The organism is Stenotrophomonas terrae, assembly GCF_001431465.1.
GTDB classification, from domain to species: domain Bacteria; phylum Pseudomonadota; class Gammaproteobacteria; order Xanthomonadales; family Xanthomonadaceae; genus Stenotrophomonas; species Stenotrophomonas terrae.
The window spans coordinates 115,343-173,013 of sequence record NZ_LDJJ01000033.1 but is presented as its reverse complement, the minus strand read 5'-3'; the positions used below and the strand labels follow the sequence as shown (position 1 = coordinate 173,013).

General features: G+C 65.1%; 45 protein-coding genes (2 of these 45 running past the window's edge). 9 read left to right on the top strand and 36 right to left on the bottom strand.

Translation table 11 applies throughout. The annotated features are described in order from the left end of the window. Positions 1 to 1,395, top strand: the end of a protein-coding gene (locus tag ABB27_RS10715) for an ATP-binding protein (RefSeq protein WP_083491254.1). It extends 2,262 nt beyond the left edge of the window; 1,395 of the gene's 3,657 nt are visible here — the last part of the coding sequence; its start codon lies beyond the left edge, outside the window; its stop codon occupies positions 1,393 to 1,395. Between the two features lie 25 nt (positions 1,396 to 1,420). On the opposite strand, the gene ABB27_RS10710 is transcribed toward ABB27_RS10715, so the two are convergent. The 30 genes from ABB27_RS10710 to ABB27_RS10565 form a co-directional block, all read right to left on the bottom strand. After that, the gene (locus ABB27_RS10710) at positions 1,421 to 2,476 is read right to left on the bottom strand and encodes a protein-glutamate methylesterase/protein-glutamine glutaminase (RefSeq protein ID WP_057628694.1); all 1,056 of its coding nucleotides are present in this window, start codon (positions 2,474 to 2,476) and stop codon (positions 1,421 to 1,423) included. After that, positions 2,473 to 3,072: a chemoreceptor glutamine deamidase CheD gene (gene cheD / locus ABB27_RS10705; protein WP_057628693.1), complete on the bottom strand. Its 600-nt coding sequence runs from the start codon at positions 3,070 to 3,072 to the stop codon at positions 2,473 to 2,475. The genes ABB27_RS10710 and cheD overlap by 4 nt, the downstream gene beginning before the upstream one ends. Further along, positions 3,069 to 3,914, bottom strand: coding sequence for a CheR family methyltransferase (locus tag ABB27_RS10700; RefSeq protein ID WP_057628692.1), 846 nt, complete (start codon positions 3,912 to 3,914; stop codon positions 3,069 to 3,071). Before ABB27_RS10700 ends, cheD begins: the two co-directional genes overlap by 4 nt. 15 nt (positions 3,915 to 3,929) lie before the next feature. After that, positions 3,930 to 6,095: a methyl-accepting chemotaxis protein gene (locus ABB27_RS10695; protein WP_057628691.1), complete on the bottom strand. Its 2,166-nt coding sequence runs from the start codon at positions 6,093 to 6,095 to the stop codon at positions 3,930 to 3,932. A 107-nt stretch (positions 6,096 to 6,202) separates the two neighbouring features. Next, positions 6,203 to 8,584: a methyl-accepting chemotaxis protein gene (locus ABB27_RS10690; RefSeq protein WP_057628690.1), complete on the bottom strand. Its 2,382-nt coding sequence runs from the start codon at positions 8,582 to 8,584 to the stop codon at positions 6,203 to 6,205. A gap of 83 nt (positions 8,585 to 8,667) precedes the next feature. Further along, complete coding sequence (locus ABB27_RS10685; protein ID WP_057628689.1) at positions 8,668 to 9,051, bottom strand: hypothetical protein; 384 nt, start codon at positions 9,049 to 9,051, stop codon at positions 8,668 to 8,670. A gap of 124 nt (positions 9,052 to 9,175) precedes the next feature. Beyond that, complete coding sequence (locus tag ABB27_RS10680) at positions 9,176 to 9,667, bottom strand: chemotaxis protein CheW (protein ID WP_057628688.1); 492 nt, start codon at positions 9,665 to 9,667, stop codon at positions 9,176 to 9,178. A 234-nt stretch (positions 9,668 to 9,901) separates the two neighbouring features. Then, positions 9,902 to 10,669: a flagellar brake protein gene (locus ABB27_RS10675; protein ID WP_057628687.1), complete on the bottom strand. Its 768-nt coding sequence runs from the start codon at positions 10,667 to 10,669 to the stop codon at positions 9,902 to 9,904. A 471-nt stretch (positions 10,670 to 11,140) separates the two neighbouring features. Next, positions 11,141 to 13,372 (bottom strand): methyl-accepting chemotaxis protein, encoded by a 2,232-nt coding sequence (locus ABB27_RS10670; protein ID WP_057628686.1) that lies wholly within the window; start codon positions 13,370 to 13,372, stop codon positions 11,141 to 11,143. A gap of 415 nt (positions 13,373 to 13,787) precedes the next feature. After that, entirely contained in the window at positions 13,788 to 16,415 is a 2,628-nt protein-coding gene (locus ABB27_RS10665; RefSeq protein WP_057628685.1) for a methyl-accepting chemotaxis protein, read from the bottom strand. A gap of 124 nt (positions 16,416 to 16,539) precedes the next feature. Continuing rightward, positions 16,540 to 18,789: a methyl-accepting chemotaxis protein gene (locus ABB27_RS10660; RefSeq protein ID WP_057628684.1), complete on the bottom strand. Its 2,250-nt coding sequence runs from the start codon at positions 18,787 to 18,789 to the stop codon at positions 16,540 to 16,542. A gap of 298 nt (positions 18,790 to 19,087) precedes the next feature. Beyond that, positions 19,088 to 21,049, bottom strand: coding sequence for a chemotaxis protein CheA (locus tag ABB27_RS10655; RefSeq protein ID WP_057628683.1), 1,962 nt, complete (start codon positions 21,047 to 21,049; stop codon positions 19,088 to 19,090). Between the two features lie 36 nt (positions 21,050 to 21,085). After that, the gene (locus tag ABB27_RS10650) at positions 21,086 to 21,451 is read right to left on the bottom strand and encodes a response regulator (RefSeq protein ID WP_057628682.1); all 366 of its coding nucleotides are present in this window, start codon (positions 21,449 to 21,451) and stop codon (positions 21,086 to 21,088) included. Continuing rightward, entirely contained in the window at positions 21,448 to 21,756 is a 309-nt protein-coding gene (locus tag ABB27_RS10645) for an STAS domain-containing protein (RefSeq protein WP_057628681.1), read from the bottom strand. Before ABB27_RS10645 ends, ABB27_RS10650 begins: the two co-directional genes overlap by 4 nt. A gap of 395 nt (positions 21,757 to 22,151) precedes the next feature. After that, a complete protein-coding gene (locus tag ABB27_RS10640; RefSeq protein ID WP_057628680.1) occupies positions 22,152 to 23,126 on the bottom strand; it encodes a chemotaxis protein CheW in 975 nt (324 codons plus the stop codon). Beyond that, complete coding sequence (locus tag ABB27_RS10635; protein WP_057628679.1) at positions 23,123 to 23,905, bottom strand: ParA family protein; 783 nt, start codon at positions 23,903 to 23,905, stop codon at positions 23,123 to 23,125. The genes ABB27_RS10640 and ABB27_RS10635 overlap by 4 nt, the downstream gene beginning before the upstream one ends. Further along, entirely contained in the window at positions 23,905 to 24,852 is a 948-nt protein-coding gene (motD, locus tag ABB27_RS10630; RefSeq protein WP_057628678.1) for a flagellar motor protein MotD, read from the bottom strand. Before motD ends, ABB27_RS10635 begins: the two co-directional genes overlap by 1 nt. A 3-nt stretch (positions 24,853 to 24,855) precedes the next feature. Next, entirely contained in the window at positions 24,856 to 25,596 is a 741-nt protein-coding gene (locus ABB27_RS10625; RefSeq protein WP_057628677.1) for a flagellar motor protein, read from the bottom strand. A gap of 390 nt (positions 25,597 to 25,986) precedes the next feature. Beyond that, positions 25,987 to 27,855, bottom strand: a complete 1,869-nt coding sequence (locus ABB27_RS10620) for a chemotaxis protein CheA (protein ID WP_057628676.1) — start codon at positions 27,853 to 27,855, stop codon at positions 25,987 to 25,989. 3 nt (positions 27,856 to 27,858) lie between these two features. Further along, the gene (locus ABB27_RS10615; protein ID WP_057628675.1) at positions 27,859 to 28,479 is read right to left on the bottom strand and encodes a protein phosphatase CheZ; all 621 of its coding nucleotides are present in this window, start codon (positions 28,477 to 28,479) and stop codon (positions 27,859 to 27,861) included. Next, complete coding sequence (gene cheY, locus ABB27_RS10610; RefSeq protein WP_057628674.1) at positions 28,479 to 28,871, bottom strand: chemotaxis response regulator CheY; 393 nt, start codon at positions 28,869 to 28,871, stop codon at positions 28,479 to 28,481. The genes ABB27_RS10615 and cheY overlap by 1 nt, the downstream gene beginning before the upstream one ends. Positions 28,872 to 28,884: 13 nt before the next feature. Further along, positions 28,885 to 29,634, bottom strand: coding sequence for an RNA polymerase sigma factor FliA (locus tag ABB27_RS10605; RefSeq protein WP_057628673.1), 750 nt, complete (start codon positions 29,632 to 29,634; stop codon positions 28,885 to 28,887). Beyond that, a complete protein-coding gene (locus ABB27_RS10600; RefSeq protein WP_057628672.1) occupies positions 29,631 to 30,515 on the bottom strand; it encodes a MinD/ParA family ATP-binding protein in 885 nt (294 codons plus the stop codon). The genes ABB27_RS10605 and ABB27_RS10600 overlap by 4 nt, the downstream gene beginning before the upstream one ends. Then, positions 30,502 to 32,301 (bottom strand): flagellar biosynthesis GTPase FlhF, encoded by a 1,800-nt coding sequence (flhF, locus tag ABB27_RS10595; RefSeq protein WP_057628671.1) that lies wholly within the window; start codon positions 32,299 to 32,301, stop codon positions 30,502 to 30,504. Before flhF ends, ABB27_RS10600 begins: the two co-directional genes overlap by 14 nt. 151 nt (positions 32,302 to 32,452) lie before the next feature. Further along, positions 32,453 to 34,561, bottom strand: a complete 2,109-nt coding sequence (gene flhA / locus ABB27_RS10590) for a flagellar biosynthesis protein FlhA (protein WP_057628670.1) — start codon at positions 34,559 to 34,561, stop codon at positions 32,453 to 32,455. Beyond that, the gene (flhB, locus tag ABB27_RS10585) at positions 34,558 to 35,688 is read right to left on the bottom strand and encodes a flagellar biosynthesis protein FlhB (protein WP_057628669.1); all 1,131 of its coding nucleotides are present in this window, start codon (positions 35,686 to 35,688) and stop codon (positions 34,558 to 34,560) included. The genes flhA and flhB overlap by 4 nt, the downstream gene beginning before the upstream one ends. Before the next feature lie 234 nt (positions 35,689 to 35,922). Then, positions 35,923 to 38,043, bottom strand: coding sequence for a putative bifunctional diguanylate cyclase/phosphodiesterase (locus ABB27_RS10580; protein WP_057628668.1), 2,121 nt, complete (start codon positions 38,041 to 38,043; stop codon positions 35,923 to 35,925). A 171-nt stretch (positions 38,044 to 38,214) separates the two neighbouring features. Further along, positions 38,215 to 39,006, bottom strand: coding sequence for a flagellar biosynthetic protein FliR (gene fliR / locus ABB27_RS10575; protein ID WP_057628667.1), 792 nt, complete (start codon positions 39,004 to 39,006; stop codon positions 38,215 to 38,217). A 4-nt stretch (positions 39,007 to 39,010) separates the two neighbouring features. Beyond that, positions 39,011 to 39,280, bottom strand: coding sequence for a flagellar biosynthetic protein FliQ (locus tag ABB27_RS10570; protein ID WP_057628666.1), 270 nt, complete (start codon positions 39,278 to 39,280; stop codon positions 39,011 to 39,013). A gap of 182 nt (positions 39,281 to 39,462) precedes the next feature. Further along, entirely contained in the window at positions 39,463 to 40,191 is a 729-nt protein-coding gene (locus ABB27_RS10565; protein WP_083491253.1) for a TetR/AcrR family transcriptional regulator, read from the bottom strand. 110 nt (positions 40,192 to 40,301) lie between these two features. Between ABB27_RS10565 and ABB27_RS10560 the strand changes: the two genes are divergently transcribed. From ABB27_RS10560 to ABB27_RS10535, 6 genes are all read left to right on the top strand, one after another. Then, positions 40,302 to 41,303, top strand: a complete 1,002-nt coding sequence (locus ABB27_RS10560) for an HlyD family secretion protein (RefSeq protein ID WP_057628665.1) — start codon at positions 40,302 to 40,304, stop codon at positions 41,301 to 41,303. After that, positions 41,303 to 43,063 carry an ATP-binding cassette domain-containing protein gene (locus ABB27_RS10555; RefSeq protein ID WP_057628664.1) on the top strand — a complete coding sequence of 587 codons (1,761 nt, stop codon included), beginning with the start codon at positions 41,303 to 41,305 and terminating at the stop codon, positions 43,061 to 43,063. Before ABB27_RS10560 ends, ABB27_RS10555 begins: the two co-directional genes overlap by 1 nt. Further along, positions 43,063 to 44,187 carry an ABC transporter permease gene (locus ABB27_RS10550; protein ID WP_057628663.1) on the top strand — a complete coding sequence of 375 codons (1,125 nt, stop codon included), beginning with the start codon at positions 43,063 to 43,065 and terminating at the stop codon, positions 44,185 to 44,187. The genes ABB27_RS10555 and ABB27_RS10550 overlap by 1 nt, the downstream gene beginning before the upstream one ends. Positions 44,188 to 44,201: 14 nt before the next feature. After that, positions 44,202 to 45,311, top strand: a complete 1,110-nt coding sequence (locus ABB27_RS10545) for an ABC transporter permease (RefSeq protein WP_244479207.1) — start codon at positions 44,202 to 44,204, stop codon at positions 45,309 to 45,311. A 34-nt stretch (positions 45,312 to 45,345) separates the two neighbouring features. After that, positions 45,346 to 46,818 (top strand): efflux transporter outer membrane subunit, encoded by a 1,473-nt coding sequence (locus ABB27_RS10540; protein ID WP_244479206.1) that lies wholly within the window; start codon positions 45,346 to 45,348, stop codon positions 46,816 to 46,818. A gap of 154 nt (positions 46,819 to 46,972) precedes the next feature. Further along, positions 46,973 to 48,595, top strand: coding sequence for a family 43 glycosylhydrolase (locus tag ABB27_RS10535; protein ID WP_057628660.1), 1,623 nt, complete (start codon positions 46,973 to 46,975; stop codon positions 48,593 to 48,595). A gap of 48 nt (positions 48,596 to 48,643) precedes the next feature. Here the strand turns inward: ABB27_RS10535 and ABB27_RS10530 are convergent, their stop codons facing one another. Then, complete coding sequence (locus ABB27_RS10530) at positions 48,644 to 49,924, bottom strand: amino acid permease (protein WP_057628659.1); 1,281 nt, start codon at positions 49,922 to 49,924, stop codon at positions 48,644 to 48,646. Positions 49,925 to 50,142: 218 nt separating this feature from the next. Here ABB27_RS10530 and ABB27_RS10525 point away from each other — a divergent pair, with 218 nt between their 5' ends. Beyond that, on the top strand, positions 50,143 to 51,960 hold the full coding sequence (locus ABB27_RS10525; protein WP_057628658.1) for a DUF885 domain-containing protein: 1,818 nt from the start codon (positions 50,143 to 50,145) through the stop codon (positions 51,958 to 51,960). A gap of 514 nt (positions 51,961 to 52,474) precedes the next feature. Then, positions 52,475 to 53,662: a metallophosphoesterase gene (locus tag ABB27_RS10520; protein ID WP_083491261.1), complete on the top strand. Its 1,188-nt coding sequence runs from the start codon at positions 52,475 to 52,477 to the stop codon at positions 53,660 to 53,662. A gap of 224 nt (positions 53,663 to 53,886) precedes the next feature. On the opposite strand, the gene ABB27_RS10515 is transcribed toward ABB27_RS10520, so the two are convergent. The 5 genes from ABB27_RS10515 to ABB27_RS10495 all read right to left on the bottom strand — a co-directional run. Beyond that, positions 53,887 to 54,396, bottom strand: coding sequence for an MgtC/SapB family protein (locus ABB27_RS10515; protein ID WP_057628656.1), 510 nt, complete (start codon positions 54,394 to 54,396; stop codon positions 53,887 to 53,889). Between the two features lie 207 nt (positions 54,397 to 54,603). Next, entirely contained in the window at positions 54,604 to 55,302 is a 699-nt protein-coding gene (gene mtnC / locus ABB27_RS10510; protein ID WP_057628655.1) for an acireductone synthase, read from the bottom strand. Positions 55,303 to 55,468: 166 nt separating this feature from the next. After that, the gene (locus ABB27_RS10505; RefSeq protein WP_057628654.1) at positions 55,469 to 56,023 is read right to left on the bottom strand and encodes a 1,2-dihydroxy-3-keto-5-methylthiopentene dioxygenase; all 555 of its coding nucleotides are present in this window, start codon (positions 56,021 to 56,023) and stop codon (positions 55,469 to 55,471) included. Between the two features lie 25 nt (positions 56,024 to 56,048). Then, positions 56,049 to 56,696 carry a methylthioribulose 1-phosphate dehydratase gene (locus ABB27_RS10500; protein ID WP_057628707.1) on the bottom strand — a complete coding sequence of 216 codons (648 nt, stop codon included), beginning with the start codon at positions 56,694 to 56,696 and terminating at the stop codon, positions 56,049 to 56,051. Positions 56,697 to 56,992: 296 nt separating this feature from the next. Next, positions 56,993 to 57,671, bottom strand: partial view of an amino acid permease gene (locus tag ABB27_RS10495; protein ID WP_057628653.1) — the end only. It continues 767 nt past the right edge of the window; 679 of the gene's 1,446 nt are visible here — the last part of the coding sequence; its start codon lies off the right edge, out of view; it ends in the stop codon at positions 56,993 to 56,995.

Here is a 57,671-nt window from a genome sequence, read left to right as displayed (position 1 = left end):
AAATCCGCAATCACTGTGGCCTATGACTCGGCGCATGGCCTGCTGGAATTGATTGGCGACATCCTGGACGTGGTGCGCATCGAATCCGGCCACGTCAGCCTGAGTCCAAAGCGGGCAAACCTGCGGGAAATGACCGAGTCGGTGGCGCGCGTGTTCAACGGCCTGGCCCGGCAGAAGACCCTGCATCTGCGCCTGGAGCTGGATCCAAGCGCCGATTGTGACGTGCTGATCGACCCGATGCGCTTCAAGCAGGTGCTGTCCAACCTGGTCGGCAATGCCATCAAGTTCACCGACAGGGGCCATGTCACCATCAGGCTGCGCGGCGAGCAGGTGTCCGAGGGTAAAATGCGCCTTCAGCTCGAGGTGGTCGATACCGGCATTGGTATCGCCGACAGTGATGTGGCGCGGCTGTTTGATCCGTTCGCGCAGGCTGACCATGGCCATAGTGCGCGTGGCGGCACCGGTCTGGGCTTGCCCATCTGCAAATTCCTGTGCGAGCTGATGGGCGGTGATATCTCCATCCGCAGCGCGCTGGGAGAGGGCACCTGCGTGCAGCTGAATCTGCCGCTGGAAGTGCTGCCGGTGATTCCTGGCAGCGTCGAGGTCCTGCAGAGCGTTGAGGCCAAGCACCCGAGTTTGAAGGTGCTGGTGGTGGATGACCATTCGGCCAACCGCAGCTTGCTGACCCAGCAGCTGGCCTTCCTGGGGCAGAGCGTGCGCAGTGCGAGCGACGGCCGGGAAGGGCTGGAGTGCTGGCTTGACGAGCGGGTCGACGTGGTGGTCACCGACTGCAATATGCCGGTGATGAATGGCCACGAGATGGCACGTGCCATACGCCGCCACGAGAAGGCCCACGACCTGCCACCGTGCGTGATCATCGGCTTCACTGCCAATGCGCAGCCTGAGGAGCGGGCCAAGTGCATCGCTTCAGGCATGAACGATTGTCTGTTCAAGCCGGTCAGCCTGAGTGCGCTTTCCAATATGCTGGTGTTGCTGGGAGAGAAGGCCGGTGTGGGCGTTGAAGCGCCTTGCCGCCAACAGATGAAGGACGTTGCGGCCGCGCTGCAGGAGTTGACCGGCGGCGACGAGGCAATGACGCGCAATCTCGTGTTCGAAGCGCATCGCAGCTTTGTGCGTGACCTCACCGAATTGCAGGCACTGCTGCCCAGTTTCGAGGCCAGGCCGATGTCGAATCTGGTCCATCGCATCAATGGCGGCGTGCGCCTGCTGCAGGTAGCGCATCTGATGGATATCTGCGACCGCGTCGAGTTCCTGTGCGGTCAGCCGGAGGTGGAGCTTGCCGAAGTTGCCGCCAACGCGCAGTTCATCGCCAGTGAGTTGCCGGTGATCATTGCTTTGCTGGACGCGATGCGCGAGACCGAGCTGCCGGCCTGAACACCAATACTGCAGCTGCGGATAGTCAGCTACGTGCCAGGCTGAGCAGACGCTCGGCAATTCTGTCCAGGGCAAGGACTTCGTCGGCCGCACCCAGGCGCACCGCACTGCCGGGCATGCCCCATACGACAGAACTCGCTTCGTCCTGGGCCAGGGTCGCTGCACCAGCCTGTTTCATTTCCAGCAGGCCGCGCGCGCCGTCTTCACCCATGCCTGTGAGGATGGCGCCGATGGCGTTTGCCCCGGCACTGGCGGCAACCGAGCGGAACAATACATCGACGGCAGGCTTGTGCAGGTTGACCGGCACCCCATCGTCCACCCGGCAACGCCAACGCGCGCCGTCGCGTATCACCCGCAGGTGACGGCCGCCCGCCGGCAGATAGGCATGGCCGGGCAGGATGGCTTCGCCATCGCTGGCCTCGCGTACCGACATTGCCGAGTGCCGGTCCAGGCGTTCGGCAAATGCGGTGCTGAAGCTGGCCGGCAGGTGCTGGGTCATGACGATGGCTGGCGCATCGGCAGGCATGGCTTCCAGCACCACCCGCAGGGCTTCGGTACCACCGGCCGAAGCGCCGATGGCGATCAGGCGGTCGGTGGTGCGGAAACCGATATGGGCCGGGCTGGCTGCTTGTTGCGGCGGCCGCCGCAGCGCCGGGCTGATCGCGCGCACGCGTGAGCGTGCGGCCATCTTGACCTTGCTGCGGATCTCTTCGGCATAGGCATCCAGGCCGCGCGCCACGTCAAGCTTGGGCTTGGAAACAAAATCGACCGCACCCAGGGCCAGCGCCTGCAACGTGGTATCGGCACCGCGCTCGGTCAGCGAGGACACCATCACCACCGGCAGCGGATGCAGGCGCATCAGGTTTTCCAGGAAGGCCAGCCCGTCCATGCGTGGCATTTCCACGTCCAACGTCAGTACGTCGGGGTTGAGCCGTTTGATCTTTTCACGCGCCAACAGCGGGTCGGCGGCGGTGCCAACCACCTCGATGGCGGGGTCGGCGGACAGGATTTCGGTCAAGACCTGGCGCACCACCGCCGAGTCGTCGACGATCAATACCCGGCAGGGCGCTTGCAGCATCATTCAAACAGCTCCACGCCACCGCTGACCGGTGTACGCGACAGACGCGCGCGGATGGCCGATTCGGTTGCGGCGACTTCGGCGTCGTGGGCATGCGGCATGCGCTGTACCACCACCCGGCCGGTGATCGGGAAGAACCATATCTTGCGTGGATGGATGCCGCACAGGTCTTCGGCAACGATAGGAATATGCTCGGCATGCAGGTACTGGCGTACGAACTCGGCGTTGCGGGTGCCGACGGGGTTGCTGGTGAAGCCCTTGAGCACGTTGGCACCGCCAAACACCTTGGCTTCCAGGCGCTTGCGATGGGCGCCGCGCTTGAGCAGGTCGTTGATCAGCAGTTCCATCGCATAGCTGCCGTAGCGCGCTGGCGCGCCGTCGCCGATATTGCCCTCGGGCAGCAGGAAGTGATTCATGCCGCCGATGCCCAGGATGGGGTCGCGGATGCAGGCTGCCACGCAGGACCCGAGGATGGTGGTCAGCGCGGTGTCGTCGTCCACCACCAGGTACTGGGTAGGCAGAAGTTTGGCGGCGATTGTCTGGAAACGCGTGTCGCGGTAGCGCATCACCTCGTCGGGATGCTGTTGCGGGCTTTTCATGCGCCATTCCTGCGGCTGCGACGGTACAAGGTGCGGCCGCACGGCTGGATCAGGTCAGCAGCGTGCAGGTAATTTTCCGAATGCCCGGTGTAGAGCAGGCTGTCTTCCTCCATGTGCTGCACCAGTCGCGAGAGGATGCCGCGCTGGGTGGGCTTGTCGAAGTAAATCATCACGTTGCGGCAGAACAGCGCATCGAAGGGGCCGCCAACGTCGTAACGGTTGGACAACAGATTCAGCGGGCGGAACTCGATCAGCGAACGCAGGGCGGGCACAACACGGCACTTGCCCTCATTGGGGCCGCTGCCGCGCTGGAAGTAGCGCCGCTTCAGGGCTGGGTCGAGGCCGGCGATGCGGTCGATTGCGTAGACACCCTGGCTGGCGGTGGCCAGCACCTGGGTGTCGACATCGGTGGCGATGATGCGCACCGGCGGGGTCATGCTGGAGAACGCCTCGCAGGCGGTGATCGCCATGGAGTAGGGTTCTTCACCGGTGGAGGCGGCGCAGGACCATAGCTTGAGCGGCGCACGCGGTGCGCGCATCTGCAGTTCTTCGCGCAGTTTGTCGAAGTGGTGCGGCTCGCGGAAGAACGAGGTGAGGTTGGTGGTCAGTGCATTGGTGAACGCCTGCCATTCCTCGCCGTCCTGGCTTTCCAGCTGGTCCAGGTAGTCCTTGAACGAACGCAGTCCCAGCACCCGCAGGCGCCGCGAGAGGCGGCCGTACACCATGTCGCGCTTGGCCGGTGCCAGCGCAATGCCGGCACGGGTATGGATCAATTCGCAGACGCGACGGAAATCGCGGTCGCTGAATTCGAAGTCGCGCTCGGCGCTGCCGGGGATGGACATGATCGGGGTGTCTCTTCAGCTGGCCAAGGCCAGCGATGCGGAATCGGCGTGCGAGGCACGGCCTGTGGTCTGCTGCAGACGGAACACCGCCACGGCCTGGTCCAGCAGCTGCGCCTGGTCTTCCATGGCACGCGCGGCGGCCATGGCTTCTTCCACCAGCGCGGCATTCTGCTGGGTGGTCTCGTCCATCTGGATGACCGTCTGATTGACCTGCTCGATGCCGGCGGTCTGTTCCTGCGAGGCCGCGGAGATCTCACCGATGATGCTGGTGACCTGCTGCACCGACGAGACGATCTCATCCATGGTGGTGCCGGCCTGCTGCACCAGCTGCGAGCCCTCGGTGACCTTGCCGACCGAGTCGTCGATCAGGCCCTTGATCTCCTTGGCTGCACCGGCCGAACGCTGCGCCAGGGTCCGCACCTCGGCGGCGACAACCGCAAAACCGCGGCCTTGCTCGCCGGCACGTGCAGCCTCGACGGCAGCGTTGAGGGCGAGGATGTTGGTCTGGAACGAGATACCGTCAATCACGCTGATGATGTCGGCAATGCGCCGCGAGGCCTGCTCGATGTGGCCCATGGTGGTGATCACGTCATCCACCACCTGACCGCCACGGGTGGCGACGGTGGCAGCGCCGATCGCCAGCTGGTTGGCCTGGCGCGCCGACTCGGCGTTCTGGCGGACGGTGGAGGTGAGTTCCTCCATCGAGGCTGCCGTTTCCTCGAGATTGGCAGCCTGCATCTCGGTACGCTGGGACAGATCGGTGTTGCCGTTGGTGATTTCGCCGGCCGATACATTGATGTTGTGTGCCGACTGCTGGATGCGCGCGACGATGGCGCCAAGCTGGTGGATGGTGCGACTGGCGTCGTCGCGCATCTGCGCGAACACGCCCTGGAACTGCCCCTGCATGCTGACGGTAAGGTCGCCGTCGGCCAGGGCGCGCAGCAGGCCGGAAATCTGCCCCAGGTTCTGGTCGCTGTTGCGCATCATCGCGTTGAGGCTGCGCACCATGGCCTGGAAGTCGTACTCGAAGCGGGCTTCGTCACCGCGCTGGCTGAAATCGCCGGCGGCAGCGGCGGTGGCCAGCTGCTTGATCTGTGCGTTGATCGCGCCCAGGTTGCGCTTGATCGCCGCCATGGTCTCGGTGATGACCCGCTTCTCACCGGGCAGATCGGCCATGTCCTGGCTCAAATCGCCCACCGCATAACGCTGGGCGAGGGCGATGACATCCATCTTCACCGCGATATGGGTGGCCACCAGGGTATTGGTCTCACTGACCATTACCCCGTACTCGCCGGGGAAGGGAGTGGGGTCGATGCGATAGCTGATGAAACCGGCATCGTGCTGCCGGGCCATTTCGTTCTGCGCTTCAATCACTGCATGCAGCTGGGTCTGCATGTCGCGCATGCTGGTCAGCAGCTGGCCGGTCTCGTCCTTGCTCGGCGGCGGGATGACGTTGTCGAGGCGGCCGCTGGCAATGGCCTTGGCAATGCCGGTGGCGCTGCGCAGCGGCACCACGATGCGGCTGCCGATGAACCAGTTCAAGGCAATGACGAGCAGGATCAGCAAGCCGCCGGCCAGGGTCATGATGCCGGTGAACTGCAATGCATGGGTGAGGCTGGAGTTCATGTAGACGCCGCTGGACAGCACCATGTTCCAAGGTGCAAACGCGGTGGCATAGGAGATCTGCTCAACGCTGCCCTTCGTGCCCGCCGGATTCACCAGGTACTGCACGAAGCCACCGCCATTGCGTGCGGCCTTGACCTGCTCCTCATACATGCGCAGGCCATTGCTGTCCGTGAACTGCGACAGCTGCTTGCCGATCATCTCCTTGTTGAAGGGATGCAACAGCATGGTGTTGTCGTCGCCATACACCTCAAATGAAGAGCCACCGCTGTCCGAGTACATGGTGGCCAGCACCGCCAAAGCCTGCTGGCGCGCATCGGCATCGCTCAGTTCGCCGGCCTTTGCCCGGTCGTGGAAGTTGGCCAGCACGGTCTTGCCAAGCTCCACGCGGTTGCTCAGCGACAGCTTGCGTGTCTCGATCAGATCCAGGTACTGCATGCGGGCGCTGAGCACGGCCAAGGCAATGACGCCAAGCGCGATCAGCACCGTCAGCAGGTTCAGCTTGCGCCGCACCGATATGTTCGAGAGGTAGTTGGACCAGAGCTGCTGGATATTCATGGGAATAGGGCGCAGGGCGCAATTGGCGGGGGATACTCTGGTATCGGCCGCAGTGTTGGCGAATGAAGTAGGTAAAAACCCCAGCCTTAGCTGGGGTTTTTGGTAGATCAGAACTCCTGCCAGTCGGAGTCTGCTAATTCAGCTACGGCGGTAGAGGCGCTGGTCCGACGCCGCGGCGCGGGTGCCGGTGCGCGCGTCGAAGCGCTGCGTTGCAGCGGCTCGCGCTTGGCGGTGGCGGTGGCGACCAACGCATCGGCTTCCTCATCCTGCTCCAGCAGGAACACCGAGACCACGCTGGCCAGCTGCGCGGCCTGTTCTTCCATGGAGCGCGCCGAGGCGGTGGCTTCTTCCACCAGCGCGGCGTTCTGCTGGGTGGTTTCGTCCATCTGCACGATGGTCTGGTTGACCTGCTCGATGCCGGCACTCTGTTCCTGCGAGGCAGCGGAGATCTCGGCCATGATGTCGGTGACGCGCTGCACCGATGCGACGATCTCGCCCATCGTGGTGCCGGCCTTGCGGACCAGCGCCGAGCCGTCGGCAACCTTGCCGACCGAGTCGTCGATCAGGCCCTTGATCTCCTTCGCGGCGCCCGCCGAACGTTGTGCCAGCGTACGGACTTCCGAGGCAACCACGGCGAAGCCGCGGCCCTGCTCACCCGCACGTGCTGCTTCCACTGCCGCATTCAAGGCCAGGATATTGGTCTGGAAGGCGATGCCGTCGATGACCGAGATGATCTCGGCGATCTTGCGCGAGGACTGCTCGATCTGGGTCATGGTGGTGACCACCTGGCTGACCACGTCACCGCCCTGCGAGGCCACCGAGGCGGCGCCGATGGCGAGCTGGTTGGCCTGGCGGGCAGATTCGGCATTCTGGCGCACGGTGGAGGTGAGTTCCTCCATCGAGGCGGCGGTTTCTTCCAGGTTGGCGGCCTGCTGCTCGGTACGACGCGACAGGTCGTTGTTGCCGGCGGCAATCTCGCTGGCGGCCGAATTGATCGACACCGACGAGTGCTTGATGCGACCAACGATGCCGGTCAGCTGCTCGGCAGTGGCGTTGGCGTCGTCGCGCATGGTGGCGAACACGCCCTGGTAGTCGCCGTGCATGCGCACGGTCAGGTCACCACGCGACAGTGCCGACAGCAGTGCGGAGATCTGTTCCAGGCTGCTGGCATTGGCATCCAGCAGGCCGTTGATCTGGCTGGCGAGCTGCAGGAAGAAGCCGTCCTTGTCGGCGGTGCCGATGCGGCCACTGAGGTCGCCTGCGGCGGCAGCCTCGATGATGCGCGCCACTTCCTTCTCGACCTGTGCCTCGGTGCTGCGGTCACGCCATTCAACGACGTGGCCAACCGGCTGGTTGTTGTCGTCGCGGATCACCGAAATGGTCTGTGCGAACTCGGCCTCGCCAAAGCGCATCTCACGCTTGAACACGCCGTGCTTGTCCAGTGCTTCCATCACCTTGCCGTCGATTTCGCCACGGTGCTCGAGCACGGTCACCGGCTGGCCGATGAGCGGCTTGCTGGCGTCGAAGTCGGTCAGCGTGTTGCTGAACTGCTCCTGGTGCTCGCTGAGCTTGTCGAGCAGGGCGCGGTTGGCGTAGACGATTTCCAGATCGTTGTTGGTCAGGAACACGCCGGTGGAGGAGTAATCCAGCGCGGTGCGGATGCGCAGGTTCTCGTTGGCGATCACCGTTTCGTGTTCGATGCGCTCACGCAGATCGCGCTGCATGCGCTGCATGGCACGCAGCAGGTCGCCCACTTCGTCGGCGCGGGAGACGTCGATGGAGCCATCCAGCTTGCCGCTTGCCACTTCGTTGGCGACATCCACCGCACCACGCATGGCTGCGACCAGCGAGCGGGCAAACAACCAGACCAGTGCCAGGCCTGCGGCACCACCAATCAGTACGGCGATGATGCCGACCAGTGCCGAGTTGCGGTAGGTTTCAGCGGCCTGTTTGGCCGCGGCCTGCGCACGCAGGTTGTCGTTGGCAGCCAGTGCCTGCAGGGCAGCATAGGCGTTGCGGTGCAGGTTGCGGGTTTCGCCGACGAAGGTGTCGATGGCGTCATCCGGCAGGTCCAGCGCCAGCATCTCGCTCACCGCATCATAGGACGCGGCGGTCTTGCCCCAGTCGGCGACAAAGGTATCGAACAGCTTCTTCTGTTCGGGACTGTCGATCAGCTTCGGATAGGCGGCGATGGTGGTATCGATCTGCATGCGCAGTTCGGTGGCACGTGCCTTGGCATCGGCTTTGACGTCGTCGCTGGCGCGTACCAGGCTCTGGTAGGACGCGTTGCGGTACTCGCTGACCATGCCGCTCAACTCACCGTTGGTGCGGAGGCTGGGCATGCGCTTTTCAGCAAGGTCGGTGGTGACGTTGTTCAGTGAATGCAGGCCGCGGTAGGCGACGATACCCTGCAACAACATGACGAACAGCACGACACCGAAGGTAAGCATCAGCTTGGGCTTCAGTTTCAGCGAGTTGATCCACTGCATCTTGCGCGATCTCCGGGAACAGTCCCTGCCAGGTCAGTGGCGCGGGATGGCACGCCGGCGCCGCCGGCGTGACAAAAGGCGGATTACTTGATGTTGGCCAGCTTCAGGTTGGCCGGCGAGGCGACTTCGATCTCGGCGCGCGAGGCATCGCGCTGGATCTTGCCGATCACGCAGACGGTCTTGCCTTCCAGCGTTTCCAGCGGGAAGCCAAATTTGCTGCGGTTGCTGCCAGCGATGCGGGCCGAGAAGGTGTGGCGCGGGAACATGCCGCCCATATGCAGGAAGGTCGGCTGACCCTCGGAGCCTTCGGCGTAGCGTGCCTTTTCGACCTTGCCACAGACCATGCCGTCCTTGCCGGCGAAACGCGCGGCGCTTTCCGGCGGGATCATCTCGGCATCGGCGGCAGCGTCAAAGGCGACGGTGGCCAATACGGTGGCAGCAAACAGCGGAAGCAGGTGCTTGTACATCGGAAACTCCGGGATGAGGAAGTGGGGCCGGTCGGGGAGGACGGGCATGCAAGGGCTATCGGCCACGATTTGCCGCGCTTGAATTGCATGCATGAAAATGTGATCGGCTTCGCAGATGTGCTCGTCAGGCGGCTTCTTCAGCGGTGCTTGGCTGGCCGAGGTCGGCGGTGTCGAGCAGGGTTTCAATATCCAGCAGGATCAGCATGCGGTCGTCCTGGGTGCCGATGCCGGAAATGAAGCGGGTATCGACGGCAGCGCCGAACTCCGGGGTCGGGCGGATCTGGTCGGCGTTGAGCGGGATCACATCCGAAACGCTGTCCACCACGATGCCGACCACGCGGTCTTCGACATTGAGCACGATCATCACGGTGAAGGCGTCATAGCGGGCCTCGTCCAGGCGCAGCTTCAGGCGCAGGTCGATGACCGGCACGATGGTGCCGCGCAGGTTGATCACGCCCTTGATGTAGTCCGGTGCATCCGGCACCCGGGTAACGGCGTCATAACCGCGGATTTCCTGCACCTTGAGGATATCCACGCCGTAGTGCTCGTTGCCGAGGGTGAAGCTGAGGTACTCGCCGCCGGTGGTGTCGGTGGCGGTGGTGCGGGAGTCATTCATGGCGGATCCTGGTCCTGGCGGGCTGCCGATGCGATGCGGCTGATGCATCGGTATCGGCGCTGGCGGCCGGGACTTTAGGCGCCGGGGAGGGAATCCGGGAATGCTGCAGATCGCAGGGGCGCTGGGGCAGGTGTTGGCCCGGGCCAGAGCCAGAGCCAGAGCGCTGCCGCTGGTGCTGAACCGCTGCAGGCCTGGAACCAGACTCCCCGCTGCAGGCTGGTCAATGGCCGCGGCTTATTCGCCGTTGCTGCGGGCCTTGCGCAGGCGATCAATCCTGAAGATATAGCGCTGGATGATGTTGTCCGCGCCGCGCGGCAAGTCGTCAAAACGCAGGCCGATACGGGTCATCTCCAGGCCATTGGGTTGCTTCTGCTGGCGCAGGTTGCAGACCACCAACCGGGTCTTGACCGGGCCGCCCTCGGGGATCTCCAGCACGCAGCCGGAATAGCGGCTCTGCAGTTTGAGCAGGTCCTGGTCTGGCGGCAGCAGCAGCGCAATACCGCCGGCGCTGATGTCCAGCACCCGCCAGCGGCTGGGTTCGCCGCCGTCCGGGTCGGGCAGCACGCAGTACGGCGAATCGCCCACCGGCGTTTCCAGCCGATAGAACTCGCGCCGCTGCAGGTGATACACCTCCTCCGGCAACGGCACCTCGAAGCCAACATGGTCGCCCCGGTCAACCCGGCGCTGGCCATGCAGCTGGAAGCGCACCATCACCTTGTCGACCTGGCCGAAGCAGAGCAGGGTGCTGGCTGTTTCCGCGCTGCGGTTGATCGAGGGCACCGGACTGGCATCCAGCAGCAGGCCCTGCATGTCCACCTCAAGCACCGCCGAAGGGAAGGACTGGTCGCGGCCGTCCGGATGCACATTGATCATCGAACGCTGATCGATCATGGCCTGCAGCAGATGCCGTACCTGATGCGGGTTGCGCACCATGTAGCGGTCGTCGGCATACAGGTTGCCGGCGTGGGGCGAAGGCGTCGGTGCAGATTCGTGGTCGGGCATGGACACGGTGTTGGTTGGCCGATGATCGGTGTGGCAAGGAGGACATGCCACAAACTGTGATAACGGCCGCCTTTTTAACATCTTTAGCCGGCCTGTTACGACCCTTGAGCTAGCACCGCCGAATTCACTTGCGCCGGTTGCGGAAGCTGCAATGGCACGAGCAGGGCCAATCTGCGCCATGTCAGCATTTTGACGTTGCACATGTTGCCGCGCCGGGCTTGTTCCAGTGTTCGCCAAGCCGCTCCGTTGCGCAGGGATGAAACATGCCCCGCGACTGGTCTGGGTGGGTGTGCGCTTGTAGCTCGCTGCGGCGACCACGCTGATACGGCGCTGTTTCGAGCGCCGAAGCGATGTTGTGTTCGCCCTGCCTTGCTCCAGCGCGGCTTTCAGCGTGATCTGCGCCGAAGCGGAAAACAGCTGACGGCGGCGGGCGGGCCGGAGAGTTGCCCGCCCGCCGCCGTCAGTTACGGCTTAGAACTCCTGCCAGTCATCGGCACTGGCGATGGGCGCGCGATTGCTGGGCTTGGGGATGGCACGCAAGGCCGGGCGGCCACGCGGCGGCGCGGCGCTGGCACTGGCAGCCACCTTGGCCAGCGATGCACTGACCGTATCGGCCAGGCGGAACTGCGCCACCGCAGAGGACAATTGATGTGCCTGGTCTTCCATCGAACGTGCGGCGGCGGTGGCTTCTTCCACCAGCGCGGCATTCTGCTGGGTGGTCTCATCCATCTGCATCACGGTCTGGTTGACCTGTTCGATACCGCTGGACTGCTCCTGCGAGGCCGAGGAGATGTCGGCCATGATGGTGGTCACACGCTGCACCGAGGCGACGATCTCGTCCATGGTGCTGCCGGCGCGGCGCACCAGCTGCGACCCTTCGGTGACCTTCTCCACCGAGGTGTCGATCAGGCCCTTGATCTCCTTGGCGGCGGCTGCCGAACGCTGGGCCAGGGTGCGCACTTCCGATGCCACCACCGCAAAGCCGCGGCCCTGGTCACCTGCGCGAGCCGCTTCCACGGCGGCGTTGAGCGCCAGGATATTGGTCTGGAAGGCGATGCCGTCGATCACACTGATGATGTCGGCGATGCGCTGTGACGACTGCTCGATCGAGGTCATGGTGGAAACCACCTGCCCGACCACCGCGCCACCCTGGGCAGCAACGTCGGCCGCGCCGCGTGCCAGCTGGTCGGCCTGGCGTGCGTGCTCGGCGTTCTGGCGGACGGTGGAGGTGAGCTCCTCCATCGAGGCGGCGGTTTCCTCCAGATTGGCGGCCTGCTGCTCGGTACGCCGCGACAGGTCGTCGTTGCCGGTGGCGATTTCGCTGGCCGACAGGCTGATGCTGCCGCTGGCAGCCTGGATACGCGAGACGATACTGCCCAACTGGTCGATGGTGGCATTGCCGTCATCGCGCATGCGCGCGAACACACCATGGAAATCACCCTCCATGCGCTGGGTCAAGTCGCCCTGCGCCACGGCCTGCAGCAGCCGCGACAGATGGCCGAGATTGTCCTCGGTGGATTCCATCAAGGAATTGACACCGCCGACCATGGCGCGGAAATCGTGTTCGAACTGGTCGGCGTTGCCGCGCAGGCTGAAGTCGCCGGCGGCGGCAGCATGCGCCAAGCGCTTGATCTCATTGTTGATCGCGGCAAGGCTGGCCTTGGTGCTGTCCATGGCTTCGGTGATGGCGGCCTTCTCGCCCGGCAGGCGGTCCATGTCCACCGACAGGTCGCCGCGGGCGTAATGGCGCATCACTTCCACAACCCGCATTTTGACGCCGATATGCTGCGCAACCAGGGTATTGACCTCGGCCACCATGCGGCCGTATTCGCCCGGGAATTTTGATTCATCGATGCGGAAGCTGATCATGCCCTGGTCGTGTTCGCGGGCCATCTCGCGCTGTGCGCCGATCACCGCCTTGAGCTGGTTCTGCATGCGCTGCATCGATGCCAACAATGCGCCGACTTCATCCTTGCGGCTGCTGTCGATGCTGCCATCCAGGCGGCCATTGGCAACGTCATCGGCTGCCCGCAGCGCCTCATTCACCGGACGCACAATCGCCCGCACGATCACCACGCCCGACGCAGCCGAGAGCAGGCCGAGCAGGACCATGCAGATGATGATGGCGGTGCTGCTGCGCGCCTGTGCTGCATTGGCGTCGGCGACCTCCTTGTCCAGCACCGAGGCAACGTGGCCGCTCAGCTTCTCGACGGCTTCGAACAGATCGCGCCGGCTGATGCGTGACTGGTCGTTGGAAATATTCTGCGCCAGCTCGAACTCACCGGCGCTGATGGCGTTTTCCATCTGCGTATGGGCGTTGAAGTAGGCCTCCAGGGTCTTGCCCATGTCGGCATACAGACCTTGCTGGGTGGCGTCGGCGGGCAGGGCTTCGTACTGTTTGCGGTGTTCGGCCAGCTTCTGCCGCTGGTCGAGGATGCGCTGGTTGTACTCGGCCACAAAGGCCGGCTCGTGCAGGTGCGAGAGCTGCGACAGCTCGGCGATGCGGATCTCTGCCAGGTCGGCGCGCATCCGCTCCAGGTACTGCACCGCAGGCATGTAGCGCGAGGTGACCTGCGCCAACTGGCTGCTGGCCTGGTTCAAGCGCAGCACCGCGAAGCCGCCCATGGCCAGCGTGGTGAGGGTGGTGAGGGTGAAAGCTAGTGCGAGTTTTCTGGCGATACTGAGGTTACGAAAGAACTCCATCTCTGACTCTCCGGATCGACTGCAGAATGAGACGCTGCGGGAGGCGATTTGGCGGCCCGTAACCTCAGCGTAGTGTCCACACCGCGTAAGGCTGCGGATGCTGTCTAAGCCGATAACGGCGTTTTCCTACATCGCTGTAGGGTGTTGCACGGCGGGAATTCTGAAGAATTCAGCACATTCCTTCACTCGAACATCACCTTGCTTAGCGGTTAAAAATTATTTAGGCACTGCGCCGACGGGTGCCAACGCTTGGAAAGTGCGCCGTTGCTGCATTTCAGAAAATTTCATGTGCTCTCTTACGATTCCGTCCCATCGCCGGTGGCCGGTCTGATTGCATACCCGCGGGCAGCGCTGAACAAAAAAGCCCCCGGCAGAAGCTGCCGGGGGCTGGCTGGGGTGCTGCGGGTTTCAGCAATCAGAACTGCTTCCAATCCCCGTCACCATACTGGCGTGCGGCCTGTGCGCTGGTGGCAACCGGGCGCAGGCGCGCTTGCGCCCGTTGCGTGTTTGCAGCCAGGGCAATCGCCGCAGTCGCGCCGGCCTTGGGCTTGCTGTCTGCGGTGCGGAACACGGCCACCGCCTCGGTCAGCTGGTTGGCCTGGTCTTCCATCGAGCGTGCGGCGGCGGTGGCTTCCTCCACCAGCGCGGCGTTCTGCTGGGTGGTTTCATCCATCTGCATGACGGTCTGGTTGACCTGGTCGATTCCGGCGCTCTGTTCCTGCGAGGCGGCCGAGATCTCGGCCATGATGTCGGTCACGCGCTGCACCGAGGTGACGATCTCGCCCATGGTGGTGCCGGCCTGCTGCACCAGCGCCGAGCCTTCGCCGACCTTGCTGACCGAGTCGTCGATCAGGCCCTTGATCTCCTTGGCGGCGGCCGCCGAGCGCTGGGCCAGGGTGCGCACTTCCGAGGCGACCACGGCAAAGCCACGGCCTTGTTCGCCTGCACGGGCGGCTTCGACCGCGGCGTTGAGCGCCAGGATATTGGTCTGGAAGGCGATGCCGTCGATGACGCTGATGATGTCGGCGATCTTCTTCGACGAGGCTTCGATTGCGCTCATCGTGGTGACCACCTGGCCCACCACGTTGCCGCCCTGGCTGGCGACGCCATGCGCGCCGATGGCGAGCTGGTTGGCCTGGCGGGCATGTTCGGCGTTCTGGCGCACGGTGGAGGTCAGTTCCTCCATCGAGGCGGCGGTTTCTTCCAGGTTGGCGGCCTGCTGTTCGGTACGGCGCGACAGGTCACTGTTGCCGGTGGCGATTTCGCTGGCGGCCAGGTTGATGCTGCTGGCGGCGTGCTGGATGCGACCGATGATGTCGGTCAGCTGGCCGACGGTGGCATTGGCATCGTCGCGCATATTGGCGAACACGCCGTGGAAGTCACCCTGCATCTTCGCGGTCAGGTCGCCGCGAGCGATGGCCTGCAGCAGCTGGGACAGCTCGGACAGGTTGCCGTCGGTGGTTTCCATCAGCTGGTTAAGGCTGCTGACCATGTCGCGGAAATCATGCTGGTAGGCATCGGCATCGCCGCGCACCGAGAAGTCACCCTGGGCTGCTGCACCGGCCAGGCGCTTGATCTCGTTGTTGATCGCCGACAGGCTGGCCTTGACCGCATCCACAGTCTCGGTGATGACGGCTTTTTCGCCGGGCAGGTGCTCGATGTCGACCGACAGGTCGCCATTGGCATAGCGCTTGATGATTTCCAGCGCAGACAGCAGCATCTGGATGTGCGAGGCGACCAGTCCGTTGCTTTCCTTGACCATCACCCCGTAGTCGCCGGGGAAGGCGGTCTCGTCCATGCGGTAGCTGATGCTGCCGGCATCGTGCTGATGGGCCATCTCGCGCTGCGCGCCGATCACTGCCTGAAGGCGGTTCTGCATGCGCTGCATCGAGCTGAGCAGGGTGCCCAGTTCATCATCGCGCTGCGCGCTGATGGTGTTGTCCAGCTTGCCGACGGCGATGTTGTCGGAAATCTTCACCGCCTCGTTCAAGGGCGTGAACACGAACCTGCGCAGCAGCAGATACAGCGCACCACACAGCAGCAGCGCCGCAAGCACGCCGACAATGATGATGGTCCACAGCAGGGCGCGTGCCTGCTGCATCAGCAGGGCGCGCGGAACCACCACGCCGAAGGCGAAGCTCTGCTCGGCGTTGCCGATCTTCAGCGGCACATAGGTTTCAACCATCTCCTGGTCGAGCTGGGCGTCATGGTGCTGCTCGAAAGTGATCTGGCCCTTGCTGGTGGCCGCCAGCATCGCCCGCGTAGCGGCATCATCGGCCTTGCTGCCAACCTTGGCCGGATCACGGTCGGCGATTATGGTGCCGGCCGGCGACAGCAAGCGTACATAGCCCTGCTGCATCGGGTGCATCTTTGACAGGCGTTCCTGCAGCGACTGCAGCGCGAAATCCACGGTCGCCACACCCAGGAACTGATCGTCCTGCAGGATCGGCGTGGCCAAGGTGGTCATCAGGATCTTCTTGCCGCCAATGTCGTAGCTGTAAGGTTCCAGCACGGACGGTTTCTTGGACGCGCGCGGCTGCAGGTACCAGTCGCCGTCGCCGGGTACATCGTAGCCGCGCAGGGCTTCCTGTACCGGCGCGCCATCCTGCCAGGCCCAGTAGCTCATGAAGCGACCGCTGGCGTCATGGCCTTCGGTATCGACATGGCTGGCGTCGTCACCATCGAATGCGTCCGGCTCCCACAAGGTGCCCACGCCTACCCATTGCGGGTTGTTCAAGGCCTGGGCCTGCAGCACGGCGGCGGCACTCTGACGACTGAACCCACCTTGCTGGCGCAGGGTCAGGAAGCTGCGTGACAGGTTGGCGTTGGATTCAAAACCCCGCCCCAGCTCGGCGGAAATGCGCTGTGCTTCCAGCTGGGCGATGTTTTCCAGACTCACCCGCGATGCAGCCAGCAGCGCGTCGCTGCTGCGCAGATAGATGATCCAGGCGGTGAGGCCGAATGCGAAGGTGGCGACCAATGCCGTTCCCAGCATCAATCGCATTGCAATACTGCGGGTGAGGAAACCTGTGGGCAAAGACATGGGCTGTTACTGGCCTGCGATGTGTATGGGAAGGTTCAGTACATCGGTTTCTGCGGGTGCTGCTGAAGCAGCTGTCGCACAAACAAGCACGGTGCTTCCCCTGCCGGGGAAGCACCGTCAGTGATCAGAATTCCTGCCAATCACTGTCGTTGTCGATACGCACGGCGGTGTTGCCGCGCTGTACCGGGGCGGCCGCGCGCAGACGCTGCACCGGCGCCGATACTGCGGCAGGTGCGGGCTTGCGCTGCAGCGGCTGCGCCACCACAGCTTGCACGTTGGCGGTACGGAATACCGCCACGGCCTCGGCCAGCTGGTTGGCCTGGTCTTCCATCGAGCGTGCGGCGGCGGTGGCTTCTTCCACCAGCGCGGCGTTCTGCTGGGTGGTTTCGTCCATCTGCATGACGGTCTGGTTGACCTGATCGATGCCGGCGCTCTGTTCCTGCGAGGCGGCCGAGATCTCGGCCATGATGTCGGTCACGCGCTGCACGGAGGTGACGATCTCGCCCATGGTGGTGCCGGCCTGCTGCACCAGTGCCGAGCCTTCGCCGACCTTGCCGACCGAGTCATCGATCAGACCCTTGATCTCTTTGGCGGCGGCCGCGGAGCGCTGGGCCAGGGTGCGCACTTCCGAGGCGACCACGGCAAAGCCACGGCCTTGCTCGCCGGCACGGGCGGCTTCCACCGCGGCGTTGAGCGCCAGGATATTGGTCTGGAAGGCGATGCCGTCGATGACGCTGATGATGTCGGCGATCTTCTTCGACGAGGCTTCGATCGCACTCATGGTGGTGACCACCTGGCCGACCACGTTGCCACCCTGGCTGGCGACGCCATGCGCGCCGATGGCGAGCTGGTTGGCCTGGCGGGCATGCTCGGCGTTCTGGCGCACGGTGGAGGTCAGTTCCTCCATCGAGGCGGCGGTTTCTTCCAAGTTGGCGGCCTGCTGTTCGGTACGTCGCGACAGGTCACTGTTGCCGGTGGCGATTTCGCTGGCGGCCAGGTTGATGCTGCTGGCGGCGTGCTGGATGCGACCGATGATGTCGGTCAGCTGGCCGACGGTGGCATTGGCATCGTCGCGCATATTGGCGAACACGCCGTGGAAGTCACCCTGCATCTTCGCGGTCAGGTCGCCGCGGGCGATGGCCTGCAGCAGCTTGGACAGCTCGGACAGGTTGCCGTCGGTGGTTTCCATCAGCTGGTTGAGGCTGCTGACCATGTCGCGGAAATCATGCTGGTAGGCATCGGCATCGCCGCGCACGGAGAAATCGCCCTGTGCAGCGGCGCTGGCCAGGTGCTTGATCTCGTTGTTGATCGCCGACAGGCTGGCCTTGACCGCATCTACGGTCTCGGTGATGACGGCCTTTTCACCGGGCAGGCGTTCGATGTCGACCGACAGGTCGCCATTGGCATAGCGCTTGATGATCTCCAGCGCGGACAACAGCATCTGGATATGCGAGGCCACCAGCCCGTTGCTTTCCTTGACCATCACCCCGTAGTCGCCGGGGAATGCGGTCTCGTCCATGCGGTAGCTGATCATGCCGGCATCGTGCTGATGGGCCATCTCGCGCTGCGCGCCGATCACTGCCTGCAGCTGTGCCTGCATACGCTGCATGGACTGCAGCAGCATGCCTACTTCGTCGCGACGCGAGGTGTCGATGCGGCGGTCGAGCTTGCCGGCGGAGACATCGTCGGCCACGCGGACTGCATCAGCCAATGGCACCATGATCGCGCGGATGATGGCCCAACCCAAGGCGGCCGCCAGCACCAGGGCCAGCACCAGGCCGGCCACGATGGCCAGCAACGAGCGCTGGTGGGCGCTGCGTGATTCGGCGGTCTGTTTGGTCAGCTGGGTCTGGTTGTACTGCGACAGCTGCTTGAGCTGGTCGAACAGGCTGCGACGCAGCTTGCGCGATTCATCGCTGGAAATGCTGCTGGCGGTAACGAAGTCGTCCGCGGCAATAGCGGCAGCGATGCGGTCGTGGGCCTCGAAATATGCGGCACGCAGCTCCTTCATTTTTTCGTACATCGCCAGTTCGTCGGCGCTGTAGGCGGCTTCGATATCGTCATAGGATTTTTCCGCTGCTTCAATCAGCTTGCGGGTATCGGCCAGGCGCTTGTCGTAGTCGGCCAGCTGGGTCGGGTTGCCCTGGTAGGTCAGCTGGGCCTGCTCGAAGGTGCGGTACTCGCCGAGCTGAGCGCGCATCTCGCCAAGCTGCTGCACAGCCGGCATCCAGTTGTCATTGACCTGCTGTATCTGGGTGTCCGCCACGTTCATGCGCCACAGCGCGAACAGCGCCAGCAGCAGGGTGAGCAGACTGGTGCTGCAGAACGCAAGCACCAGCTTTCTCGTGATCGACAGGTTCTGGAACCACTTCATTGCAGACATCTCCGTAGGCAGGCATGGGGGCGACCCGCAGGTCCAGCGCCCCTGGGGAATGTCGTAAGGAGTGGTGCAGGCCGCGCGGAGGCCCTGGTCGAAGGACAAACCAAATTGCATTGCGATGCGGTATCGGCAGATCTGCGGGCTTCTTGAAGCAGCTGGGCTTGACACGTTCATCTGCAGTTGCCAGCGATCTACGCGTCGCCGCAGGCAAGTGCTGGCGATGGCCCAGCGGCCACACGAACGCCGCCCGCCCGGTGTGGGCGCGCGGCGTCAGTAGCGTGTTACGCGGGGCTCAGGCGGCTTGCTGGGTGCGCAGGGAGCGCACCAGTCCGCCGATATCAACGATCAGCGCAACCCGGCCATCACCGAGGATGGTGGCGCCGGAAACGCCGCTGATGCGCCGGTAATTGTTCTCGATGTTCTTGACCACGACCTGTTGCTGGCCGATCAGCTCGTCTACTTCCAGTGCGATCTTCTGGCCGTCACCTTCCACCACGACCACCAGCGGCTCGGCCTGCGGATCGTGCGGATAGCCGTAGTACTGGCCCAGCGACAGGATCGGCAGGTATTCGCCGCGCACCCGCAATACACGGCCTTCGCCGGCCATGCTGCGGATGTCATCCGGCTGCGGCTGCAGTGCTTCGAGCACATAGGCCAGCGGCAGGATCAGGGTTTCGCCAGCGACCGAGACGGTCATGCCATCAAGGATGGCCAGGGTCAGCGGCAAACGGATCAGCACGCGGGTGCCGGCACCGGTGCGGCTTTCCAGCTGCACCTCGCCACCCAGGGCCTGGATGTTGCGGCGGACCACGTCCATGCCCACACCACGACCGGACAGATCGGTGACGGCATCGGCAGTGGAGAAGCCCGGCTGGAAAATCAGGTCCCAGACCTGCGCGTCGGTGGGGTTGTCCGGCACGCTCAAACCGCGTTCCAAGGCCTTGGACAGAATCTTGTCGCGGTTCAAGCCACGGCCGTCGTCGCTGACTTCAATGACGATATGCCCGCCCTGGTGCGAAGCGGCCAGGGTGATGGTGCCGGTTTCGTCCTTGCCGGCATCGCGACGCACATCCGGCATTTCCAGACCGTGGTCGATGGAGTTGCGGACCAGATGCACCAGTGGATCGGCAATCTTCTCGATCAGGCCCTTGTCCAGCTCGGTGCCTTCGCCGATGGTGCGCAGGCGCACCTGCTTGCCCAGGCGGCCGGACAGGTCGCGGACCAGGCGCGGGAAGCGGCGGAACACCGCATCCACCGGCAGCATGCGCACGCCGATGACGGCTTCCTGCAGGTCGCGGGTATTGCGTTCAAGCAGGTCCAGGCCGGCAAACAGCTGCTCGGCGTGGACGGGATCCAGTCCGCCGGAAACCTGCTTGAGCATGGCCTGGGTGATGACCAACTCGCCGACCAGGTTGATCAGTGCATCGACCTTGTCGACGCTGACCCGGATCGAACTTTCCGCTTCATGCTGCTGCGCGCTGGCCGGCGCCTTGGCGGCGGTCTCGATGCTGGCAGCAGGCGCGGCCACGGGGGCCTCGACGGCGAGGCTCGGCGGCGCGGCCGGACGTATGTCCAGCTCGCAGTCGTCCACCACCCAGGCGAAGGTGTCTTCGATACGGCTGCGCGGTACCTTGCCGACCAGGCCCAGATCCCAGGCCAGATAGGCTTCCAGCGGATCGAGCTGGTCGAAGCTGGGCAGGCGCGCCATGCGCGGTTCGACGTGCAGCGAACCCAGGGTTTCCAGCTCGCGGATGATGCGCAGCGGGTCGTTGCCACTCATGAACAATGACGGTGCCGGCGCAAACCCGATCTGCCAGGCGTCCGGTGTTTCTTCCTGCTTGGCTGCAGCGGCCGCCGCCGGGGCTTCGCCCGACAGCACCGCCTGCAGGCGATCGGTTACCGCCTTGACCGCAGCCGGGTCGGCGGCTTGGCCATGCTCGACTTCACGCAGCAAGGCGCGCAGCACATCCACCGAGCCCAGCATGGCATCGACGGCATTGCCTTCCAGTGCGCGTTTGCCGGCGCGCAGCTCATCAAGCAGCGTTTCCAGTACGTGGGTAAGTGCGGCGATGGCATCAAAGCCAAAGGTGCCGGCACCGCCCTTGATGGAGTGCGCGGCGCGGAACACCGAGTTGATGACTTCCGGGTCGTGCTGGCCGTCTTCCAGTGCCAGCAGGCCGGCCTCCATTGCATCCAGCCCTTCGCGGCTTTCTTCGAAGAAGGTGGCGTGGAAACGCTGCAGGTCCATGCTCATTGGCGCGGTATCCGATCGGTAGGGCAGGTGGGCTGATCAGCCCAGGACTTTCTGTACGGTGGCAATCAGCTGTTCGGGATTGAACGGCTTGACCAGCCAACCGGTAGCACCGGCGGCCTTGCCTTCGGATTTCTTGTCGGCGGCCGACTCGGTGGTCAGCATCAGCATCGGCGTGAACTTGTAGTCCGGCAGCTGGCGCAGCTCGCGGATCAGCGAGATGCCGTCCATGTTGGGCATGTTGACGTCGGTGACCACGGCGTTGAAACGCTGGCCTTTGGCGCGGCCCAGGGCGACGGCGCCGTCCTCAGCTTCTTCAACCGAAAAGCCGGCTGAGGTGAGGGCGAAAGAGACCATCTGGCGCATTGACGCCGAGTCGTCCACCACCAAGATTCGTGCGCTCATGCAGCGTTCTCCACAGATTTCGTTGTGTCAGGGGTTGCTTCCAGACCCAGGGTCCGGAGGACACCGAGCAGGCGCGCGGCGTCACGGAAGGTATCGGTAGCGTTGTCAAAGACGGTGCCATGGCCGGCCTGCTGGCGCGCCAGCACAAAGGCGCACAGCACCTGCATCGCGGCGGTGTGCACACGGCCTACCTGGCCGGCATCCACGCGCAGCTCACCGGCCTGCGGCAGGTGGGTTGCCAGTTGTTGCTTCAACTCGCTGGTGGACTCGATGCCGAGATCCTGCGCCAGGGCCACAGTGCTCATCGTTGCTCCGAACAAACGTTACTGGGAGAGATAGCGGCGATCCGCCAGCGATCTTTAGGGCTGCGATGCGCTGCAGCAGATAGTGTTAACCGGCGCACGGTTTTGGGCTTTACCCCCTCCCTTTCGCGCAGCGAAGGGGAGGGTTGGGGAGGGGTAGCTCTTGATTGGGTAGAGCCGAGCCATGCTCGGCTGGGGCCTTACCGGTAAAGCCTCTGCCGAGCATGGCTCGGCACTACCTTTGCCTGCTCCCCTTTGCTGCGCGAGAGGGAGGAGGCATGGAGCAGCAGCAACAGCAACGGCACCCCTCCTCAATCCTCCCCTTTGCTTCGCAAAAGGGAGGAGGCTTGGAGCAACAGCCCGCCCAAGCTGCATTGGGCAATCAGGCGAAGCGGCACTCAGCGCAGCAGGCGGCCGGCGTCGAGCAGGATCATGGGCTGCTGGCCGACGCGGGCGATGCCGCGGAACAGTTCGTTGGAAATCTGGCAGATGCGCGCGGTGTCCGGTGGCTCGATCTGCGAGTCGTTGAGGTTGGCCACGTCTTCCACCGCTGATACGCGCAGGCCCAGGGTCTCGCCGTTTTCTTCCAGTACGACAATCCGGGTCTGCGCGTCTTCCGCTGCGCTCTCCACCTCCAGGTGACGGCACAGGTCCATCACCGGGACCACCTGGCCACGCAGGTTCATGATGCCCAGCATCGCCGGGCCGGTGCCGCGCAATGCCAACAAGGGCACCGGCAACACCACCTCCTGCACCTTCAACAACTCCAGCGCATAGGTCTGCTGGCCGCAGCGCAGGCGCAGCCAGCGCGAACTGCGCTCGGCGGCGCGGCGGTGCTGCGGGCTGTTGGCCGGGCGCTGTGCCTGGGCCTGCAGTTCCTGCCAGGTGCTGGGGCGTGCGTCTGCGACCGGCGCGTCCAAGGCGCGTACGTTGGGCGTACTGCGTGGCTGCGCAGGTGGGGGCGCTGGCAGGCCGGCCGCGGTCGCGAAGGCGGCCTGCAGACAGGCGCTGTCGCTGTGAGCGAGCTTGCGGCTTTCAGCGGGGCCGGTTTCGTAGATCACTTCGTCCGGCAGATCGTCCCAGGTGGGCGGGCGGCCAGCGTTGGCGGCGCTGGTTGCAGCCATGGCATCGTCAAATGCGGCCTGCAGGGCAGCGCTGTCAGCAGGCACGCTGGGTGGCGATGGCGTGGCTTCGCTGGCCTTGGATTGCGCTTGCGCCAGTGCGGCCTCAAACACCGCTTCCAACTCGGCGCTGTCGCCGGGGGCTTCAAATGCTGGCGGTTTCGCCGCCACCACGGGCGCGACCGCAGCCGGTTCGGGCACCGCTTCCAGCAGCAGTTCGCCCAGATAGTCGTCCAGTACGTCGTTGCTCATGCGGCGCGCTCCAGCTGCGCGGCCTCGCTGAGCAGCAGCCATTCCAGCGCGTGGCGGTAGGCGGCCATGCCGCGCCCGGGGTAATCATCACCTAGCAGCGGCACGGTCAATGCGGCCGGGTTGCAGATGCGGGTGTCGATTGGAATCGCATCTTCCCAGACGCGCTCGCCGTGGCGTTCCTGCATCAGCTTGAGGGTTTCGTTGCCGGCGCGGGTGCGGCGGTCGAACAGGGTCGGCAGTACCGAGATCGGCAGGGCGCGCTTGCGCGAGCGCTCCACCATCTCGCCGGTGCGGACCATGCCGTCCAGGCCATGCAGGGCCAGTGGCTCGGCCTGGGTGGGAATGATCAGACGGTCGGCCGCTGCCAATGCATTGATCATCAGCAGGCCCAGCGTCGGCGCGCAGTCGAGCAGGATGTAGTCGTGTTGTTCGCCGTGGCGGGCCAGCGCCTGCTGCAGCGCCAGGCCCAGACCTGGCTGGTTGGCGCTGCGCCGTTCCAGCGTGGCCAGCGAGGCCTGCGCGCAGAGATAGTCCAGGCCGGGGATGTCACTGTGGCGGGCCAGCGCGGCGATTTCGTGCGGTGGCGCGGCGAACAGCTCCTGCACGCCTTCCGGCACCGGCTCGACAGGCACGCCGAAGGCGCGGGTCAAGGAGGAATGGGGGTCCAGGTCGATCAGCAGCACCTTGTGGCCGCGCGCGGCCAGGCCGCGTCCCAGCGACAGGGTAGTGGTGGTTTTGCCGACGCCGCCTTTTTGGTTGGCAATGGCCCAGATGCGCATCAGTGGACTCCTTCGATGACCGCCGGTACCGCGCTGCGGATGGCCGATGCGGCGGCAGCGCCGCCACCGTCGTCATCGCTGCTGGTACTGGCTGTGGTGTTGCCGGCTGCAGGCAGATCGGCTGCTGCTGCCGAATCGGCGAGGATGATCACCATCACCCGCCGGTTGCGGTTGCGCCCTTCGGGCGCATCGTTGCTTTCGCGTGGGCGGAACTGGCCGTAGCCAACCATGGCCAGCCGTTGCGGCTGTACGCCATGGTCGGCGAACAGGTGCACCACGCTGGCCGCACGCGCCGCCGACAATTCCCAGTTGGACGGGAACTGCGCAGTCGCGATCGGCAGGTTGTCGGTATGGCCTTCGACGCGGACGCCGTTGGGGGCATCGAGCAGCACATCGGCCAATGTGCCCAGGGTGTCGCGGGCGCTGACATCCAGTGCTGCCGAGCCGGTGCCGAACAGGATGTCGCTGTTGATCTCGACCTCGATCCACAGCTCGGTGCGGCGCACGGTGATCACGCCCTGCTTGACCAGCGGTGCCAGCGACCTGCTGAGCCGATCGGCGATCTGGTTGAGCTGGCGCTCGGCGCGCTGCAGCTGTTCCTGGTTGTGCGCCGAAACCGGCATGCGCATATGCGAGGCCATCGACGGCAGCTGGGTGGGGTCGGCCAATGCGCCGCCGGTCATGCTGGGCGCGCTTATCACCGAGGGCGAATCGAAGCCGCCACCCTGCACTTGTTTATTGCCGACCTGGACCTGACTGATGGTACGCGGGGCGCCACCGAAGGCGGTGGTCAGGGCATCGGCCATGACCCGGTACTTGCCCTCGTTCAAGGAGGAGATCGCGTACATCACGACGAAGAACGCGAGCAGCAGCGTCATCAGGTCGGCATAGGGGATGGCCCATGCTTCGTGGTTGGCGTGCTCTTCGTGGTGCTTGCGACGGGCCATGGTTCAGTTCACGAAGCCGGCCAGGCTGTTCTCGATATTGCGCGGGTTTTCGCCCTGGGCAATGGCGATCAGGCCTTCGATGATCATTTCGCGCTCGCGGCAGCTGCTGGCGATCACGCCCTTGAGCTTGGCCGAGACCGGCAGAAACAGCAGGTTGGCCGAGGCAATGCCGTAGATGGTGGCGGTGAACGCGGCAGCGATGCCGTGGCCGAGCTTGCTCGGATCGGCCAGGTTCTTCATCACTGCGATCAGCCCGAGCACGGCGCCGATGATGCCCAGGGTAGGGGCGTAGATGCCCATGCCCTCGAACACCTTGGTGGCGGCCAGATCCTGCTGCTCCTGGCTGCCCAGTTCGATTTCCAGCATGTGACGGATGGTGTCCGGCTCAACGCCGTCAACCACCAGCTGCAGGCCTTTGCGGATGAACGGGTCGTCCTGCATCTCGACCTGCGGCTCCAGCCCGAGCAGGCCCTGGCGGCGCGCGATATTGCTCCAGTCCACGATCTGCTGGACCAGCGCGCGGCGGTCGCTGGCCGGCGGCCGGATCACCCAGCGCACGATCTTGAAGGCGTGTTTGAACACTGCCGGCGAGGTGTGCAGCAGGATGGCGGCCAAGGTGCCGACGATGACGATCACGAACGCAGCCGGTGACCACAGCGAGGACAGGCCCGCGCCTTTGAGGATGCTGCCACCCACCAGCGAGGCGAGGGCGAGGAAAAGTCCAATGATGCTGAGTCGGTCCATGGTGCGTATATCGGCCTGGTTGGAGCGGTCTTGAATCGGGGGCTTTGCTAGCCCCTCTCCCGCTTGCGGGAGAGGGGTTGGGGCGAGGGCGCTGTTGGAGCAGTCTTGAATCGGCAGGGCTTTTGCTTAAGCCCCTCTCCCGCGTGCGGGAGAGGGGTTGGGGTGAGGGCAGCTTCAAGCTTTAGAAGCCAAAAGCGCCCCTCACCCGCCCCGTCTTCGCGGGGCGCCCTCTCCCGCAGGCGGGAGAGGGGACTAGCGGGATCGCGAACGGTGCCGGTTAGAGGCTAAACGCGCCCCTCACCCGCCCCGTCTTCGTGGGGCGCCCTCTCCCGCAAGCGGGAGAGGGGACTAGCGGGATCGCGAACGGTGCGGCTGCAATCACGAGATCACTCACCCTTGCCCTCCGCGCAGCCCATCCACATCCAGAATCAAGGCCATCCGCCCGTCGCCGATCAGGGTGGCGCCGGCATAGCCATTGAGTCCGCGCAGTGCGCGCGGCAGCGGCTTGATCACCACTTCCTCGCGGCCACGTACCTGGTCCACCACCAGGCCGAAACGGGCTTCGCCCATCTGCAGCACGACGATGGTCAGCAGCGTTGATGGCGCCGGGGTGACCCCCAGCCACTGGCGCAGATCCAGCAGGGCCAGGGTGTGGGATTTGCGGTCCAACACGGCGCGGCCGTCGAACCAGCCCAGCGAGGTGGCCGGTGCATGCAGCACTTCCATTACTCGCGCCAATGGCAGCGCGTAGACATCGTCACCGGCCTGCACCAGCAGGGTCGGCAGGATCGCCAGGGTCAGCGGCACGCGGATCAGGAAACGGCTGCCGCGGCCCAGTTCGGATTGGATCTGGATCTGGCCACTGAGCTCGCGGATGCGTGACTGCACCACGTCCATGCCGACGCCCCGGCCGGAGATGTCGGTGACTTCCTGCTTGGTCGAGAAACCGGGGAGGAACACCAGGTGCAGACACTCTTCGCTGGTCAGGCGGGCGGCCGCTTCGGGATCGATCAGGCCCTTGTCGCGGGCCTTGGCGCGCAGCCGTTCCGGATCGATGCCGGCGCCGTCGTCCTGTACTTCGATGCTGACGTAGTCGCCTTCCTGCTGTGCCGACAGGCGCACCCGGCCCATCCGTGCCTTGCCCTGTGCTTCGCGCAGCTCGGGCGATTCCACGCCATGGTCGATGGCGTTGCGCACTAGGTGCACCAGCGGGTCGGCCAGCGCTTCGACCAGGTTGCGGTCCAGTTCGGTATCGGCGCCGATCAATTCCAGATCGACCTCTTTTTGCAGCGAACGGGCCACATCGCGGGCGACCTTGGGGAAGCGCGAGAACACCTTGCCCACCGGCTGCATGCGGGTACGCATGACCGCCGATTGCAGGCGTGCGGTGGCGATATCCAGGGTGGACACGGCGCGGTCCAGTTCCTCGTCCTTGAGGCGGGTACGCAGGGTCTTGAGCCGATTGCGCGCCAGCACCAGTTCGCCAATCAGGTTGACGATGGCGTCCAGGCGTTTGGTGTCAACGCGAACGGTGTGCTCGGGCTCGGCGGCTTTGGCGGCGGCCGGCTTGGCGGCCGCTGCAGCAGGGCGGGCCGGGACAGCAGCGCGCGGTGGTGCCGCTGTCGGCGCCGGTGCCGGTGTTGCGACAGGAGCGGCCTGCAACGCGACGGCGCCAGGGGCGGCACCGCCGTGAAGCTTGTCGAGCAGGGCTTCAAATTCATCCTCGTCGATCAGCCCGTCGTCGGCCTTGGCCGTGATGGGCTGGGCACCGGGGGTACCGCTGCCATGCAGCTCATTGAGCAGGGCTTCGAATTCGTCTTCGCTGATCAGTTCGCTGTCGCTGGCTGCGGCGGCCACCGGGGCGGCTACCACCACAGGGGCGGTGCCGACGTCGAACTGGGCAATCAGCGCGGCCGGTGCATGCTCAGGATCGGTGCCGGAGGACACCGCGTCGAGCATGGCCTGCAGCCAGTCCAGCGATTGCTGGGCGGCATCGAAATGATGCGCCAGCAGTTCAGCCTTGCCGGCACGCGCCATGCCCAGGGTTTCCTCGGCGGCGTGGCACAGCTCAACCATGGGATGGATCGCCAGAAAACCGGCGCCACCCTTGAGCGTATGGAAGCCGCGAAACACGGCGTTGAGCTGCTCGCTATCGTGCGGCGCCTGTTCCAGCGTCACCAGCTGCTCGCCGAGGCGATCCAGGATCTCCTGCGCTTCGAGGATGAAGTCGGCGGCGATGTCGTCGGCAAAAGCACTCATGGCTTACAGCCCCAGGTCCGAGAGCAGGTCGTCGGCATCCACCTGCGAGACGGCATGGCGGTCCAGGCCGTTGACGGCCGGGCCGGCCAAGCCCTGGTTGCGCGCGTCTTCTTCCGGGGGCGGCAGGCCGAGCGCGCCAAAGCCTTCATGCACGCGGCGGACGATGCCGACCACGCGACGGATGATCTGCCCGGTCAGGTCCTGGTAGCTCTGGGTCAGTGCTACCTCGGTGAGGTTGTGGCGGATGCGTTCGAGGATTTCGCCCTGATCGGCATTGAGTCCGTCGGCGCGCAGGCGTTCGGTCAGCGCGCGGCATTCCTCGGCCAGGTCCAGGGTGCGGTGGGTGGCCTGCTCGGTCATTTCCACCACGTGGTCCAGGCGCGCGCAGGCGTCGTCCAGCTCGCCGGCTTCGCTGGGCACGCTGGGCAGCTCGCCCAGTGCCTGGCCCAACTCGCGCGCAAGCCGGCCCAGGCCGGACATCATCGGCTGGGTGCGCAAGGCCGCCAGCGCATCGATTTCCCGGCGCCAGCCGGCTTCGTCGCCACTTTCCAGGGCAGCCAAGGCGTCCTGCAGGCGTTGCACCAGGGCCGATTTGTCGTTCAGGGCTTCCCCGAGGCCGTCCATCAGGCGCTCGCTGCCAGGCGTTCGAAGATCTTGCCGAGCTTCTCTTCCAGCGTCTGCGCGGTGAACGGCTTGATGATGTAGCCGTTCACGCCGCTCTGCGCGGCCTCGATGATCTGCTCGCGCTTGGCTTCAGCGGTGACCATCAGTACCGGCAGGGTCTTGAGCTTGGCGTCGTTGCGGATCGCCTTGAGCAGCTCGATACCGGTCATCACCGGCATGTTCCAGTCGGTGACCACGAAATCGAAGGACTGGCTCTGCAGCAGTGACAGCGCGGCATGCCCGTCCTCGGCTTCGGCGGTATTGGTGAAGCCCAGATCGCCGAGCAGGTTCTTGACGATGCGGCGCATCGTCGAGAAGTCGTCAACGATCAGGATGCGCATGTTCTTGTTCAAAAGACTTTCCTCTTCATGGTTCCTCGAGGCCGGCGTCGGCCGCCTCGAAAATCTTCAGCCGCCCGCGCAGGCGCAGCATGGCTTGGCCGTGGATCTGACAGACGCGGGATTCGCTTACGCCCAATACCGCGCCGATTTCCTTCAGGTTCAATTCCTGCTCGTAGTACAGCGACAGCACCAGCTGTTCGCGCTCGGGCAGCTGGCCGATGGCCTTGCCCAGCTCGGCACCAAACTGGCTGCGCTCCAGGACCTGCTGCGGATTGGGGCCGCCGGTGGTCGGGGTATCCAGTTCGCCTTGGTCTTCGATGCGCGATTCCAGGCTCAGCACCTGGCCGCGCGAGGCGTCTTCGACCAGCCGCATGTATTCGGGCAGGGGCAGCTCCATCGCCGCGGCCACTTCGCTGGCGCTGGCCGAACGGCCGGTGCTCTGCTCCAGGCGGCGGATGGTGGCGGCGGCATCACGGGCACGGCGGTGCACCGAGCGCGGCACCCAGTCGCCACGGCGGATCTCGTCGATCATCGAGCCGCGGATGCGGATCGACGCATAGGTCTCGAACGAGGCGCCCTGTTCGGCGTCGTAGCTGCGCGAGGCTTCGATCAGGCCCATCATGCCGGCCTGGATCAGGTCATCGACCTCGACACTGGCCGGCAGGCGCGCGGCCAGGTGATGGGCGATGCGGCGGACCAGGTCAGCGTGGCGGGCGATGCAGTCATTGGCCGCATTGCGCTGGACTTCACGGTATTGAGCGGCTGCATTGTTCATGCCTTCACCTTCTGCTGGATGATGCGTTCCAGGAAGAACTCAACGCCGCCGCGCGGGGCGGTTGGGGCTTGCCAGCGCGCGGTGCGACGGGCGATTTCGTTGATGGCCAGCGATGCCGGCGCGGAAGGGTAGAGCTTGACCACCGGCTGCTGGCGCTGCACCGACAGGCGCAGCCAGTCGTCCTGCGGCACGCAGCCCAGGTAGTTCAGCGAGACATCGATCAGGAACTTTTCGCAGACCCGCACCAGCTTCTCGTACAGGGCGCGGCCTTCATTCGGGTCGCGGACCATGTTGGCCACCACCTGGATGCGGTCCACGCCGCGCTCGCGCGAGAGCACCTTGATCAAGGCATAGGCATCGGTGATCGAGGCCGGCTCGTCGCAGACCACCACCACGGTGTCCTGGGCGGCCTGGCAGAAGGTCAGCACGCTGTCGGTGATGCCGGCGGCGGTATCGATGATCATCACATCGAGGTCGCGTTCGAGCTCGGAGAACACATTGACCAGGCCGACATGCTCGGCCGGTTGCAGCTCAGCCATGTGCCGGCGGCCCGAGGCGGCTGGCACTACCAGCACGCCGTTGGGGCCTTCGATGATTACTTCTTCAAGCGTGGCGCGGCCGGCGACCAGGTCGGCCAGGGTGTGCTTGGGCTGCAGGCCAAGGACCACGTCGATATTGGCCAGGCCCAGGTCGGCGTCCAGCAGCAGCGTACGTTTGCCCATGCCTGCCAGTGCCACGGCCAGATTGGCCGAGACATTGGTTTTGCCCACACCGCCCTTGCCGCCGGTCACCGCGATGGTGCGTACCGGGCCGGCCGGTTCGTGCCGGGTAGCCGACAGCGGGAAGGTGTTGGTCAGCTTGGCGTACTCACGCGACTGCATTGTTCAACTCCGTGTTGCAGGGCATATCGGCCGCGCGGCGCAAATCTTCAAGGCGGAGTACCAGATTTGCGGCAGAGGCCCGATAAAGGTCTTCCGGAACGTCCTGGCCGTCGGTTACCCAGGTGATCGGCAGGCGGTGATCGACCGCTACCGACAGGGCCGAGCCGAAGCGGCCGGTCTCGTCCAGCTTGGTCAGCACCACACCCTGCGGATTGGCGGCGCTGAAGCGGCGCACCACTTCGTCCATGTCCTGGAAAGCCGTGTTGGCCGGCAGCACCAGCAGGGTGCGGATCTGGCCGGCGGCACGCAGCCACTGCAGCTGGGCGGTGAGGGCGCGGTCGCGCTGGCCCAGGCCGGCGGTGTCAATCAGCACCAGCTTGTAGTCGGCCAGCTTCTGCAGCAGCTGGTTCAGGTCGGTGCCGCTGTTGGCCTCGTGCACGGCGATGCCGAGCTGGCGGCCGAAGCCATAGAGCTGCTCGCGGGCGCCGATGCGCTGGGTATCGGTGGTTACCAGGGCCACGTCGCGGGCGGCATGGGCTTCGGCAAAGCGCGAGGCCAGCTTGGCGATGGTGGTGGTCTTGCCGGCACCGGTGGGGCCGACCAGGGCGATGACGCCACCGGTTTCCATCGGATCGACCGGGGCAATCGGCAGCTTCTTGGAAATCAGCCCCAGCATCAGGCCACGGGCACGGCTGGGATCGATATCGGCCGGAATCTGGGTGGCGACGTCGCGGGCCAGGCCGGCGTCGAAGCCGTACTCGTCCATCAGGTCCAAGGCGTTGGCGCGCACCGCGCTGCCACGCAGGCGTTCGTCGGTGAAGCGGTTCATCTCGCGCTCGATCAGGTGGCGCATGCCGGCCACTTCCTGACGCAGCTGGCTGAGCTGTTCGTCGTCGCGTGGGGCCGCGGCCGCGCTGCTCGCCACCGGGCTCAGGGCCGGGGCGGTGGCGGTCACAACCGCTGCGTTGTCGGCGATGGCAGCGTCGTTGGGCTGTGCGGCTTCTGCGGCGGCGGTGATGATCGGAGCGCTGGTTGCAACCGGTGCTGCGATGTCGGGGCTGGGGGCGGTGATCACCGCTGCGGCCGGGATGGCCGGGATCGCGACGGGCGCCAGGCTGGCCGGCTCGGGCATCGGCGGATCAATCACGAAGCGGGCACGCTCGACCGGCGCAGCTGTCGGTGCCGGCGGTGCGATGGTGACGGCCGCAATGGCGTCGGCAAAGCTGGCCTGTGCGGTGTTGACCGGGGCGGCGGCAAGCGGTGTGACGGCAGCGGCGGCCGTGCCGGCGGGACGGAATGCCGGCACTACCGGCAGTTCGTCGGCGCTGGCCGGTTGGGTGGCAAACAGGCTCTGCGGGACGGCGGCCTGACGCGCTGCGACCGGCTCGATGGCGGCCGACTTGAGCAGGCCGGAGAAGCGGCTGCCCGGCGCCAGCTCGACGCTGCTGTCGATGGAGCGGCCGGTGGCGCCTACCGCCGAGCGCGCCAGTGCGGCGACGGCCGAGGTGGTGGCGGTGACCGGTTCCGGCTCCGGTGCCTTGCGGCGGGTCATCGCGGCCATGATGGCTTCGGCGGCGCTGCGTGGCTTGGCCGGTGCCGGCGGGGCCGGGCGGGTCGCTTCCAATGCCTGCTGTACCGCGGTTTCGTCGTAGTGTGCGGCCGCCACGATCTCGACACCTTCCTCGATCCGTCGATTGGACAGGATCACGGCATCGGGACCGTGTTCTTTGCGCACGAGGTTCATGGCGGTGCGCATGTCAGCGGCGACGAAACGTTTGATCTTCATGCTTTGGTACCGGGAGTGGGGTTGCGTTGAAGGAGTGGCGTTGGCGATGTCATACATGGCGTGGCGGGCTCCTTCTTGCGGAATGGGTGCGTACTGCAGGTGTCTGGTTTCCGTCGCCGGCAGTGTTGCCGGCGTCGGCTTTCGGCGTGCCTCAGCTGATCGTGCCGACCAGCTTCAGGCGTTTGTCTTCCGGCACTTCGCTGTAGGCCAGGACCGACAGCGAGGGAACGCTGTGGCGGACCAGGCGCGCCAGCGCGGCGCGGACCGGGGCCGGTACCAGCACAACCGCAGGCTCGTTGCGGGCCTCCTGCTTGCCGACACATTCGGCAAGACTCTGGTGGAGGCGTTCGGCGAGACCGGGTTCCAGTGCGGCACCATTGCCTTGTGTTGACTCCTGCAAGACCCGTTCCAATTGCGGGTTGAGGGTGAACACCGGCAGCTCCGGCGAGGAACCGGCAATTTCCTGCACGATGAAGCGGCCCAGGGTGTTGCGTACCGCGGCAGTGAGCGCGGCCGGGTCCTGGGTGACCGGTGCGGCTTCGACCAGCGCTTCGGCGATCTTGCGCAGCTGGCGGATCGGGATGCGTTCGACCAACAGGTTCTGCAGCACACGGGCCACGGTGGACAGCGGCAGCGCCTTGGGCGACAGGTCTTCGGCCAGCTTGGGTGCGCTCTTGGCCAGAGTGGCCAGCAGCTGCTGTACTTCCTCGTGGCCGAGCAGCTCCGGCGCGTGCTCGCGGATCAGGTGTGACAGATGGGTGGCAACCACGGTGGCCGGGTCGACCACGGTGTAGCCCAATGATTCGGCGTGGGCGCGCTGGTGCGGCTGGATCCAGGTGGCGTCCAGGCCGAAGGCCGGATCCTTGCCGGCAATGCCGTCAAGCTTGCCCATGGCGCTGCCCGGGTCCAATGCCAGTTCGCGATCCGGGTGGATATCGGCGGTGCTGACCGGAACGCCGTGGATCAACAGGCGGTAATGGGTCGCCGGCAGCTCCAGGTTGTCGCGGATATGCACTGGCGGGATCAGGAAGCCCAGGTCCTGGGTGAGCTTGCGGCGCACGCCCTTGATCCGCGCCATCAACTCGCCGCCCTGGTTCTTGTCGACCAGCGGAATCAGCCGGTAGCCGACCTCCAGCCCTAGGGGGTCAACCGGGCGCAGTTCGTCCCAGGTCAGTTCGGCGGTGGGGGCGGGCGTGGGTTGGCCCAGTGCGTTGATGCCGCCTTCAGTGGCTGCGCTCGCGTTGGCTGCCGCGTTGGCAGCAGCGCTGGCTTCGCGTTTCCACAGTTTCCAGGCAATGAAGCCCAGGATCACGGCCAGGCTCAGGAAGGCCAGGTTGGGCATGCCCGGCACCAGACCGACCAGGCCGATGATGCCGGCGGTGATGGCCAGTGCGCGATACTGGCCGAACACCTGGCCCATCATTGCCTCGCTCATGTCCTGCGAGCGCGAGGCGCGGGTGACCAGCATGGCCACGGCGCTGGAGACCAACAGGGCCGGCAACTGCGCCACCAGGCCGTCACCGATCGACAGCAGCGTGTAGGTGGCCGCAGCGTCGCCGAAGGCCATGTCATGCTGCAGCACGCCCACGGCAAGGCCGCCGAGCATATTGATGAAAAGAATCAGGATGCCGGCGATGGCATCGCCACGGATGAACTTGCTGGCGCCGTCCATCGCACCGTAGAAGTCGGCTTCCTCGCGCACTTCTTCGCGGCGCAGCTTGGCTTCCTCGCGCGTCAGCAAACCGGCGTTGAGGTCGGCGTCGATCGCCATCTGCTTACCGGGCATGGCGTCCAGGATGAAACGCGCGGTCACTTCCGACACGCGCCCGGCACCCTTGGTGATGACCACGAAGTTGATGATGGTCAGGATCGCGAACACCACGATGCCGACCGCATAGTTGCCGCCGATCACGAACTCGCCGAACGCGGCGATCACCTTGCCGGCGGCGTCATGGCCGTTCTGGCCGTTGAGCAGGATCACCCGGGTCGAGGCCACGTTGAGCGCCAAGCGCAGCATGGTGGTGACCAGCAACACGATCGGGAAGATGGTGAAATCCAGCGGCCGCCTGACGTAGACCACGGCCAGCAGCACCAGCATCGAAATGGCGATGTTGAGGGTGAACAGGGCGTCCAGCACCGGCGCGGCCAAGGGCACCACCACCATTGCCAGCAGCGCCAGCACGATTAGTGGGGCGCCCAGTCCATGGCGCAGCATGTCCAGTACGCGGCGCGCGGACATGCCCGAGGTCTGAGTGCTCATCGGGTTTCTCCCTTGCCGAATTCGTCAATATCGATGGATGCCATCTGCGGCATCGGGCCGCTACGCCATTGGCGCAGCTGGTAGACGTAGGACAGGACAAGGGCAACAGCCGAATACAGTCTCACGGGGATTTCCTTGCCAAGTTGGCTTTCCCGATACAAGGCCCGTGCCAAAGGCGGTGCCGAGACGATGGCGACCTTGTTGCCGTCGGCCACCTGGCGGATGCGCAGGGCCATTTCGTCAACGCCGCGGGCGACCACGGTGGGGGCATTCATGCGTCCGCTTTCGTATTTCAGCGCCACGGCGTAGTGGGTGGGGTTGACCAGCACCACGTCGGCGGTGGGCACGGCCTCGATCATCCGGCGCTGCGACAGCTGCATCTGCATCTGCCGGATGCGGCCCTTGACCTCGGGGCTGCCTTCGCTTTCCTTCATCTCGCGGCGGAGTTCTTCGCGGGTCATTTTCAGCTTCCGCAGCCAGTTCCACTTCTGGTACGGCGCGTCGATGGCGGCCAGCAATGCCATTGCGCCGGCGGTGGCCAGCAGCAGCTTGAGGGTGAAGCCCAGGCCACGGCCGATGGCACTTTCCAATGGCAGGTGCAGCAGCCCGCGCAGGGCATCGACGCCATGCCAGATGCACAGGCCGGCGGCGGTGCCGACAAAGACCACCCGCAGCAGTGACTTGACCAGTTCGGCCAGGGCTTCGGGGCCGACCAGGCGCTTGATCCCGCTCATCGGGTTCATGCGGTTGAAGTCCGGCATCATCGCCTTGTTGGAAAAGCGCAGCCCGCCCATCAGTACCGGCGCGATGAAGCCAGCGGCCACGCACACCAGCAACAGCGGGCTGAAGGCCAGCATCAGCTTGAGCAACAGCCAGCCGGCGTGGCCGAACAGGGCGTTGGGGGTGTCCAGCAGACCGGGCTCCGGCGACAGCGCCGCCTTCATCCATTGCCGTGCCGAGCCGCCCATGGAGCCGGACATGGCGTACAGCGCCAGCACCGCGGCGACGAAGACGGCGGCGGTGGCCAGTTCGCGTGAACGCGGGATATTGCCTTGCTCACGCGCCTCGCGCAGGCGTTTTTCGGTGGGGAGTTCGGTTTTTTCCCCGGCCTGTTCGTTTTCTGACATTGCCTGGCATGGAAGAAGGGTTCTTCCAAAGCCGTGCAAAAATCATTCCAAACCGGGCTTGGGTAGTGCCGAGCCATGCTCGGCAGAGGCTCTACCGGTAAAGCCCCTTGCCGAGCATGGCTCGGCACTACAGTTGGGCTCTACCGGGAAAGCCCCTGCCGAGCATGGCTCGGCACTACAGTTCGGCACTATTGGTAAAGCCCTTGCCGAGCATGGCTCGGCACTACCGGCCTTCTATTCGGGGCTGGCCTGGAACGAGGCCAGCCTGGCCTCCATTGCGGCGTGCTGGGCGTCACCGCCATGCAGGCGCATGAAGTTCTCGGCGCTGACCGCGCGGCCCAGCAGATAGCCCTGCAGGTGGTCACAGCCCAGGCGCTCCACGTAGGAGCGCTGCCCCTGGGTCTCGATGCCCTTGGCAACCACCTGCAGATTCAGCGCATGGCCCAGCGCGACGATGGCCGAGACAATCACCACGTCCTCGTCGCTGTCCTCCAGCGCCAGCACAAAGGCACGGCCGATCTTGATCTCGGTCGCCGGCAGCCGCTTGAGGTGCAGCAGGCTGGAGACGCCGGTACCAAAATCATCGATCGAGATGCCAACCCCCAATCCGGCAACGCTGCGCAGCACCGCAATGGTGTTCTCGGCATCGCGCATCACGGCGGTTTCGCTGATTTCCAGTATCAGCCGCGAAGGTTCAAGTTCATTGCGGTCCAGTGCGGTACGTACGTCCTCCAGCAGCTTGGGCGAGCCCAATTGACGGCCAGACAGGTTCACCGAGACTCGCCATTCGCTGTTGCCGGCATCCTGCCAGCTGCGCATCTGCCGGCAGGCTTCATCCAGCACCCAGTTGCCGATGGCATCCATCAGCTCGCTTTGCTCGGTGAGGCGGATGATTCTCTCGGCCGGGATGTAGCCGTGCTCGGGGTGACGCCAGCGGATCAGTGCCTCGGCACCGCTGATGCGGCCGCTGTCGGCGTGCACCCGCGGCTGGTAATGCAGCGACAACTGCGCACTGCCCATTGCCTTGCGCAGGTCCTCGAGCAGGCGCCGGTCCTGTTCGACGTTGTCGTTCATCCAGTCGGCAAACAGCGCATGGCTGTTGCGGCCGGATTGTTTGGAGTAGGCCATGGCGGTTTCGGCCATGGCGATCAGTTGTGCGGCGTTGTTGCCGTGTTGCGGGTACTGGGCGATACCCAGGCTGGCGGTGATGCGCAGGTCACGACCGCCGGCCCGCACCGAGTTGACCGCCAGGATGATGCGCTCGGCCTGGGCATCAACGTCCTCGGGCTGCGCCAAGGTGGTGGCGATGACGAACTGGTCGCCGCCGAGGCGGCCTACCAGGTCCTCGGCCGGCAGCAGCTGACGCAGGCGCTCGCTTATCTCGACCAGGGCGGCATCGCCGGTTTGCGAGCCAAAGGTGCCATTGATATGGCGAAAGCCGTCCAGGTCGATCGACATCACCGTGAAGGCCTGCCCGTCCTGCAGCATCTGCTCGATGCGTTCATGCGAGAGCTGGCGGTTGGGCAGGCGGGTCAGTGAATCGTGCTGGCTGGCGTGGAACAGTTCCTTGCGGGCATCGTCCAGCGAGGCCGACAGCATTGAGTTGCGCAGGTGCAGCAGCCGCGCCTGCATGCGCTGCTCGAACAGCGAGATGGTCAATACCACCGCCATCACGCCGACGGTCAGCAGCACCACGCAGGCGGCCAGCCATTCAGTCGGAACGCCGCCGCCAATGGCCGCCGTGCAGACCGCATTGGCCGGGAACCGGGCCGCAGCCATGCCGGTGTAGTGCATGCCGACGATGGCCAGACCCATCACCATCGCGGCAATCAGCCTTGGTGGCAGGGCGTGTTCGACGGTGCGCAGGCGGAAGGCGATATACAGCGCACTCCAGGAGGCGCCCACTGCAATGATGATGGACAGCGCAAACCAGATCGGGTCGTAGTCGATCTCCGGCGACATCTTCAGTGCCGACATGCCGACGTAATGCATCCAGGCGATGCCCAGGCCCATCAGCAGCGCGCCAAGCGCCAGCCGCAGATGGGGCAGGGTGGGCCGGGATACCAGCCACAGGGCAAAGATCGAGGCGGCGACGGCTACCAGCAGCGATTCCAGGGTCAACCACAGGTCATAGCCCAGCGGAATCGGCAAGCGGAAGGCGAGCATGCCGACAAAGTGCATCGACCAGATGCCCGCACCCATTGCCACGCCACCGGCCAGCAGCCAACGGGCGGCAATGCGCCGTGGTTGTGAGGCTGATACCCGGGAGGCCATGTCCAATGCCGTGAACGAGGCAAGGATGGCCACCAGGATCGACAACACGACAAACAACGGGTTGTAGCTGCCAACGAGCATCAAACCCTCTCCCTAAGATTGTCGTGCCGCGGTTGCGGCAGCGAGATGCCGTACGTGGTTCCGCATTCCCCTGCGGCGCCTGCCTGTACCCGGACTATCCACGGGTATGGAGAAACCGGCAATAGGGGTGTCAGGCAATGCCAAACCGAAAACCTTGAGCTGAGCAAAGCGTCACATTGTCACCTGCCGCGCCGTATCAAAGGCGGTGTCGAATAAACGCTGCACGGGCGCGCCCATTTCCCCTGACAACAGGGTAAGCAGGGACAGCCCCAGCAGCAGCGCCACCGGCAGGCCCAGTTGCATAGGATTGAGCGCCGGCGCGGCGCGGGCCAGCACGCCGAAGGCCAGGTTGATCGCCAGCATCGCCACCACCAGCGGCAGTGCCAGCGACAGTGCGCCACGGAAGATCTGCAGGGCCAACGTCGGCGCCAGGGCGGCCACCGCATGCGGATCGGGCAGGGCGGTGCCAATGGGCAGCGCCTTGTAGCTGTCCACCAGCAGTGAGATCAGTGCCAGGTGGCCATTGCTGGTGAAAAACAGCAGGCCGAACATCAGGTAGAACCACTGCCCGATCACGCCGGAGCTGCCGCCACGCATCGGGTCGGCCATCTGCGCGAAGGCCAGGCCGGTGCTTTGCGCGATCATTTCACCAGCCATTGCGCCGGCTTCGAAGATCAACCGCAGCAGGAAGCCGATGCTGACCCCGACTGCGACTTCGCGCAGGATACTGAGCACTGTAGCCGAGTCGAAGCCGTTGAAGATCGGTACCGGCGGCAATACCGGCGCCAATGCCACGGACAGGGCGATGGCCAGCATTGCCCGCACCCGCGCCGGCACCGCGCGGGTGCCGAGCATGGGCATGGCCATCAGCATCGCGCCGATGCGCAGCATGATCCACAAGGTATTGCCGATGATGGCAAACGCCTGTTGGCCGTCGATGACCGTCTGCGTGACCGAGTCCATGCCGCTAACCGATCAGGTGGGGAATGCGCTGGAACAACAGGATGGTGAACTCGACCAGATGACCGAGCAGCAGGCTGCCCAGCGCGAACAGGGCCGCGGTAAGCGCTGCGGCTTTCGCAACGAAGGCGATGGTCGGCTCATTCAGCTGGGTGGCGGCCTGGATGATGCCGATCACCACGCCGACGACCAGCACGACAAGCAGCAGCGGACCGGCGATCCACAGCGTGGCGACAAGGCCGCCGCGCAGTTCGGTGAGGGCAAGTTCGGGACTCATGCCCGGACAGATGCAAGAGCGGTGCCAGAGCGCCCGCCGGTTTTCCGGCGGATGCAGTTTTGCCCCCTCCCTTCCGCGCAGCGAAGGGGAGGGCTGGGGAGGGGTAGTTTTCGCCTGGGTAGAGCCGAGCCGTGCTCGGCTGGGGCCTTACCGGTAAAGCCTCTGCCGAGCATGGCTCGGCACTACCTTTTGCCCCCTCGCTTTCGCGCAGCGAAGGGGAGGGCCGGGGAGGGGTTGGCTTTCCCGGCCGCGACATTGTCGCGGTACTCCTTGCCCACGGCCTCCAGGCCGGCAATGGCGAAGCTGTGCAGGTGCGCTACCAGTGCCTGCGACGGGCCCTGCATCACCGGTTGCAAGGGCCCGGGCAGGTCGCGTCCGATCACGATCAGCATCATGCAGGGCGCGGCGACGCTCAGCAGGCAGCGCAGCAGGGCCGGGTCATCGACCGGAATGCCGGAGATCTCGCTGAGCATCTGCGCCACGACGATGATCTTCGGTGGTATCGCTTCGGCCAGCAGCACCTGCAGGTGCGAGGACGGTGCCAGCAGTTCGCGGGCCAACACACGTGGCGCCCAGGCCTCGGGTTGCTGCGCGCGCTGCACCAGCCCGGTCAGCAGCGCGTGCAGGCGCTGCGGGGCAGTGAGCCCGCTGCTGGCAATGCGTTGCAGATCGTCCAGGTCGAGGATCTGCCGGTGCGCTTCCAGCAGGACGGTCTGGTACAGGCCGTTGCGGTTGCCGAAGTGGTAATTGATCGAGGCCAGGTCGGCGCCGGCGCGCTGGGCAATAGCCTTGCCGGTGGTTTCGGCAAAGCCCTGCTGCGAGAAAAGCTGGCCGGCCGCCTCCAACAGGCGGGCGCGGGTTGCCTCACCGTCGGTGCGCGGGCTGCGTGGCGTGATTTTCTGTGTACTCATTGCGTGGCAAGTTTAGCTTGCTGGAAAGATCGGCCCGGCATCACTTTAAATTAAATTTAATTTGAACTAGGCTGCGTACTGTACCCAGAACTGCTCGCGGATGCGTCCTGATGAAGAAGCCCGTGCTCGTTGTTGCGGCCGCTGTCGTGGTGCTCGCTGTCCTGTTGCTGTGGTGGTGGAGCAGCCGCGACAAGCCGGCTGATGGTGTCCTGCAGCTGCAGGGCAATGTGGATATCCGGCAGGTATCGCTGGCCTTCGACGGCAGCGGTCGGGTGCAGGAAGTGCGGGTGGAGGAGGGCGACAAGGTCAAGGCCGGCGAGGTGCTGGCCACGTTCGATACACAGACGCTGCAACTGCAGGCCGATCAGGCCAAGGCGCAGATCCAGACGCAGCAGCAGAGCGTGGCGCGGTTGCGCAATGGCGCCCGCCCGCAGGAAGTGATCCAGGCCAGAAGCCAGTTGGCTGCCGCGCAGGCCGACGCCGCACGCGCAGCGCAGGATCTGCAGCGTCTGCAGGGCGTTGCCGCCGCTACCGCAGGGCGCGGAGTCAGCGCGGTCGAAATGGACCGTGCGCGCAGTGCGGCCAAGGTTGCCGCAGCCAATGCCGAGCTGCAGCGACAGGGCCTGGCGCTGGTGGAGCAGGGGCCGCGCAAGGAAGACATCGCGGCGGCCGAAGCCCAACTGCAGGCAGCCGATGCGCAACTGGCCTTGCTGCAGCATCAGATCAGCCAGGGCCAGCTCAAGGCGCCGGTGGCAGCGGTGGTGCGCTCGCGGCTGGTGGAAGTGGGCGACATGGTCAGCCCGCAACGCGCGGCGTTTGCGCTGGCGCTGACCCAACCCAAATGGGTGCGGGTATTTGCCAGCGAAACCGAGTTGGGCCGCATCCGCAGCGGGCAGCGCGCGCAGGTGTTCAGTGACAGCCATCCGGACAAGCCGGTGGCCGGCAAGGTCGGGTTTATCTCCTCGGTGGCCGAGTTCACCCCCAAGTCGGTGCAGACCGAAGAACTGCGTACCAGCCTGGTCTATGAAGTGCGCGTGGTGGTGGACGATGCGCATGATCAGCTGCGCCTGGGCCAGCCGGTGAGCGTGCGTCTGCAGCAAGACACGCGCTGATGATGCAAGCCGCTGCCACGGTCATCGCACGCGACCTGCGCAAGGTTTTCCCGGCGCCGGGAGGCGGCCAGGTGGAGGCCGTGGGCGGGATCTCGTTGCGCGTTGGCGAAGGCAGACTGACCGCCTTGGTCGGGCCTGACGGGGCCGGCAAGACCACCTTCCTGCGCATGCTGGCGGGCCTGCTGCCTGCCGATGGCGGCCAGTTGCAGGTGCTCGGGTTCGACGTGGCACGGCAACCGCAGCAGGTACAGGACCGCATCAGCTACATGCCGCAGCGCTTTGGACTGTATGAAGACCTGAGCGTGCAGGAGAACCTGGATCTGTATGCCGATCTGCATGGCGTCCCCATGGACGAGCGCCGCGCGCGCTTTGAACGCCTGTTGCAGATGACCGACCTGGCCGCGTTCAAGGCGCGTCCGGCGGGCAAATTGTCCGGTGGCATGAAGCAGAAGCTCGGCCTGGCCTGCACCCTGGTCAGGTCGCCGCAGCTGTTGTTGCTGGACGAGCCCAGTGTGGGCGTGGACCCGCTGTCACGCCGCGAGCTGTGGAAAATCATCCAGCAGCTGGTGCAGGAAGAGCATCTCAGCGTGCTGGTCAGCACGGCCTATATGGACGAAGCCGAACGCTGCGAACATATCTTCGTGCTGCACCAGGGTCAGCTGCTGGCAGAAGGCGATCCGGCCAGCCTGGCCGCCAAGGCACGCGGATTGACCTGGAGCGTGGTGCCGCCCGCCCACATGCAGGCGCGCGATCTGCAGGCGCAGCTGATCGACGACAGCGCGCATGTCCTCGATGCGGTGCCGCGTGCAGGGGCGGTGCGCTTCATCCTGCAGCCCGGTGCCAGCCCGGCGGACATCGCTGCAGCGTTGCACGGCGTTGCGCCGGTGGAGCGCCCGGCCGAGCTGGAAGACGCGTTCATGATGCTGCTGCGCGCGCAGGAAACTCAGGCGCCGCTGCCGGTCGCCGCAGTCGCAGCGACGAAACTTGCCGGCGACGACGCGCCGGTCATCGTGGTGCGGGATCTGGTACGACGCTTCGGTGATTTCACCGCGGTGGCCAGCACCACCTTCGACGTCCATCGCGGTGAGATTTTTGGACTACTCGGCCCCAACGGTGCCGGCAAGACCACGACTTTCAGGATGTTGTGCGGCTTGTTGCCAGCAAGCAGCGGGCATCTGGAAGTTGCCGGGCTGAACCTGCGTACGGCGCGTGCGCAGGCGCGGGCACGCATTGGCTATGTGTCACAGAAGTTTGCGCTGTACGCCAACCTGACGGTGCGCGAGAACCTGGAGTTCTTCGGCGGTGCCTACGGTCTGGGCGGCGCGCAGCTGCGCCAGCGCGTAGCGGATTCGATCAGCCGCTTCGACCTGCAGGCGCAGGCCCGCAGCGGTGAGCTGCCAGCCGGTTACAAACAGCGGCTGGCCATGGCGGTCGGCCTGCTGCATGCACCAGAGATCCTGTTCCTGGATGAACCCACCAGCGGCATCGACCCGCTGGCACGGCGCGCGTTCTGGCGCACCATCACCGGCCTGGCGCAGCAGGGCGTGACCATCATCGTCACCACCCACTTCATGGAAGAGGCCGAGTACTGCGACCGCATCGCCATCCAGGATGCCGGTGAGCTGCTGGCGCTGGGCACGCCGCAGCAGGTGCGCGAGCAGGCCGGTGGTGAGGGTATCGACATGAATGCTGCTTTCATCGGCATCGTTGAGAAAGGCCGGGCACAGCGCAGTGCAGGCGCTGCGGGCAGGGCGGCCTGATGTCCGGCTTCGGCGCGCGCTTGTGGGCATTGCTGCGCAAGGAAACCCGGCAGATGCTGCGCGAGCGCAGCAGTCTGGCCGTTGGCCTGCTGCTGCCGGCGGCCTTGATCCTGTTGTTCGGCTACGGCCTGTCCTTCGATGTCAGCAACGCGCCGGTGGCGGTGGTGCTGGATGAGCGCTCACCCACCACCCAGTCGCTGGTGGTCGGCTTGCAGGGTTCGCCCTATCTGGCGCCGTTGCAGGTGAACAACATGGACGCGGCGGTGGCCTTGATGCGACAGGGCAAGGTGGGCGGCATCGTGCATGTGCCGGTGGATTTCAGTCGTCGCATGGCCGAGGGCGGCGCACAGGTGCAGCTGATACTCAATGGGGTGGATGCAAACACCGCGCGCACGCTGGAGGCCTATGTGGGCGGGGCCTTGGCTTCCCAGCTGCAGATTGCGGCGGACCGGCTGGGCAGTTCCGGTGCGGGTGGCGGCCGGGTCAGTGTGATCCAGCGCATGTGGTTCAACGAGGCCAGCACCAGCACCTGGTATCTGGTGCCTGGCTTGATCGTGCTGGTGATGACCTTGATCGGGGCCTTTCTCACCTCGCTGCTGGTGGCGCGCGAATGGGAGCGCGGCACGCTGGAAGCGCTGTTCGTCACCCCGGTGCGGCCAACCGAACTGGTGCTGGCCAAACTGCTGCCCTACATGGCCATTGGCGCGATCAACCTGGCGATCTGCCTGCTGACCGCGCGCTTCCTGTTCGAGGTGCCCATGCGCGGTTCGCTACTGGCGATCGTGATCAGTTCGCTGCTTTACCTGATGGTGTCGCTGCTGCTGGGTCTGTTCATCTCGGCGGTGACCCGCAATCAGTTCCAGGCCAGCCAGGTGGCGCTGCTGACCAGCTTCATGCCAGCGATGATGCTGTCCGGGTTTGTGTTTGACCTGCGCAATATGCCGGTCGGGGTGCAGGTCATCAGCCAGCTGCTGCCGGCCACGCACTTCATGGGCCTGATCAAATCGCTGTTCCTGACCGGCGACAACTGGCCCTTGTTCGTGCAGAAATCCAGCATCCTGTTGCTGTATGCACTGGTGCTGTTCCTGGCCACGCGGCAGCGCCTGCGCAAGAGGCTGGCCTGAACATGGAGGCCTTGGTGCAATACCTCAGGCGCATCGCCTTCCTTTGCCGCAAGGAACTGATCACCTTGCTCAAGGAGCCCGCCAGTCGCGTCACGCTGTTCGCACCGGCGTTGCTGCAGGCCTTGCTGTTCGGTTACGGCGCTACCTTCGATCTTCGCCATGTGCCGTATGCGGTGCTCGACTTGAGCGGTGGCCAGGCCTCGACCGAGCTGCTGGCGCGGATGGACGGTGCCGGCATGTTCGAGCGCGTGGCCACGCTCAGCTCGTCCAGCCAGATCGCCAGCTTGATCGACGCCAACAAGGTGCTGCTGGTTGTCAGCATCCCGGCCGACTTCGAACAGCGGCTGCAGGCCGGGCAGACGGCACCGCTGCAGCTGATCATGGATGGGCGCAATTCCACTACCGCTGGCGCGGCCGCCGGCTACATCGGTGCCATCGTCGGCAGCTTCAACCAGGCCCGGGCCGGCCCTGGAACCGGGCAGGGCGTGCAGTTGCTGACGCGCAGCTGGTACAACCCGAACCTGGAGTCGCGTTGGCAGTTGATGCCTGCCCTGATCGCGGCCTTGAGCATGCTGCAGACGCTGTTGATCGCGGCCTTGTCGGTGGCGCGCGAGCGCGAGCAGGGCACCTTCGATCAGCTGCTGGTCACCCCGATGACGCCGATGCAGATACTGATCGGCAAGGCGGTGCCGTCGATCCTGGTGGGCCTGGTGCAGTCCACCATCATCCTGCTGATCATCCGCTTCTGGTTCCAGATTCCGCTGGCCGGCTCGGTGGGGCTGCTGTATCTGGCACTGGCGGTATTCACCATTGCGTCGGTTGGGATCGGCCTGTCGATCTCGGCGGTGGCCGCCAACATGCAGCAGGCGATGCTTTACACCTTCCTGCTGATCATGCCGCTGATGCTGCTGTCAGGCCTGATGACGCCGGTGGCCAACATGCCCAGGGTTCTGCAGCTGGCCACTTACGCCAACCCGCTGCGCTTCGGTATCGACCTGGTGCGCAGGGTCTATCTGGAAGGTGCCGGACTGCAGGAAGTGGGCTTCAATTTCATCCCCATGCTGGTGGTGGCTGCAATCACCCTGCCGTTGGCAGCGTGGTTGTTCCGCAACCGTCTTAACTAGGACGTGATCGATGTTTCCGCAACCACGCGCATTCTTGAAAGTATCGCTGCTGCTGTTGCCGCTGGCTGTCGGGCTGGCCACCGGCGGCTGTGCGGTGGGGCCGGATGTCGTCCGCGCAGACGCGCCGGCGCCGGCGGACTGGACGCAATGGCGCGGCGGTGACGCGTCACTAAATAGCGGCGTCGGCGCCCAGCCATTGCAGCCGGCGTGGTGGACGCAGCTGTCCGATCCGATCCTGGATGAGCTGCAGCAACGCGCCTTGCGCGCCAGCCCGGACCTGCGCACGGCAGCCTTGCACTATGCCCAGGCCCGCGCGCAGCGCAGCACGGTTGCTGCCCAACGCGGCGTGGCGGTGACTGCATCGGCGGGGGCGAGCAAGCAGCGGCAGAGCGAGAACGGCGCCGCTACGCGCATGCTCGACATCCTCAGCAACGACAGCGATGCGCTCAAACAACTGCTGGCCGAGCCGTTCAATCTGTACCAGGCCGGTTTTGATGCGTCGTGGGAACTGGATCTATGGGGCCGCGTGCGGCGTTCGATCGAAGCTGCCGACGCCGGTGTCGCGCAGCAGGCGGCGTTGTTGGACCTGGCCCGGCTGAGCATCACCAGCGAGGTCGCCCGCAGTTATGTGCAGTTGCGAAGCGCGCAGCGCCAGATCGCGCTGGCACGCGAGGATATCGCTGCGCTGGAGGAGCGTTCATCGCTGTTGCAGGCGCGGGTTGACGGCGGTCTGCAGGACCACCTGGACCTGGATCGCCAGCAGGCCGATCTAGCCGCCGTGCGCGCGCGCCTGCCCGGTTTGTTGGCCGAAGAGGCTAGCAGTGGCAACCAACTGGCGCTGCTGCTGGGCGAGCATCCCGGTGCATTGCGTGCCCAGCTCGCAGCGCCGGCGGTTGAGCACGACGACGCGCTGCCTGACCTGTCGCTGGGCCTGCCATCGGAAGTGGCGCAGCGGCGGCCGGATATCCGTGCCGCGCAGGCACGCCTGCAACAGGCGACAGCCAATATAGGTGTCGCTCAGGCCGACCTGTATCCCAGCATCCGCCTGGGTGCAAAGTTCGGCTACGAATCGTATCTGTCCGGTGAGTTTTCCGATTGGGGCAGCCGCACCTGGTCGGTGGGCCCGGTGCTCAATCTGCCGCTGTTCGATCATGGCCGCCGCAAGAGCGTGGTGCAGCTGCGCGAGCTGCAACAGCAGGAAGCTGCCGTCGCCTACCAGAAGACCGTGCTGCAGGCCTGGCAGGAGATCGACAATGCCTTGAATGCCTACGCCGCCGCGCAGCAACAACGCGCGCAACTGCGCATGCGTGAGCAGGCCACGTTGGATGCGTACAGGATCGCGCAGGCGCGCAACGACGCCGGACTGATTGATTTCCTGACCCTGCTGGATGCGCGCAGAAGCTACCTGCAGACGCGTCGCGATCTTGTCGATTGCGAAGCGCTGCTGCGCGCTCAGTTCATTGCGGTCAACAAGGCCCTGGGCAACGCGCCGTATCCGGAGGGCTGAGAAGCCACCGTTGGAATCCAGCGCAGCCAGTTGCATCTGCAAGCAGTGGGAAGCGAAGCGCCGCGCGCTGTGGTTTGCTGTCTGCGGCTACACTCGGGCGGTTCCGGCGGCGGGGCTGTCCCGTTGGCCTTCCCGTTGACCTCGAGTGTGCTGCATGCCAGATGCTTCCCGCAGGGACCTGTTCAAAGCAATCGCCGCCGGTGCATTGGTGGCCCCTTTGTCGCTTATGTCAGCTCCTGCGGCTGCTGCAGGGAGCTCATTTGTCGCCCCGCGTTGGGGGCATGGCCCCGAAGGCCAGCGCATCGCCGATCTTGGCGATGGCACCTACCTCAACCCCATCGTTGCCGGGGACCATCCGGATCCCAGCATCCTCAAGGATGGCGACGATTACTACATGACGTTCTCGTCGTTCTATTCGTATCCAGGCCTGGTGATCTGGCGCTCGACCGACCTGGTCAACTGGGCGCCGATCGGGCCGGCGCTGCACAAGACGCTGGGTGATATCTGGGCGGTGGATCTGTGCAAGCACGATGGCCGCTATTTCATCTATCTGCCCGCCAATCCCACCGGCAACGGTTGGTCGATCTTCGTCATCTGGGCCGACGCTATCGCCGGGCCGTGGAGCGAGCCGGTCGATCTGAAGATTGAAGGCTGCATCGATCCGGGCCATGTTGTTGGTGAGGACGGCAAGCGCTATCTGTTCGTCAACGGCATCCGTCGTGTGCGCCTGCGTGATGACGGGCTGGCCACCGATGGCTCGCTTGAGCCGGCGTACAGTCCGTGGCGCTACCCGGACGACTGGGTCACCGAGAACTTCGCACCGGAAGGTCCCAAGCTGTTGCGCCACGGTGACTGGTTCTATCTGGTGACTGCCTTGGGTGGCACTGCCGGTCCAGTCACCGGCCACATGGTGATTGCCGCGCGCTCGCGCTCCATCCATGGTCCGTGGGAGCACTGCCCACACAATCCGCTGGTGCGCACGCAGTCCGAGGCCGAGCCTTGGTGGTCGCGTGGCCATGCCACCTTGGTGGAGGGGCCGGCCGGCGATTGGTGGATGGTCTACCACGCCTATGAGAACGGATTCCGCACCTTGGGACGGCAGACGCTGCTGGAGCCGATCGAGTGGACTGACGACGGCTGGTTCCGCGCGCTGGGCGGCGACCTTTCGCAGCCATTGCCGAAGCCCGCCGGAGGCAGGAACAGCGCGGCGGGCTTTGCGCTCTCCGACGACTTCAGCAAGGACCGTTTCGGTACCCAATGGGCCTTCCATAACCCGGGCCCAAATGAGCGCCAACGTGCGCGCTACGGTGAGCGTGGCCTGCACCTGCAGGCCAGCGGCACCTCGCCGATCGACAGTTCACCGCTGACCTGCGGCGTGCCTGATCGTTCCTATGAGGTGGAGGTGACGTTGGAGCCGGCACCGGGGGCGGAGGCTGGCCTGCTGCTGTATTACAACAACAAAGCCTTTGTCGGCGTCGGCTTCAGTGCCGACACCATCAAGAATTTCCAGTACGCCGAGGAGCTGGTCTGGGCGCGTGCGCCGCGCAAACCCGGGTCGGTCCGGGTAAGGCTGAGCAATGTCGGGAATGTCGTGACCTTCCATTACTCGCACGACGGCGGACGCAGTTGGCAGCTACACCCCACGCGTATGGAGGTGTCCGGGCTGCACCACAATGTGTTCGGCGGCTTCCTGAGTTTGAAACTGGGTATCTATTGCGCAGGCAACGGTGAGACCACGATCCGCGATTTCCGCTATCGCAGTCTGCGCACGGCCTGAGGAAGGAGGATGCCTCGCCAGCTGGCGAGGCATCTGTTCGCGCTGGCGTCAGCGCTTGGCTCGGTGACGCCGCAGCCAGAAGTAGATCGGCAAACCGGCCACGATCAGCGCCACGCCCCACAGCAAGGCCTCGCTGCCGATGCCGGCGATGGCATACAGGCTGAAAGCCAGCGCACCTGCCGCGGCGATGCGTGAGGGGATGCCGCTGCCGCGCCACAACCAGGCCGCGGCGCCGGCCAGGTAGGGCAGCAGGGTGGCGGCGGTCGACAGCAGCACCGAGAACTTGAACAGGTCCACCAGCGAGCGGTTGTAGTTGCAGATCACCAGCACGGTGGCCAGCAGGCAGCTGACGATCACCCCGAATACCGGCGTACCGCGCTTGTTTTCATAGGCGAAAGCACGCGGCAGCACGCCGTCGCGGGCGGCCGCCATCGGCAGCTGCGCCGACAGCAGGGTCCAGCCATTGAGTGCGCCAACGCAGGAGATGGCCATCACCACCGCCAGCAGCATGCCGGCGGTCGGGCCCCACAGCGCGGCGGCGGCATCGGCCATCGGCGCGCCGGACTTGGCCAGCACATCGGCTGGCAGCAGGCCGAGCACGGTGGTACAGGCCAGCACGGTGGCGATGCCGGCGATCAGCGTGCCGGTGACGGTGGCGCGGGCGATGGTGCGCGGCGCATCGTCAACCGAGTCGGCCGGTACCGTGGCCGCCTCCAGGCCGATCATCGCCCACAGGGTCAGTGCCACGGTGGCAGCGGCCACGCTGCCCAGTGACTGGCCGGAAGGATTGAAGGGCACGTAGTGGCTGGTATCCACCAGCCACAGCGCGACCAGGCCGAACATCAGCAGCGGCACCACTTTCAATACGGTGGTGAGCAGCTGCAGGCGGCCGGCTTCGCGCATGCCGATCAGGTTGACGCCGGCGCAGGCCCACAGTGCGACCAGGCCGCAGGTGGCCGCGCGCACCGGGGTGGTGGTGAGTTGCGGGAAAATGGCGCCGATGCTGCCGGCGAAGGCCACCGCGATGGCGGCGATGGCACACCACATCGAGATCCAGTAGCTCCAGGCCACCAGGAAGCCCGGCAGTTCGCCGAAGGCATTGCGCGCAAACACGTAGGGGCCACCGGTCTGCGGCCAGCGTTTTGCCAGCTGGGCAAAGGTGATGGCCAGCAGCAGCGCACCACACAGTGTGATGCCCCAGCCGATCAGGGTTGCCGCCCCATAGGGGGCGAGGGTGGCGGGCAACAGGAAGGTGCCCGAGCCGATCATGCTGCCCACGACCAGGGCGGTAGCAGACCAGAAGCCCAGCGGGCGGCGCGAAGTAGTCATAAATACAGCAACGGCAAAGGCTCACGCCGGGCACGCAGGGGCCCGGGAGAGCGTGAATACGGGTGACGGACGCCGGTGGCGGCCGCAGCAGGGGGGCGATTATGACGGTTTGCGGCTCCGGCTGCGATGTCGGTGGCCCGGCAATGACCTTTGGCCCTTCCGGCAAGGGCCGGTTGCGCTGACGCTGGCGGCCTTGTTCCCCTCGCTGGAAACCCCTGATGACCGTCCGACCGTTGGCGCTTGCCGTCTCGTTCTCCCTGGCCACCGTGTTGGCCGCCTGTTCCCCGACCTCGCAGCCGGCTGCGGGCGACAGCGCCGCGCAGGCGCCGCAGGCCGACAAGGCCGCGCAGCTGAACCAGCTGTATGCCGACTACTGGGAAGGCGTGCTCAAGCTGAACCCGCTGCAGGCTACCTTCCAGGGTGACAACCGCTACAACGACCAGTTGCCGGATTTCGGCTCGGCCGAGTTCCGCAAGCAGAGCCATGACTTCACCCAGGAATGGCTGGGCAAGGCCGAGAAGATCGGCGATGCCGGCCTGGCCGGGCAGGACCTGCTCAGCTACCGCATCTTCGTCGAAGAGCAGAAGCAGTCGCTGGAAGGGGAGAAGTTCCCGACCTGGATGATGCCGGTCAACCAGATGGGCTCCACCGTCAGCTATGCGGTGATGCTGGGTTCGGGCCAGGTGGCGCAGCCGTTCAAGACGGTCAAGGATTACGACAACTGGCTGGCACGTGCCGCGCGCATCCCGGTACTGCTGGAAACCGAAAACGCCAACATGCGCGAAGGCATGAAGGCCGGTGTGGTGCAGCCGCGCGTGCTGATGGAAAAGGTGGTGCCGCAGTTCGACGAGATCATCACCGCCAAGGCCGAGGACAGCCAGTTCTGGGGTCCGATCAAGCTGCTGCCAGCCGATTTCTCACAGGCCGACAAGGACCGCCTGACCGAGGCGTTCCGCAGCGCGATCAACGACAAGCTGATGCCGGCCATCAAGCAGCAGCGTGATTTCATCGCCAACGAGTACCTGCCGGCCACGCGTGACACGGTAGGCCTGGATTCGCTGCCGGACGGCAAGGCGTGGTACGCCTTCAACGCCAAGCAGAGCACCACCACCGCACAGACCCCGGAGCAGATCCACGAGATCGGCCTGAAGGAAGTGGAGCGCATCCACGGCGAAATCCAGAAGGTGATGGCCGAGGTGGGCTTCAAGGGCTCGCTGCAGGACTTCTTCAAGTTCATGCAGAACGACAAGCAGTTCGAGTTCAAGTCCGAGCCGGAGCTGCTGGAGCATTACCGCGGCCTGGAAGCCAAGATCAACGCCAATGTGCCCAAGCTGTTCTCGCTGACCCCGAAGGCGGGCTTCGAGATCCGCCCGATCGAGGCGTTCCGCGCCAAGTCGGCCGCCGGCGGCGAATACATGCAGCCCAGCGAAGACGGCAGCCGCCCGGGCATCTTCTACGTGAACACCTATGATCTGCCGACGCGCAAGACCTGGGACGCTGAAGACCTGTTCCTGCACGAAGCCATTCCGGGCCACCACTTCCAGCTGGCCCTGCAGCAGGAGTTGAAGGGCGTTCCGGCGTTCCGTCGCTTCGGTGGCGAAACCGCCTTCATTGAAGGTTGGGGCCTGTATGCCGAAAGCCTGGGCAAGGACCTGGGCGTCTACACCGACCCGTACAGCTACTTCGGCCGCCTGCAGGGTGAGCTGTGGCGCGCAGTGCGCCTGGTGGTCGATACCGGCCTGCATTCCAAGAGCTGGACCCGCCAGCAGGTGCTGGATTACATGTTCGCCAATTCCTCGGTGAGCGAGCCCGACGCCATTGCCGAAGCCGAGCGTTACATCGCGTGGCCGGGCCAGGCGCTGGCCTACAAGACGGGTGAGCTGAAGATCCAGGAACTGCGCAAGCGCGCGCAGGACAAGCTGGGCGCCAAGTTCGACATCCGCGAGTTCCACGCCGAAGTGCTGAAGGACGGCTCGGTACCGCTGGACGTGCTGGACGAAAAGCTCAACGCCTGGATCGCTGAAAAGTCCAAGTAACCGGCCCGGCTACCGGTAGTGCCGAGCCATGCTCGGCAGGGGCTTCACCAGTCATCCCTAAGCGGTAGTGCCGAGCCATGCTCGGCAGGGGCTTTCCCAGCAAAGCCCCAACTGTAGTGCCGAGCCATGCTCGGCAAGGGCTTTCCCAGCATTGCCGGGAAGCCCCCCAACCGACCCAGCATTGCTTGGCAAGCCCCAGCCGAGCATGGCTCGGCTCTACAGGGGCCTGTTTGTGGGAGCGGCGTCAGCCGCGAAGCTGGCAACAATCAAGCTGCAGAAAGGCCCGTAATCAGAACGATTGCGGGCTTTGCGGTGCAGATGGCTTCCAGAATGGCGTGGCCGGGAAAGCCCCAGCCGAGCATGGCTCGGCTCTACATTCAACGCTCGGTCGTACGTAGTGTTCCAGCCATAACTGCGCGGTCTGCCATGCAGTCATGGCACAGTGCGCGATCCCTTTTCAATCCTGTTGGCGGTGTGATCGCGGGTGTTTTCCGCGTCGCCGCTGTTGTTGCCGATGACTCTATTTGTATCGCTGATCCTGCCCTTGCTGGCCATCTGGTTGTGGTGGCCGGTCAATCCCTTGTCCAAGCGCCAGCGTCGTTGGCGGATGGGCGTCAGCATCGGCCTGGCCTTGCTCGGACTGAGCTTCGCCACGCTGTGGCGGATGGATGTCTTCAGCTACTCGGTTGAAGCGTGGATCCAGCTGGTGTTTGGCTGGGTGCTGGTGATGTTCGTGTTGCTGCTGGCCTTCCTGCTGCTGCGCGAGGCCGGCTGGCTGTTGTCACGCCTGCTGCCGCGCCGCTCCGGTTTGGCCGCGCTCTGGCACGGCACCGGCTTCAACCATGGCGCGGCAACGGTGATCGTGCTGCTGGCCACGCTGGGTATCTACAACGGTCTCAAGCCGCCGCAGGTGCACGAGCGCGATCTGGTTGTGCCGCACCTGCCCAAGGAGATGGACGGGCTGCGGGTGGCGGTATTGGCGGATCTGCATATCAGCCCGGTCAAGCGCACCTGGCGTACCCAGCGCATTGTCGATGCAACCCTGGCGGCCAAGCCCGACATGATCGTGCTGCCGGGTGACATGGCCGACGGTGGCCTGGAAGACAGCGGACGTTTCGCAGAGCCGTTGGCGCTGCTCAAGGCACCCTACGGCGTCTGGCTGGCGCCGGGCAACCACGAGTACTACTACGACTACAGCGCCTGGATGGCACATTTCCGCCAGATGGGCTTGGGCGTGCTGGAGAACCAGAGCGCGCTGTTGACCATCAACGGCCGCAAGCTGGTGGTCTCCGGCATTGGTGACCTGGCGGCGCTGAAGCCGACATCGTATATGCATGGCGGGCTGGCGCCGGACATGCAGGCCGTCGTGGACGGCGGCAGGGGCGGCGACGTTCATGTGCTGCTTGCGCACCAGCCCAAACAGGCACGCGCGGCCGCTGCCACCGGCGCGATCGACCTGCAGATTTCCGGCCATACCCATGGCGGACACATGCTGGGATTTGATCGTTGGGTGGTGGCGCCTTTCAATCACGGCTATGTACGTGGCGAATACCGCGTGCGTGAAATGGCCCTGTTCGTCAGCAGCGGTGTGGGCCAGTGGGACGGCTTCACAGCACGACTGGGTGTGCCTTCGAGCATTGACGTGCTGGTGCTGCGCAGCCCGGCTGAGTCAACGGAACAGCGTAGGTCGGTGTTGCCGTAGACCGCTCGGGCGCGATGCAGGGGGCGCCAGCTCGGCAGCTGTTTGTGGGAGCGGTGTAAACCGCGAAGCTGGCATTGTTCAGAGCCTTGGCAGCCATATCACCTGAAAATGTGCGGGCTTCGCGGCTTACGCCGCTCCCACAAGAGCATCCGATTCGTTGCCTGAAGTCGGGTGCTCGGTGCTGCACAGGTTCAAGTGCCCAGTATTGCGGTAATACAGGCCGATCAGGTGTCCAGATCGGCTTCGCAGCCTTCGGTATTTTTGCGTTTTTCCGGCATCAGCTTCGGCAGCGTGCTGACTACCGCAAGCGCGGCCAGCGTGGTGATGAGGGCGACCATTTCCATGCCCATGCCGGCGGCCATGCCGATCGCGGCCGTCGCCCAGATACCGGCCGCGGTGGTCAGGCCCTGGATGCGCTCCTCGGCGTCGAGTTTGAGGATGGCGCCCGCGCCCAGAAAACCGATGCCGGAGACGATGCCTTGCATCACGCGGGTGACGTCGGCACCGGAAATTCCCATCTGCAGGGGTGCAAGCACAAACAGCGCCGAACCCACCGAGACCAGGATGTGGGTTTTCAGTCCGGCCGCGCGTCCCTTGCGTTCGCGCTCAAGCCCCAGCAGGCCGCCCAGCACGATGGCCGTGGTCAGCCGCGAGACGATGACGGTCAAGCTGCGGACGTCCGGAAGGCTGAACTCGGCGGCCAGCGCCTGGCCGATCTCTGCGGTGATGCTCATGCGATGAAGCCTCCGTTGCTGGGTTGATCGGGCGCCAGGTGTCCTGGTGCGCGGCTCGATGATCCTGCGTTGCGAAGGCTTTACCGCTGGTGATGCCGATGTGGGTTTGGCGTGAAAGCAGCAGGTACTTTGCTGGCAGCCCGCCGCAGGCAGCAAAAACAAAAACGGCCCCATCAGGGGCCGTCTTGGTATGTGCGGGTGAGTCGATCAGAGCGTGATCTGATCAAAGCGCTCAACCCGGGTATGGCCGTGCGTGGCCTCGCGGGTGCGCGGCTGCGGGTAGTCGTTGAGACGGTCCAGCAGTACGGTCTGCAGGCCGGCTTCGCGGGCGGCATCCAGTTCTTCGACAATGTCGGACAGGAACAGGATCTCGCCCGGGGCGGTGTTGATGGCCTTGGCGATATGCGCATAGCTTGCAGCCTCACGCTTGCCGCCGACTTCAGTATCGAAGTTGCCGGAGAACAGGCCGTTGAGATCGCCCGCGTCGCTGAAACCAAAGAACAGCTTCTGCGCCGGCACCGAGCCGGACGAGTACACGTACAGCGGCAGGCCACGGGCGTGCCAGCCGCGCAGCACATCGGCGACTTCCGGGTACATATGCGCGGTGTAATCACCATTGCGGTAGCCGGTGTCCCAGATCATGCCCTGCAGCGCCTTGAGCGCGGTGTGCTTGCGGTCTTGGTCGATCCAGCCCTGCAGGGTTTCAACGATGACCTCGTCCTGGCAGGTGCTGGCGGCGATTTCGGTGGCCACTGCGTCCAGCCATTGGCGCACCTGCGGCTCGTGGCCGTGGGCCTGGACGAAGCCGGGCAGGGCATTACGGGCATACGGGAACAGCACTTCCTTGACGAAGGAGATGCTGGAGGTGGTGCCCTCGATGTCGGTGAGGATGGCGTTGATGGTCATGCGGGTTTTCCTGCACGGTGCGGTTATGGCACGGGTGCTTGGTTGGCGAGGGGCAGTGTGCAAGAGCTGGAAGCTGCCCTCACCCCAACCCCTCTCCCGCTGGCGGGAGAGGGGTTTAAGCAGAGCAGGGGCTCAAGCAGAGCGGGGGCTCCGGGCAAAAGGGGGCTCAGGCCGCGCTGGGTTGGTAGCGCGGGAAGCGCTGGGCGATGTCGGTGCCAGTGAAGTGCCCGACCCAGCCGTCCGGCTCGGTGAAGAAGCGGATGGCGGCGAAGCTGGGTTCCTCACCCATGTCGAACCAGTGTTTGACGCTGTCCGGTACGGCGATCAGGTCGTCCTTCACGCATTCCACTTCGTAGACCTTGTCGTTCACGTGCAGGGTGAACAGGCCGGAGCCGGCGACGAAGAAACGTACTTCGTCTTCCTTGTGGTAATGCTCGTCGAGGAACTTTTTGCGGATCTCGGCGCGTGCCGGGTTGTCCGGGGCGATCGAGGCCACGTCCACGCTCTTGAAGCCGTGCGCGGCGACCAGGCGGTCGATGTCTTCGCGGTAGGCAGCGAACACTTCGTCCTGGCTGGCGCCGGGCGTGACTGGGTGCTTGGCCTGCCAGCGTTCGAAGGTGACGCCGATCTTGTTCAATTCGGCAGCGATGACCTCGCCGTCGCGGCTGTCGAACAGCGGTGCGTCTGGGGCGGTTTCATTGAAAATGCGCAGTCGGCTCATGGGGGGACTCGACGTGGAAAGGGGATCAGGCGTTGCCGCGCAGGCGGCGCAGCTCCAGCTCACAATGCAGCAGGAACTCAAAGGCTTCCAGGTGGCGACGGGCTTCGGCCATGTCGCGGCCCCAGGCGTACAGGCCATGGCCATCGATGAGATAGCCCCACATCGGCCCCTTGTCGAGCTCGGCCTCGACTTGTGCGGCCAACACATCCATGTCCTGGGTATTGGGGAATACCTTCAGGTCCACGGCGGTCTCGTGGGTGGTGTTGCCGTGCAGGGCCTTGAGCAGCTCGTAGCCTTCCAGGCGGATATGACCGTCGCTGCCATACAGGCGCGAGGCAATGGTCTGCACCGGCGAGTGGGTATGCAGCACGCAACCGACTTCAGGGAAGCGGGCGTACAGCTGGGTGTGCAGCAGGGTTTCGGCTGACGGGCGCAGCGGACGGCCCACGGCTTTGCCATCGAAATCCACCACCATGATGTCGCTTTCGATCAGCCGCCCCTTGTCCTTGCCGGACACGGTGATGGCCGCGTGCCGGTCATCCAGGCGATGCGAAAAATTGCTGCTGGTGGCAGGTGTCCAGCCGGCGTGGGCCAGCTCGCGGATGTTGTCGATCAGCAGCTGGGCCAGTTCGCTCAGCCGCTGGGCGTCGTAGGGGACAGTAGGCGCGTTCATGGCGCCCATTCTACTAAGAACAGTTGCCGGTTCATGCATGCATCCGGATGGAACTGATACCTGTGCGGAATATGGGTGTCGGCAGGACGTAGGCGCGGGTGCAAGTGCAGCCGGGTAAGCCGTTGTAGCCCGGGTAAGCGTACGCGCACCCGGGAGCTTGGGACCAGGATGCGCGCCAAAGGCCCCGGGTGCGCATTCGCTTACCCGGGCTACAGGGCGAGGCGATTCGGCCGTCTATCTGCAAAAGAAAAGCCCGGGACCAGACCCGGGCTTCAAGTTGGCTTCTGGCCGCCGACTCAGCCGTTCTTGGCCTTGTTTTCCGCGTTCAGCTTGCTATGGCGCACGCCGTACAGGAAATAGATGATGAAGCCGGTAGCCGTCCAGACGCCCATCAGCATCCAGTTGTGCAGGGTCATCGCGGTCAGCAGGGCGATGCAGCTGAGCACGCCCAGGCTGCAGATCAACCAGGCCATTGGAATGCGGAACGGACGCGGCAGGTCGGGCTGCGTGCGGCGCAGTACCAGTACGCCGGCACAGACCGCGGCAAAGGCGATCAGCGTGCCCATCGAGGTCAGCTCGCCGAGGATGTCCAGCGGGAACAGCGCCGCCAGCAAGGCAATGCCGATACCGGTGATGACGGTATTGATGTGCGGCGTGCGGTACTTGGGGTGGATCTTGGTGAATACCGGCGGCAGCAGGCCGTCACGGCCCATGATCATGAAGATGCGCGGTTGCCCGATCACCATCACCAGCACCACCGAGGCCAGACCGATCAAGGCGCCGATCTCGACGATGATGCGCAGCCAATCCAGCTGCGGGTGGGCTGCCACGGCGGTGACAACCGGCTCGGCCGTGCCCAGCAACTGGTAAGGCACCAGCCCGGTCATCACCGCCGCCATGGCGATGTACAGGACCGTGCAGATCACCAGCGAGAGCAGCATGCCGATCGGCAGGTCGCGCTGCGGGCGATGCGAT

Coding starts and splice junctions, on each gene's coding strand:
- ABB27_RS10620 (WP_057628676.1), bottom strand. CDS start 27,855: ATGAGTGCTTTTGCCGACGACATCGCCGCCGACTTCATCCTCGAAGCG.
- ABB27_RS10695 (WP_057628691.1), bottom strand. CDS start 6,095: ATGAATATCCAGCAGCTCTGGTCCAACTACCTCTCGAACATATCGGTG.
- ABB27_RS10685 (WP_057628689.1), bottom strand. CDS start 9,051: ATGTACAAGCACCTGCTTCCGCTGTTTGCTGCCACCGTATTGGCCACC.
- ABB27_RS10690 (WP_057628690.1), bottom strand. CDS start 8,584: ATGCAGTGGATCAACTCGCTGAAACTGAAGCCCAAGCTGATGCTTACC.
- ABB27_RS10550 (WP_057628663.1), top strand. CDS start 43,063: ATGTCCGGCTTCGGCGCGCGCTTGTGGGCATTGCTGCGCAAGGAAACC.
- flhB (WP_057628669.1), bottom strand. CDS start 35,688: ATGTCAGAAAACGAACAGGCCGGGGAAAAAACCGAACTCCCCACCGAA.
- ABB27_RS10555 (WP_057628664.1), top strand. CDS start 41,303: ATGATGCAAGCCGCTGCCACGGTCATCGCACGCGACCTGCGCAAGGTT.
- ABB27_RS10710 (WP_057628694.1), bottom strand. CDS start 2,476: ATGATGCTGCAAGCGCCCTGCCGGGTATTGATCGTCGACGACTCGGCG.
- ABB27_RS10515 (WP_057628656.1), bottom strand. CDS start 54,396: ATGAGCATCACCGCAGAGATCGGCCAGGCGCTGGCCGCCGAGTTCAGC.
- ABB27_RS10530 (WP_057628659.1), bottom strand. CDS start 49,924: ATGACTACTTCGCGCCGCCCGCTGGGCTTCTGGTCTGCTACCGCCCTG.
- ABB27_RS10670 (WP_057628686.1), bottom strand. CDS start 13,372: ATGGAGTTCTTTCGTAACCTCAGTATCGCCAGAAAACTCGCACTAGCT.
- ABB27_RS10680 (WP_057628688.1), bottom strand. CDS start 9,667: ATGAATGACTCCCGCACCACCGCCACCGACACCACCGGCGGCGAGTAC.
- ABB27_RS10665 (WP_057628685.1), bottom strand. CDS start 16,415: ATGTCTTTGCCCACAGGTTTCCTCACCCGCAGTATTGCAATGCGATTG.
- ABB27_RS10505 (WP_057628654.1), bottom strand. CDS start 56,023: ATGAGCCGACTGCGCATTTTCAATGAAACCGCCCCAGACGCACCGCTG.
- ABB27_RS10615 (WP_057628675.1), bottom strand. CDS start 28,479: ATGGACGGCCTCGGGGAAGCCCTGAACGACAAATCGGCCCTGGTGCAA.
- ABB27_RS10605 (WP_057628673.1), bottom strand. CDS start 29,634: ATGAACAATGCAGCCGCTCAATACCGTGAAGTCCAGCGCAATGCGGCC.
- ABB27_RS10600 (WP_057628672.1), bottom strand. CDS start 30,515: ATGCAGTCGCGTGAGTACGCCAAGCTGACCAACACCTTCCCGCTGTCG.
- ABB27_RS10660 (WP_057628684.1), bottom strand. CDS start 18,789: ATGAAGTGGTTCCAGAACCTGTCGATCACGAGAAAGCTGGTGCTTGCG.
- ABB27_RS10645 (WP_057628681.1), bottom strand. CDS start 21,756: ATGAGCACTGTGGCCCTGGCGCAGGATCTCGGCATCGAGTCCACCAGC.
- mtnC (WP_057628655.1), bottom strand. CDS start 55,302: ATGACCATCAACGCCATCCTCACCGACATCGAGGGCACCACCTCCAGC.
- motD (WP_057628678.1), bottom strand. CDS start 24,852: ATGGCCCGTCGCAAGCACCACGAAGAGCACGCCAACCACGAAGCATGG.
- ABB27_RS10535 (WP_057628660.1), top strand. CDS start 46,973: ATGCCAGATGCTTCCCGCAGGGACCTGTTCAAAGCAATCGCCGCCGGT.
- ABB27_RS10500 (WP_057628707.1), bottom strand. CDS start 56,696: ATGAACGCGCCTACTGTCCCCTACGACGCCCAGCGGCTGAGCGAACTG.
- cheD (WP_057628693.1), bottom strand. CDS start 3,072: ATGAAAAGCCCGCAACAGCATCCCGACGAGGTGATGCGCTACCGCGAC.
- ABB27_RS10655 (WP_057628683.1), bottom strand. CDS start 21,049: ATGAGCATGGACCTGCAGCGTTTCCACGCCACCTTCTTCGAAGAAAGC.
- ABB27_RS10700 (WP_057628692.1), bottom strand. CDS start 3,914: ATGTCCATCCCCGGCAGCGCCGAGCGCGACTTCGAATTCAGCGACCGC.
- flhF (WP_057628671.1), bottom strand. CDS start 32,301: ATGAAGATCAAACGTTTCGTCGCCGCTGACATGCGCACCGCCATGAAC.
- ABB27_RS10560 (WP_057628665.1), top strand. CDS start 40,302: ATGAAGAAGCCCGTGCTCGTTGTTGCGGCCGCTGTCGTGGTGCTCGCT.
- ABB27_RS10580 (WP_057628668.1), bottom strand. CDS start 38,043: ATGCTCGTTGGCAGCTACAACCCGTTGTTTGTCGTGTTGTCGATCCTG.
- ABB27_RS10570 (WP_057628666.1), bottom strand. CDS start 39,280: ATGAGTCCCGAACTTGCCCTCACCGAACTGCGCGGCGGCCTTGTCGCC.
- ABB27_RS10675 (WP_057628687.1), bottom strand. CDS start 10,669: ATGCCCGACCACGAATCTGCACCGACGCCTTCGCCCCACGCCGGCAAC.
- ABB27_RS10625 (WP_057628677.1), bottom strand. CDS start 25,596: ATGGACCGACTCAGCATCATTGGACTTTTCCTCGCCCTCGCCTCGCTG.
- ABB27_RS10650 (WP_057628682.1), bottom strand. CDS start 21,451: ATGAGCGCACGAATCTTGGTGGTGGACGACTCGGCGTCAATGCGCCAG.
- flhA (WP_057628670.1), bottom strand. CDS start 34,561: ATGAGCACTCAGACCTCGGGCATGTCCGCGCGCCGCGTACTGGACATG.
- ABB27_RS10520 (WP_083491261.1), top strand. CDS start 52,475: ATGACTCTATTTGTATCGCTGATCCTGCCCTTGCTGGCCATCTGGTTG.
- ABB27_RS10640 (WP_057628680.1), bottom strand. CDS start 23,126: ATGAGCAACGACGTACTGGACGACTATCTGGGCGAACTGCTGCTGGAA.
- ABB27_RS10565 (WP_083491253.1), bottom strand. CDS start 40,191: ATGAGTACACAGAAAATCACGCCACGCAGCCCGCGCACCGACGGTGAG.
- ABB27_RS10635 (WP_057628679.1), bottom strand. CDS start 23,905: ATGCGCATCTGGGCCATTGCCAACCAAAAAGGCGGCGTCGGCAAAACC.
- fliR (WP_057628667.1), bottom strand. CDS start 39,006: ATGGACTCGGTCACGCAGACGGTCATCGACGGCCAACAGGCGTTTGCC.
- ABB27_RS10525 (WP_057628658.1), top strand. CDS start 50,143: ATGACCGTCCGACCGTTGGCGCTTGCCGTCTCGTTCTCCCTGGCCACC.